Source organism: Streptomyces sp. DT190, assembly GCF_049846985.1.
GTDB lineage: Bacteria > Actinomycetota > Actinomycetes > Streptomycetales > Streptomycetaceae > Streptomyces.
Genome location: NZ_JBNCNM010000030.1, coordinates 1 through 53,021, shown reverse-complemented (window position 1 = coordinate 53,021; position 53,021 = coordinate 1). Strand labels below are relative to the sequence as shown.

The 53,021-nt window shown below is 68.9% G+C and carries 64 protein-coding genes, 1 tRNA gene and 1 pseudogene (1 of these 66 running past the window's edge); 20 read left to right on the top strand and 46 right to left on the bottom strand.

All coding sequences use genetic code 11. The features are described 5' to 3' along the window. The 4 genes from ACPXCS_RS35625 to ACPXCS_RS35610 all read right to left on the bottom strand — a co-directional run. A protein-coding gene (locus tag ACPXCS_RS35625; protein WP_351867383.1) for a hypothetical protein crosses the window boundary here: on the bottom strand, nt 1-359 show its 5' portion. The gene continues 190 nt to the left of window position 1, outside the view; 359 of the gene's 549 nt are visible here — the first part of the coding sequence; its start codon is at nt 357-359; its stop codon lies off the left edge, out of view. A 217-nt stretch (nt 360-576) separates the two neighbouring features. Continuing rightward, on the bottom strand, nt 577-1,239 hold the full coding sequence (locus ACPXCS_RS35620) for a hypothetical protein (RefSeq protein ID WP_413093081.1): 663 nt from the start codon (nt 1,237-1,239) through the stop codon (nt 577-579). 317 nt (nt 1,240-1,556) lie between these two features. Further along, nucleotides 1,557-1,958, bottom strand: coding sequence for a hypothetical protein (locus ACPXCS_RS35615; RefSeq protein WP_425823904.1), 402 nt, complete (start codon nt 1,956-1,958; stop codon nt 1,557-1,559). A gap of 227 nt (nt 1,959-2,185) precedes the next feature. Beyond that, nucleotides 2,186-3,133 carry a hypothetical protein gene (locus ACPXCS_RS35610; protein ID WP_425823906.1) on the bottom strand — a complete coding sequence of 316 codons (948 nt, stop codon included), beginning with the start codon at nt 3,131-3,133 and terminating at the stop codon, nt 2,186-2,188. 409 nt (nt 3,134-3,542) lie between these two features. Here ACPXCS_RS35610 and ACPXCS_RS35605 point away from each other — a divergent pair, with 409 nt between their 5' ends. Continuing rightward, a complete protein-coding gene (locus ACPXCS_RS35605; protein WP_413093078.1) occupies nt 3,543-3,719 on the top strand; it encodes a helix-turn-helix domain-containing protein in 177 nt (58 codons plus the stop codon). Between the two features lie 48 nt (nt 3,720-3,767). On the opposite strand, the gene ACPXCS_RS35600 is transcribed toward ACPXCS_RS35605, so the two are convergent. From ACPXCS_RS35600 to ACPXCS_RS35575, 6 genes are all read right to left on the bottom strand, one after another. Continuing rightward, a complete protein-coding gene (locus ACPXCS_RS35600; protein ID WP_425823908.1) occupies nt 3,768-4,238 on the bottom strand; it encodes a hypothetical protein in 471 nt (156 codons plus the stop codon). Nucleotides 4,239-4,302: 64 nt separating this feature from the next. Further along, complete coding sequence (locus tag ACPXCS_RS35595) at nt 4,303-4,899, bottom strand: DUF262 domain-containing protein (RefSeq protein WP_425823910.1); 597 nt, start codon at nt 4,897-4,899, stop codon at nt 4,303-4,305. A 95-nt stretch (nt 4,900-4,994) separates the two neighbouring features. Further along, on the bottom strand, nt 4,995-5,261 hold the full coding sequence (locus tag ACPXCS_RS35590) for a hypothetical protein (RefSeq protein ID WP_425823912.1): 267 nt from the start codon (nt 5,259-5,261) through the stop codon (nt 4,995-4,997). Nucleotides 5,262-5,498: 237 nt separating this feature from the next. Then, on the bottom strand, nt 5,499-6,029 hold the full coding sequence (locus ACPXCS_RS35585; RefSeq protein WP_425823914.1) for a hypothetical protein: 531 nt from the start codon (nt 6,027-6,029) through the stop codon (nt 5,499-5,501). After that, nucleotides 6,026-6,778 (bottom strand): DUF6283 family protein, encoded by a 753-nt coding sequence (locus ACPXCS_RS35580; protein WP_425823916.1) that lies wholly within the window; start codon nt 6,776-6,778, stop codon nt 6,026-6,028. The genes ACPXCS_RS35585 and ACPXCS_RS35580 overlap by 4 nt, the downstream gene beginning before the upstream one ends. A gap of 192 nt (nt 6,779-6,970) precedes the next feature. Continuing rightward, nucleotides 6,971-7,891, bottom strand: a complete 921-nt coding sequence (locus tag ACPXCS_RS35575; protein WP_425823918.1) for a hypothetical protein — start codon at nt 7,889-7,891, stop codon at nt 6,971-6,973. Nucleotides 7,892-8,278: 387 nt separating this feature from the next. On the opposite strand from ACPXCS_RS35575, the gene ACPXCS_RS35570 reads away from it, so the two are divergent. After that, complete coding sequence (locus ACPXCS_RS35570) at nt 8,279-9,442, top strand: MFS transporter (protein WP_425823920.1); 1,164 nt, start codon at nt 8,279-8,281, stop codon at nt 9,440-9,442. Nucleotides 9,443-9,621: 179 nt separating this feature from the next. Here ACPXCS_RS35570 and ACPXCS_RS35565 read toward each other — a convergent pair whose 3' ends face one another. Further along, nucleotides 9,622-10,887: a hypothetical protein gene (locus tag ACPXCS_RS35565; RefSeq protein WP_425823922.1), complete on the bottom strand. Its 1,266-nt coding sequence runs from the start codon at nt 10,885-10,887 to the stop codon at nt 9,622-9,624. Nucleotides 10,888-11,074: 187 nt separating this feature from the next. Beyond that, a complete protein-coding gene (locus ACPXCS_RS35560) occupies nt 11,075-11,806 on the bottom strand; it encodes an XF1762 family protein (RefSeq protein ID WP_425946734.1) in 732 nt (243 codons plus the stop codon). Nucleotides 11,807-12,072: 266 nt separating this feature from the next. Between ACPXCS_RS35560 and ACPXCS_RS35555 the strand changes: the two genes are divergently transcribed. After that, nucleotides 12,073-12,384, top strand: a complete 312-nt coding sequence (locus ACPXCS_RS35555; protein ID WP_413093333.1) for a hypothetical protein — start codon at nt 12,073-12,075, stop codon at nt 12,382-12,384. 110 nt (nt 12,385-12,494) lie between these two features. Here ACPXCS_RS35555 and ACPXCS_RS35550 read toward each other — a convergent pair whose 3' ends face one another. Genes ACPXCS_RS35550 through ACPXCS_RS35540 form a run of 3 tightly spaced genes read right to left on the bottom strand, consistent with a single transcriptional unit; the run spans nt 12,495 to nt 15,008 of the window. Then, nucleotides 12,495-13,277, bottom strand: coding sequence for a WbqC family protein (locus tag ACPXCS_RS35550; RefSeq protein WP_425823926.1), 783 nt, complete (start codon nt 13,275-13,277; stop codon nt 12,495-12,497). Continuing rightward, nucleotides 13,222-13,887, bottom strand: a complete 666-nt coding sequence (locus ACPXCS_RS35545) for a YdcF family protein (protein ID WP_425823928.1) — start codon at nt 13,885-13,887, stop codon at nt 13,222-13,224. The genes ACPXCS_RS35550 and ACPXCS_RS35545 overlap by 56 nt, the downstream gene beginning before the upstream one ends. A 17-nt stretch (nt 13,888-13,904) precedes the next feature. Then, nucleotides 13,905-15,008, bottom strand: a complete 1,104-nt coding sequence (locus ACPXCS_RS35540; protein ID WP_425823930.1) for a helix-turn-helix domain-containing protein — start codon at nt 15,006-15,008, stop codon at nt 13,905-13,907. Between the two features lie 159 nt (nt 15,009-15,167). Here ACPXCS_RS35540 and ACPXCS_RS35535 point away from each other — a divergent pair, with 159 nt between their 5' ends. From ACPXCS_RS35535 to ACPXCS_RS35525, 3 genes are read left to right on the top strand one after another with little or no spacing between them, the layout of a single operon-like run. Further along, complete coding sequence (locus ACPXCS_RS35535) at nt 15,168-15,614, top strand: hypothetical protein (RefSeq protein ID WP_007490484.1); 447 nt, start codon at nt 15,168-15,170, stop codon at nt 15,612-15,614. Further along, a complete protein-coding gene (locus tag ACPXCS_RS35530; protein ID WP_383348177.1) occupies nt 15,605-16,006 on the top strand; it encodes an ATP-binding protein in 402 nt (133 codons plus the stop codon). Before ACPXCS_RS35535 ends, ACPXCS_RS35530 begins: the two co-directional genes overlap by 10 nt. Next, complete coding sequence (locus ACPXCS_RS35525; RefSeq protein ID WP_007490480.1) at nt 16,003-16,473, top strand: hypothetical protein; 471 nt, start codon at nt 16,003-16,005, stop codon at nt 16,471-16,473. Before ACPXCS_RS35530 ends, ACPXCS_RS35525 begins: the two co-directional genes overlap by 4 nt. A 297-nt stretch (nt 16,474-16,770) precedes the next feature. On the opposite strand, the gene ACPXCS_RS35520 is transcribed toward ACPXCS_RS35525, so the two are convergent. After that, nucleotides 16,771-17,442, bottom strand: coding sequence for a hypothetical protein (locus tag ACPXCS_RS35520; protein ID WP_425823932.1), 672 nt, complete (start codon nt 17,440-17,442; stop codon nt 16,771-16,773). Nucleotides 17,443-17,810: 368 nt separating this feature from the next. Between ACPXCS_RS35520 and ACPXCS_RS35515 the strand changes: the two genes are divergently transcribed. Next, nucleotides 17,811-18,377 (top strand): RDD family protein, encoded by a 567-nt coding sequence (locus ACPXCS_RS35515; RefSeq protein WP_425823934.1) that lies wholly within the window; start codon nt 17,811-17,813, stop codon nt 18,375-18,377. A 138-nt stretch (nt 18,378-18,515) separates the two neighbouring features. Here the strand turns inward: ACPXCS_RS35515 and ACPXCS_RS35510 are convergent, their stop codons facing one another. From ACPXCS_RS35510 to ACPXCS_RS35475, 8 genes are all read right to left on the bottom strand, one after another. Then, complete coding sequence (locus tag ACPXCS_RS35510) at nt 18,516-19,034, bottom strand: hypothetical protein (protein WP_425946733.1); 519 nt, start codon at nt 19,032-19,034, stop codon at nt 18,516-18,518. A 398-nt stretch (nt 19,035-19,432) separates the two neighbouring features. Next, nucleotides 19,433-20,248: a hypothetical protein gene (locus ACPXCS_RS35505; RefSeq protein ID WP_425823938.1), complete on the bottom strand. Its 816-nt coding sequence runs from the start codon at nt 20,246-20,248 to the stop codon at nt 19,433-19,435. 5 nt (nt 20,249-20,253) lie between these two features. Continuing rightward, entirely contained in the window at nt 20,254-20,679 is a 426-nt protein-coding gene (locus ACPXCS_RS35500) for a hypothetical protein (protein WP_425823940.1), read from the bottom strand. A gap of 162 nt (nt 20,680-20,841) precedes the next feature. Beyond that, nucleotides 20,842-21,180: a hypothetical protein gene (locus ACPXCS_RS35495; RefSeq protein ID WP_425823941.1), complete on the bottom strand. Its 339-nt coding sequence runs from the start codon at nt 21,178-21,180 to the stop codon at nt 20,842-20,844. Nucleotides 21,181-21,237: 57 nt separating this feature from the next. Further along, nucleotides 21,238-23,544 (bottom strand): hypothetical protein, encoded by a 2,307-nt coding sequence (locus tag ACPXCS_RS35490; protein ID WP_425823943.1) that lies wholly within the window; start codon nt 23,542-23,544, stop codon nt 21,238-21,240. A gap of 24 nt (nt 23,545-23,568) precedes the next feature. Further along, complete coding sequence (locus ACPXCS_RS35485; RefSeq protein ID WP_413093320.1) at nt 23,569-23,865, bottom strand: ribonuclease E inhibitor RraB; 297 nt, start codon at nt 23,863-23,865, stop codon at nt 23,569-23,571. Further along, on the bottom strand, nt 23,862-24,260 hold the full coding sequence (locus tag ACPXCS_RS35480) for a hypothetical protein (protein ID WP_425823945.1): 399 nt from the start codon (nt 24,258-24,260) through the stop codon (nt 23,862-23,864). Before ACPXCS_RS35480 ends, ACPXCS_RS35485 begins: the two co-directional genes overlap by 4 nt. Nucleotides 24,261-24,311: 51 nt before the next feature. Then, entirely contained in the window at nt 24,312-24,434 is a 123-nt protein-coding gene (locus tag ACPXCS_RS35475) for a hypothetical protein (protein ID WP_425823947.1), read from the bottom strand. A gap of 461 nt (nt 24,435-24,895) precedes the next feature. On the opposite strand from ACPXCS_RS35475, the gene ACPXCS_RS35470 reads away from it, so the two are divergent. Both ACPXCS_RS35470 and ACPXCS_RS35465 read left to right on the top strand, forming a co-directional pair. Beyond that, complete coding sequence (locus tag ACPXCS_RS35470) at nt 24,896-25,324, top strand: hypothetical protein (protein ID WP_413093317.1); 429 nt, start codon at nt 24,896-24,898, stop codon at nt 25,322-25,324. Then, entirely contained in the window at nt 25,321-26,595 is a 1,275-nt protein-coding gene (locus tag ACPXCS_RS35465; protein WP_413093316.1) for an integrase, read from the top strand. Before ACPXCS_RS35470 ends, ACPXCS_RS35465 begins: the two co-directional genes overlap by 4 nt. A gap of 56 nt (nt 26,596-26,651) precedes the next feature. Here the strand turns inward: ACPXCS_RS35465 and ACPXCS_RS35460 are convergent, their stop codons facing one another. Beyond that, the gene (locus tag ACPXCS_RS35460; protein WP_413093315.1) at nt 26,652-27,341 is read right to left on the bottom strand and encodes a hypothetical protein; all 690 of its coding nucleotides are present in this window, start codon (nt 27,339-27,341) and stop codon (nt 26,652-26,654) included. 295 nt (nt 27,342-27,636) lie between these two features. Between ACPXCS_RS35460 and ACPXCS_RS35455 the strand changes: the two genes are divergently transcribed. Beyond that, a tRNA-Met gene (locus ACPXCS_RS35455) sits at nt 27,637-27,713 on the top strand. Between the two features lie 102 nt (nt 27,714-27,815). Here the strand turns inward: ACPXCS_RS35455 and ACPXCS_RS35450 are convergent. The 4 genes from ACPXCS_RS35450 to ACPXCS_RS35435 form a co-directional block, all read right to left on the bottom strand. Then, on the bottom strand, nt 27,816-28,346 hold the full coding sequence (locus ACPXCS_RS35450) for a hypothetical protein (RefSeq protein ID WP_413093314.1): 531 nt from the start codon (nt 28,344-28,346) through the stop codon (nt 27,816-27,818). 35 nt (nt 28,347-28,381) lie between these two features. Further along, a complete protein-coding gene (locus tag ACPXCS_RS35445) occupies nt 28,382-28,660 on the bottom strand; it encodes a hypothetical protein (RefSeq protein WP_413093313.1) in 279 nt (92 codons plus the stop codon). Between the two features lie 271 nt (nt 28,661-28,931). Beyond that, entirely contained in the window at nt 28,932-29,072 is a 141-nt protein-coding gene (locus tag ACPXCS_RS35440; protein ID WP_413093312.1) for a hypothetical protein, read from the bottom strand. Nucleotides 29,073-29,204: 132 nt separating this feature from the next. Continuing rightward, entirely contained in the window at nt 29,205-30,035 is an 831-nt protein-coding gene (locus ACPXCS_RS35435; RefSeq protein ID WP_425823949.1) for a hypothetical protein, read from the bottom strand. Nucleotides 30,036-30,509: 474 nt separating this feature from the next. Between ACPXCS_RS35435 and ACPXCS_RS35430 the strand changes: the two genes are divergently transcribed. Further along, complete coding sequence (locus ACPXCS_RS35430) at nt 30,510-31,703, top strand: hypothetical protein (protein ID WP_425823951.1); 1,194 nt, start codon at nt 30,510-30,512, stop codon at nt 31,701-31,703. Between the two features lie 217 nt (nt 31,704-31,920). On the opposite strand, the gene ACPXCS_RS35425 is transcribed toward ACPXCS_RS35430, so the two are convergent. The 7 genes and pseudogenes from ACPXCS_RS35425 to ACPXCS_RS35395 form a co-directional block, all read right to left on the bottom strand. Then, on the bottom strand, nt 31,921-32,541 hold the full coding sequence (locus tag ACPXCS_RS35425) for a hypothetical protein (protein ID WP_413093309.1): 621 nt from the start codon (nt 32,539-32,541) through the stop codon (nt 31,921-31,923). A 996-nt stretch (nt 32,542-33,537) separates the two neighbouring features. Continuing rightward, nucleotides 33,538-34,044, bottom strand: coding sequence for a DUF6624 domain-containing protein (locus ACPXCS_RS35420; protein ID WP_413093308.1), 507 nt, complete (start codon nt 34,042-34,044; stop codon nt 33,538-33,540). An 83-nt stretch (nt 34,045-34,127) separates the two neighbouring features. Beyond that, a pseudogene (locus ACPXCS_RS35415) lies at nt 34,128-34,463 on the bottom strand (DUF6420 family protein); the annotation flags it as partial. Nucleotides 34,464-34,490: 27 nt separating this feature from the next. Next, nucleotides 34,491-34,655, bottom strand: a complete 165-nt coding sequence (locus ACPXCS_RS35410) for a hypothetical protein (protein WP_413093307.1) — start codon at nt 34,653-34,655, stop codon at nt 34,491-34,493. A gap of 158 nt (nt 34,656-34,813) precedes the next feature. Further along, nucleotides 34,814-36,058, bottom strand: coding sequence for a PH domain-containing protein (locus ACPXCS_RS35405; RefSeq protein ID WP_413093306.1), 1,245 nt, complete (start codon nt 36,056-36,058; stop codon nt 34,814-34,816). Beyond that, nucleotides 36,055-36,639, bottom strand: coding sequence for a PH domain-containing protein (locus tag ACPXCS_RS35400; RefSeq protein WP_413093305.1), 585 nt, complete (start codon nt 36,637-36,639; stop codon nt 36,055-36,057). The genes ACPXCS_RS35405 and ACPXCS_RS35400 overlap by 4 nt, the downstream gene beginning before the upstream one ends. A 294-nt stretch (nt 36,640-36,933) precedes the next feature. Beyond that, complete coding sequence (locus ACPXCS_RS35395; protein ID WP_413093304.1) at nt 36,934-37,494, bottom strand: hypothetical protein; 561 nt, start codon at nt 37,492-37,494, stop codon at nt 36,934-36,936. 236 nt (nt 37,495-37,730) lie between these two features. Here ACPXCS_RS35395 and ACPXCS_RS35390 point away from each other — a divergent pair, with 236 nt between their 5' ends. Then, on the top strand, nt 37,731-38,087 hold the full coding sequence (locus ACPXCS_RS35390) for a WhiB family transcriptional regulator (protein WP_413093303.1): 357 nt from the start codon (nt 37,731-37,733) through the stop codon (nt 38,085-38,087). Nucleotides 38,088-38,899: 812 nt separating this feature from the next. On the opposite strand, the gene lexA is transcribed toward ACPXCS_RS35390, so the two are convergent. Next, on the bottom strand, nt 38,900-39,634 hold the full coding sequence (lexA, locus tag ACPXCS_RS35385) for a transcriptional repressor LexA (RefSeq protein ID WP_411098996.1): 735 nt from the start codon (nt 39,632-39,634) through the stop codon (nt 38,900-38,902). Between the two features lie 285 nt (nt 39,635-39,919). On the opposite strand from lexA, the gene ACPXCS_RS35380 reads away from it, so the two are divergent. The 3 genes from ACPXCS_RS35380 (at nt 39,920) to ACPXCS_RS35370 (ending at nt 41,918) form a co-directional block, all read left to right on the top strand. Then, complete coding sequence (locus tag ACPXCS_RS35380) at nt 39,920-40,750, top strand: SDR family oxidoreductase (protein ID WP_413093302.1); 831 nt, start codon at nt 39,920-39,922, stop codon at nt 40,748-40,750. Between the two features lie 138 nt (nt 40,751-40,888). Further along, entirely contained in the window at nt 40,889-41,380 is a 492-nt protein-coding gene (locus ACPXCS_RS35375; protein ID WP_413093301.1) for a hypothetical protein, read from the top strand. 256 nt (nt 41,381-41,636) lie between these two features. Then, nucleotides 41,637-41,918 (top strand): HU family DNA-binding protein, encoded by a 282-nt coding sequence (locus ACPXCS_RS35370; protein WP_413093300.1) that lies wholly within the window; start codon nt 41,637-41,639, stop codon nt 41,916-41,918. Between the two features lie 84 nt (nt 41,919-42,002). Here the strand turns inward: ACPXCS_RS35370 and ACPXCS_RS35365 are convergent, their stop codons facing one another. Further along, the gene (locus ACPXCS_RS35365; protein WP_413093299.1) at nt 42,003-42,203 is read right to left on the bottom strand and encodes a helix-turn-helix domain-containing protein; all 201 of its coding nucleotides are present in this window, start codon (nt 42,201-42,203) and stop codon (nt 42,003-42,005) included. A 123-nt stretch (nt 42,204-42,326) separates the two neighbouring features. Beyond that, on the bottom strand, nt 42,327-42,764 hold the full coding sequence (locus tag ACPXCS_RS35360; RefSeq protein ID WP_413093298.1) for a hypothetical protein: 438 nt from the start codon (nt 42,762-42,764) through the stop codon (nt 42,327-42,329). A 347-nt stretch (nt 42,765-43,111) separates the two neighbouring features. Between ACPXCS_RS35360 and ACPXCS_RS35355 the strand changes: the two genes are divergently transcribed. Continuing rightward, nucleotides 43,112-43,816, top strand: coding sequence for a RapZ C-terminal domain-containing protein (locus tag ACPXCS_RS35355; protein WP_413093297.1), 705 nt, complete (start codon nt 43,112-43,114; stop codon nt 43,814-43,816). Nucleotides 43,817-44,144: 328 nt separating this feature from the next. Here the strand turns inward: ACPXCS_RS35355 and ACPXCS_RS35350 are convergent, their stop codons facing one another. The 3 genes from ACPXCS_RS35350 to ACPXCS_RS35340 form a co-directional block, all read right to left on the bottom strand. Next, a complete protein-coding gene (locus tag ACPXCS_RS35350) occupies nt 44,145-44,789 on the bottom strand; it encodes a hypothetical protein (RefSeq protein ID WP_413093296.1) in 645 nt (214 codons plus the stop codon). A 285-nt stretch (nt 44,790-45,074) separates the two neighbouring features. Beyond that, on the bottom strand, nt 45,075-45,866 hold the full coding sequence (locus ACPXCS_RS35345) for a hypothetical protein (protein WP_413093295.1): 792 nt from the start codon (nt 45,864-45,866) through the stop codon (nt 45,075-45,077). A 129-nt stretch (nt 45,867-45,995) separates the two neighbouring features. Beyond that, on the bottom strand, nt 45,996-46,517 hold the full coding sequence (locus ACPXCS_RS35340) for a hypothetical protein (protein ID WP_425823955.1): 522 nt from the start codon (nt 46,515-46,517) through the stop codon (nt 45,996-45,998). Between the two features lie 272 nt (nt 46,518-46,789). Between ACPXCS_RS35340 and ACPXCS_RS35335 the strand changes: the two genes are divergently transcribed. Continuing rightward, nucleotides 46,790-47,392: a hypothetical protein gene (locus tag ACPXCS_RS35335; RefSeq protein ID WP_413093293.1), complete on the top strand. Its 603-nt coding sequence runs from the start codon at nt 46,790-46,792 to the stop codon at nt 47,390-47,392. A 121-nt stretch (nt 47,393-47,513) separates the two neighbouring features. Here the strand turns inward: ACPXCS_RS35335 and ACPXCS_RS35330 are convergent, their stop codons facing one another. The 3 genes from ACPXCS_RS35330 to ACPXCS_RS35320 form a co-directional block, all read right to left on the bottom strand. Beyond that, a complete protein-coding gene (locus ACPXCS_RS35330; protein ID WP_413093292.1) occupies nt 47,514-48,227 on the bottom strand; it encodes a hypothetical protein in 714 nt (237 codons plus the stop codon). A gap of 214 nt (nt 48,228-48,441) precedes the next feature. Beyond that, nucleotides 48,442-48,900 (bottom strand): hypothetical protein, encoded by a 459-nt coding sequence (locus ACPXCS_RS35325; RefSeq protein WP_413093291.1) that lies wholly within the window; start codon nt 48,898-48,900, stop codon nt 48,442-48,444. A gap of 166 nt (nt 48,901-49,066) precedes the next feature. Further along, nucleotides 49,067-49,531, bottom strand: coding sequence for a DUF3592 domain-containing protein (locus ACPXCS_RS35320; RefSeq protein ID WP_413093290.1), 465 nt, complete (start codon nt 49,529-49,531; stop codon nt 49,067-49,069). Nucleotides 49,532-49,637: 106 nt separating this feature from the next. On the opposite strand from ACPXCS_RS35320, the gene ACPXCS_RS35315 reads away from it, so the two are divergent. Beyond that, nucleotides 49,638-50,018, top strand: coding sequence for a hypothetical protein (locus ACPXCS_RS35315; protein WP_351867215.1), 381 nt, complete (start codon nt 49,638-49,640; stop codon nt 50,016-50,018). Between the two features lie 91 nt (nt 50,019-50,109). Here the strand turns inward: ACPXCS_RS35315 and ACPXCS_RS35310 are convergent, their stop codons facing one another. Beyond that, nucleotides 50,110-50,517 (bottom strand): hypothetical protein, encoded by a 408-nt coding sequence (locus ACPXCS_RS35310; protein ID WP_413093289.1) that lies wholly within the window; start codon nt 50,515-50,517, stop codon nt 50,110-50,112. Between the two features lie 389 nt (nt 50,518-50,906). Here ACPXCS_RS35310 and ACPXCS_RS35305 point away from each other — a divergent pair, with 389 nt between their 5' ends. Together ACPXCS_RS35305 and ACPXCS_RS35300 are read left to right on the top strand one after the other, a co-directional pair. Beyond that, nucleotides 50,907-51,581 carry a hypothetical protein gene (locus tag ACPXCS_RS35305; protein WP_413093288.1) on the top strand — a complete coding sequence of 225 codons (675 nt, stop codon included), beginning with the start codon at nt 50,907-50,909 and terminating at the stop codon, nt 51,579-51,581. Nucleotides 51,582-52,169: 588 nt separating this feature from the next. Further along, entirely contained in the window at nt 52,170-52,520 is a 351-nt protein-coding gene (locus ACPXCS_RS35300) for an SH3 domain-containing protein (protein ID WP_413093287.1), read from the top strand. Nucleotides 52,521-53,021 lie beyond the last annotated feature (501 nt).

The window sequence follows — 53,021 nt, the reverse complement described above, 5'->3', positions numbered from 1 at the left end:
TAGTTGCCGCTGCGGACAACCGGATCGGTGCCGGCGACGGACTTGGCTATCCAGATCCGCAGGTATGCGCCGTTGAAGATCGACGTGTCGTCGACCTCTCCGACGGGGCCGTCCCAGGAGGCCTTCGCGTAGCTGTACACCGTCGAGCCGGAGCGGGCGGAGCAGAGACTGATCTTGATGTCCCAGTTGTCCGCCCACGGGCCGGAGTAGGCCGGGTTGTCGATGGACTTCGTGCTGGTGGTGCACTTGTAGGAGAGCGCCGACGCCGGAGAAGCGGCGAGAAGCGAGGTGCCGGCGAGTGCGGCGAACGTGAGCGCGGCGGCGGTCCCACGGCGGGCGTTCGAGGAGAGGTTGCGCAACTGAAGTCAGCTCCAGAGTGATGTAAGCCGCATACCGGGCGGCGGTGGGTGTGACGAGTCATGCCGACCTGCGCACGGCAGTCAGCGGGGTGGGGGAGAAGGGGTGTCTGGCCTGCTGGTCGGAGTCCTGGCATCGGCAGGCACGCTGGTCTGGCGACGGATGGGCGCCGCCGCTACAGCGCTGTGGCTGACGTGTCAGCCGTTCCGGACAGAGCTGTCAGACGGCACTGGTGGGCTGGGGCCACCGGTACAGGTGCATGAGCTGCTCCAGGACCGGGGACGAACCGATCCCCAGAAGGACGCAGGCTTCCAGTCCATCCGTGAAGGATGCTCCCGGATGGTTCGTTGCCTTTTCCAGGCGCTGCTGCGTGGTAACTCCGATCAGGCCGCCGCCGACGATGTACTGCCAGAGCTCGGCGTACTGGTCCGCGAGCAGCACCAGGTCCGCCGATCCCCTGGCCGGGTGGGGCCCGGGGAACCCGAGCTTCAGCTTGACCAGCGGACTGGTGCCGCTCATCCCCGACCAGGAGGTGGCCACCGGCATACGCTCGTGCAGAGCGACCGACCCCATCTCGTCCAGTAGCTCGAAAGCGGTCCGAAGCTGCGGTGCCGGCCCGAACGTGCGCTCGTCGTCATGGACGTAGACAACGAACACCGGGCTCAGACCGGGCCCATCGCCCTCGGGGAACATCACCCCGGCGCCGTCCGCGAACACGCCGCCGGCCAGGAAATCCTGGCGCTGCCGCTCCTCGTCGGCGGGCGAGAACACGGCCGCCCGGGCGATCCGACCCGCTGGAGCCTGAAAGGACGGCCCCGGTTCCTGACCCCTGCGGTTCCTGCGCGCCGCACGCTCGGCACGGCGTCGCTCCTCACGGTTCACTGACTTCTCCGTTCGTCGTCTGTCAGCACGCAAGGTCTCAGCCGATGCGGACACGGCATCAGACGTCGTTCACGCAGCGGTCAGGACAGCTCGGTCGCGGGCGCGCCACGTTTGATGGCTGGCGCCCGGTGCCCGGGAGGCACCGATGGCGGACGGCAAGCCGATCCGTCTGCTCGGGAGGGTTACCGGCACGGGCCCGTCGCGTCGGTCCTGCGGCGGCCAGTCCGCGGCGACCTGAATCGACAGCGGCTGCTGCCCGGCGCTTTCGTCATGAGACGGCAGGAGCCGGCGTGCCACGGACTCGTGGTGCTTGGGGTTCAGCAGAAGACGGCGGGGACGTCCTCTTCGGCGCAGAGCGTGAGGAGGTCGACGAACTCTCGCCCGACGCGCCCGTTGTAGCCGTCCGGCCCCCACAGGAGGCCATCGGGGTCACTGCGGCCGAGTTCGGCGAGTGCTTCGCCCAGTGCCGGGGCAAGCTCGCGCGCCTGCTCGGGCGTCAGCTCACCGCGGTCGTCGTCGTGGTCCAGGAGGTGACGCAGGGGACTGGTCACGCTGCTCCATCGACGGCCGCCGCCGTAGCCGTGCATCTGAGAGAGGTTGATGCCGATGTGGCTGGCGATCCCGCGGCGGAAGAGACTGAAGCCCGTGTACGACCACTGCGGCAACGGATCACTGGGCAGCGGGCCGTTCGGTCGACCTGCTCGGATGGAAAGCCCCACGTCGTTCTCCTAGTCGTCCGGTGTGAGAGGAAGCAGGGGCGATGGTGCGGGTGTGGGGGGGACGGCACGGCAGCGACAGCGAATCTGAAGGCGTGGCCCTCTCGTGGTCCCGTGTCGTCGACCATGACGCGCAGGACAGCCGCCCCGCAGATCAGGGACGGACGCCGCGTGCGGAGAGGCCGGTACTCCCGGGCGCCCGACGTCGGGCGCCCGGGAGTAACACCGGGTCAGGGAAGGCACAGCCCCGTGTGGTCGACAGGCTGCGCGCACCCGTCCGCGCACTGGTGCCCAGCGGCTGCCTGAGCGGTTCTCATCGCCTCGTGACAGTCGGGGCACAGGGCCGGGGCCCCAGGCCAGTCGGTGGCCGGGGCGAGGAACGCCACCGCGCGGCAACGCTGGCAGACGTCGCCACTGGCGCGTAGCCACGAGGTGTGCAGATACGTGTAGACGGTGTCCGGCGGCGGAGTGCCGAGGGTACGAATGTGTGCGCTCTGGTTGAGGACGCTCAGTTTGTCGGCGGGGACGATGGCGTGGCGCAGGCGGCGGTCACCGAGGACGCCCACCCAGGTCAGGTCTGAGGCGCCGAGCGCGGCGAGCGCGTCCTCGGTGCCGTGCATACTGCCGGGGTAGATGACGGCGGCCTCGGTCAGCCGGGGCGCGTACAGCGCCCCGTTGAGGGTCCGCCAGATTCCGCGTTCGTCACGCCAGAAGGTCGGCTCCTGTCCGCTGGTCAGGCAGTCGTCTACCCAGCCGGCCACAATGAACTGCATAACGCTGGCTGGTAGCCCACGGCTGCCGCTGCGCCTGGTGCCGTCGGTGATCAGGTCGTGGGTGACTCCCCACACGCGGCGGCGTGCTTGATGCTCGGCTGTGATGCTGAAGTCACCGTCCTCGAGGCCGTAGGCGGCGGCATACGCAGCCTCCCAGTTGATCGCCGCAGCACCGTCGGAGAGCTGATCGAGCGCCGCCAGCAACTGCTCCGGTAGCAGACCTGCATCGAGTAGGGCGGCCGCGTCCTCTTCGCTGATGCCTAGGGCTTCGCGGGCGGCATCGAGGGGGCGGCCCGTGTGGCCGGTGTTGGGCAGGTAGGCAGTGATCCAGGCTTGAGGATCTTGCGGGGCGGGGTGGGCGGTGAGCTGGTCGCGGAGGCGACGAGCGAGGTCGTTGTCTGGCATGACCGTAAGAAACCGCGCTCCACGGCGGTGCTTCGAGCCGTCGCGAATCCTGGAACGGTGGTCACCCAAGCCGGGCAGACCAGCCACCGGGGCGGGCGCGGATAGCCGCGCACCGCGACCGAACAGGAGCGTGGCAGGCAACCCGTGTACACGCGTTCTGCCGTGCTTCCCGGCACGGGGCCCGGCCCGCGCCGTCCTGAGTGCGGCGTATGAAGGTGTCGCTGCAGTCCGTCTGGCCGCTGCTCCGCAAGCCTCACCGCCCCGACGAAGTCGGCGCTCGTGTCCGAGGCCGGAATGGTGCTGCCCACCGGGAGAGTGAGCACGCTCCTGGGCGCAGCTGGCGCCCGGGAGGTTGTTCGCGCAGAGAGAGGAAGAGGACGTGTTGGGCAGCCGTGGGTGGATTACTGGAATGGCGCGGAAGAGGCTGGGTGCCGACTTGAGGCGGGCGTACGACAAGGGAGCTTCGATCCGGACCCTGGCCGAGGGCTGCGGGCGCTCCTACGGCTTCGTTCACCTTCTGCTTACTGAGGCCGGGACGACCCTGCGCTCACGGGGCGGAGACACCCGAGGCCGTCCCGTCGCCTGATGGGGAGGCCGGTGCGGTGGAGTGCGCAGGTGGAGCAGCCCGTCCGTGTTACGCGCCGTTCTCGGGAATCAAGCCTGGAGGAGCGTCTGTGGTCCTGGCGAGCGCGGTGCAGCCCGATGCGCCTCGGAGCCATGCGTCCGCATCAGGTGCGGGCAAGCACACCACGTCGGTAAGCCCGGACAGTTCGACATCGCGAAGATGGGTCTCCCACACCTGACGGCATGCGATGGCGACTGCGACAGCGTCGGCCGGCAGGTCTGGGCTGGGGCGGAACCACAGGCGCGCGAAGTACATCACCAGATCGGCGGCTGCACCGGCCATGCCTTGGCGCTCTCCCAACTCGGCGGCCCATGAGGCGATGTCCTTCGGAACGGTGCTTCTCCCGACGACGGCGGCTGCGGGGCCGGGCAGGTGGACCACGGTGTCGGCGAGGCGCTGGCCGAGACTGCCCACGTCGGTTCCCGGCACTGTGCTGGCGGTGACGAGCAGCAGGGCCTCGGCCGGGGCGGTCGCTTCCATGGCCGCAAGCCTAGGGCCCTGCTGCGGGCCACATGGTCTCAATGTGCTGTTCTGGCCGGAGGACCTACGGCTTCTTCTCGGCGATTTTTCGGGCCTGCTGCATCTCCTGGTCGGTGTGAGGCGTGCCGCCGCCGTTGACGAGCAGGTACATGGCGGCCTCGTCATGGATCGTTCCGGCCGTCCGGAACTCGGCGACCTGGAACTGAGCGCGGCGGTCGAACTTGAGCCGTCCGGGCTGGCTCAGCCCGCCATAGCGGACGTAGGGGCCATCCTGGGTGAGCTCGGTCTGTTCCACGACGGCCGGGTCGAACCAGGAGGCGGGAACAGCGAACTGATCGGTGAACCACAACTTCGCTGTCAGGATCCGCTGCTTCCCGTCGATGGCCGCCCATATCGCCGCCCCGGCCTTGTACACGTCTTCCGTGGCTGCGGCCCAGTTCGGGTTGTCGCGATCGCTGATGATGATCACGCCAGCGGGCAGGCCGATCATCCAGGAGCGGACGAGTGCCACCCGCTGGTCCTCCGTCCAGACACTGCCCCGCTGGTAGGGAGGATCCACGTCGAGCTGCTTTTGCTCGACCTGGCGAACGAGATCGTGAGCCCCGCGGGCCCTCGGGTTCAAGGTGGTGTGCTCAAGGTGGGTGGGTGTCTGCCGAGTCATGGGATGGGATGCCTTCGCTCCGAGGGACGGGGTGCTCGGAGGAGTGAAGCCATTCTTTCCGGCCGGGCAGGAGCAGCGGCGAATCCAGCCTCCCGCTATCCCTTGATCCGGTAGTCACCGTCCTCGATCAGGCCCTCGTGGGCGAGTCCGTTCAGCAGCACTTGAGGGTGAGGAGCGGAGCCCCCTCGGGCCATCCACAGGCGGGTGGTCTTGGCGTCGTGCAGGTTGCCGTGGACCTGGAACTCGCTGCCGGCGGCCGTGTGGGCTTCGTACTCGCGGCCGGACAGTGCCGCAACAGTCCGGTCCAGGTCATCCGGGAGGAGGACCCGCAGGGTGATCGTCTCGTAGGGAAGCTGGGGCATGGCCGCTCTCCGATCGGTCCGCTCGGGACAGAAAGGTGCAGGCTCGGGGGAGCCGGGCACGTACGAAGCGCTGCTGCGGCTGGTCCGCGGCGGACGCTGTCCTGGTGGTCAAGACGAGCGCAGCCTGCCCCCTGAAGCGGACAGCCTCCGGAAGCGTGAACGCCGCTCTGCGGAACTCCGCGGGTTGACGGTCGAGGGCCAGAAGCGGGAAGCCACGCATCGCAGGAGCGACGACGGTCAGGCGGCGCGCTCGGTGAGGCTTACGGCATACGAGGGCAGTCCCTGGCGCAGGATGGTCGCGTTCGCCCCTTCCCAGAACTTGACCGGATCGAAGGTCAGAACCGCATCCGTCCCGCGCAGCGCCCGCTGCTCCCGGCAGAAGCGGTCAGAGAGCGGAACTCCGAAGTAGGCCGTGGCCCACCCGTCTGGCAGCGCCGGATCAGCCACCTTGCCTTCGGCCGTCAGACACCAGGCGTGCTCGAAGCCGCTGAACGGGATCTCCGACGGAACGAGCACGAAGCCCTCCACGTACGTCCACCCGACCTCTTCGGCCCACCGGCGGGCGACGTGAAGGCAGCGCCCGGGATGCTGGGCATCGGGCATGGGCCAGGCAGCCGGCTCGTACGCCTGCCCGTGGCGGGCGACGAGCTCCGCGAAGCTGGTGTAGACCCATGAATCGTCCCCGAGCGGCACCTGCCGGTAGCGGGCGATCCACTCCTGAAGCACGTCAGAAGCCGCGGTGCCCGACTGGTTGGCATCGGCGGTCACCCGGCACCGCCCGAACGCCGGTCCTGCTTGCCCTCGGCAGCCACGTCTCCTGCTGGCAGCGTCTCGTTGTCTGCGCACATCTCTTGCGACCGGCCCCGAAGAATCGGGGCGAGCGTCGGGTCGTCCTCCGCGACACCGTTGGCCACAGCCATCTCCACGTAGTCGGCGTACAACTCGACCCCGGCAGGCAACGTCGGTACCTGAATGAGCCCGGCCTCCAGCAGTTTCAGCACCTGCTGGTTCCCCGAGGCGCCGCGCAGTAGCCACCCAGCACAAACCCGCGGCGCTTCAGCAGACGAGGAGTGGCAGCCGAATCGGCGGTCACTATCCGGGTAGGACGTCGGAGCGGAGAGACGGAAGGCCTCCGCGGGAAAAGCGCCCGGAACCGCGTCCTGCCGCCAGGGGCACCGCTCCGTACCCGCGCAGGGGCTGCGCTGAGCGACCGGCGGCCCTTGGTAGTCCACTGACGTCACGCCCCAGACCGGGCCCGCCGGCCGCTGCTGGGTGACCGTGCCCCCCTTTCGGCTGCTCGGAAGCCCGGGGGAAGCCTCGCCGTCGTGCTCAGGATCTGTGATCAGCGGTCGTCCGGACGCCAGGGTCGCATTCAACGCCCCCAGGACCTCGTCGACCGACAGGCCGCGAGCGTTGGCCAGCCTGGCCAGGTGCGCGCGGACTCGTTGATCGTGCTCGGCCTCGTCGTCGAGCGGCTGCTCGGGACCGAGGAGGGGGTGGTTTGCCTCAAGGGCCATGGCTAACGACTCCTGGAGTGGTCGAAGAGGTGAGGATCGCACAGGAGTGTGGATCGTGGGCTCAGTCTGATCTCGAGCGCTCTCGACGGCCGAGGCCCAGCGAAATCCTCTCGGCCGTCGAGTCGACGGGGTTGTCGGTACATCGCAGATCGGTGCGCGGGGCAGTCCGCACACCACTCCGGAAGCGGCTGGTCATCCGTCGTAGGTGAGATGGAACCGCCAGGCCAATCCCGAGCCCTCCAAGCCGGGCGCTGGCGCGAGCACAGGCTGGCCTCGGACGAGTAGATGCCGGGCGACCACACTGAGTTCGAAGGACACGATGCTCTGATGCACAGCGTGCAGGGTTCTCGACCGGTCATCCTTGGCTCCGAGGGAGGAGGCTGTGGTCGCATCGGTCCAGGAGAACCGAGTAGCTGGGACGTCACCTGGGCCTTCCACCGTGATGCCGGAATCGTCGGCGTTCAGCCTCTGGCCGGGCAGGGTCCCGATGCCGGTCAGGTACGGCTCCCGGCCGTCGGCCGGTGCTGCTGCAACGACTCCTGACGTACGAGCAGTGCCGTTCTGGTGGTCGTACGCGAGCCACAGCACCACTGCTCCGTTGCCGTCCGGGCCGTTCTCTTCGTCAGCGGGAAAGCCAGGATCGGAACGGTGCGGCGGAAAGACCTGCTTCCCGCGGTAGGTGAACCATTCGCCCACCTCGTGGACGGCGAGCGTGGCGATGGCGTAGTGAGCCTGAGCGACCGCGAGCGCCAGGACCTCGTCGTCGCTGGCCCCGGCGGCGCAGGCGGCCACCAGCATGTCGTCCGCCCAGTAGTGGAACCAGCGCAACTGGATCTTGCCCCGGTCGGGGTCTGTGACGTCGGGAGCCATGAACAGAACCCGCGGGTTGAACGATTCCGGGCTCTCCCCGGCAGCCGACCACGTCAGGTGAATGTCGCGGTAGTCGTACGAGATGTCCGCCAGCAGCCGGGTGAGGCGCTCGCCATGCTCCTCCACTGCTGTGCTCCGGCAGGACTGGCACAGGACCTCTTCGAAGACCCAGCGCGACACACCGCACACACAGGTCGCCGCGTCACGAGCGATCGGCGGCACGTACGGCACCAGCGACAGCATGAAGAATCTCCCGAACAAGTCTCGGTCCATGCCACATCCGATGGCCGGAGCAGCGCAGCCAGTCTGAACGGTTCTCCCACTGGTGTCCCAACCACCGCGAGACCGGCCAGCACCCACGGGTAGAGGCCCGGCGGTGAAGACTGCGTGGCCAGCGAAGGAAGTGCTCGACGAGAGTGTCCGGTTCACGGCCCACCATCCCGTCATGCGACAGCCACTCCATCCCGCACCAAGCTATCCAGCCCCCAACCCGCGTGCCGACGGTTCCGCTCGCGGACACTGCCGACACGCCCAGCAGCCGGCTCGAGCAGCCGCATCCGCACTACACCAGGAGCCGCCGCGCGCCGTCACCGGAACGCGGCCGCACGGCCGCGCGCATGGAGGCCGCAGGTGACGACCATCGCGACCTCCACGGCCCGCGTGGCCCCTTCGATGAAGCGTTCTCGGCTGCTCCTGACCGGATACTTCGCCACTCTGGGCGTGGTCATGGCCGTATGGGGCGCCCGAATGCCCGCCGTTCGCGCCGCTGCTGATCTCCAGTCCGGCGGCCTAGCCGTAGTTCTTCTCTCGGCCGCTGCCGGGATGGTGGGAGGCCTCCTGGTCGGCGGCCGCATCGCTGACCGGCTCGGATCATCCCGCCTGCTGATCCTTCCCGCCGTGGGCTTCGGCTTCTCCCTGGTCCTCTTGGGACAGGGGCGCTCGCTCCTCACGCTGTCGCTCGCCGCCGCGGTGTTCGGGGCCTTCCACGGACTGCTCGATGTCGGAGCCAACTCCTCCGCAGTCACGTGCGAACGGGCTTACGAGCGTCCGATCATGTCCGGGTTCCACTGTGCCTACAGCGCCGGCGCGCTCCTCGGAGCCGCGCTGACAGCGGTGACCGCATGGCTGCCGCACGACCTGCTGTTCGCTGCTGTCGGCGTCCTGGTCTCCCTGGCGGCCGTCATCTCCGGCCGCACGGTCCGGGCTGCAGGCCACCTCGACGCCCCCGCCAGCGCGTCCCTCGACGATGAAAACGAAGCCGCGCTTCCCCGGCGCAGCCTCTGGCTTCTGGGTGCCCTCGCGGCGGCCTGCCTGCTCTGTGAAGGCGCCGCCGTCGACTGGTCCGCCGTACACATCAAGGACCTGGGCGGATCGGAAACCCTCGCCGCCGCCGCATTCGCGGTCTACAGCGCTGCGATGGCGGTTGGGCGGCTGTGCGGGGACAGAATGCTGGCCCGCTACGGGCACGTCACCGTGGTCAGAATCGGTGCCGGACTCGGAGCCGTAGGCCTGGCGATCGGGGTGGCCTCCAACTCAATTCCGATCGCCATGGCCGGATGGGCCGCAGTGGGGCTGGGGCTGTCTACCGCCGTCCCCTCCTTGATTTCCGCCGCCGGCCGCGGAGGGCCACGTGCTGTCGGCACGGTCGCGGCCACCGGGTATCTCGGTCTCCTCGCGGGGCCGGCCTTGATCGGCGCGCTCGCCTCCTGGACCTCTCTGCCGACTGCCCTCTACCTCCCCGTGCTCATGGCCGTCGTCATGGCGGCCACAACCCGCCGTGCACTGAGACCCTGAAGGCGAGCACCGTTCCCTTCGTGCCGGACAGGCCGGAGTCGGCGCCCAAGACGCACTCCACGACGAAGCGGCCGCCTCCGTGTCGGGGCGGCCGCGTCTCGCGGGGTGATCGGCTTATCCGTTGCAGCGGTTCTGGCCGATCTGTTCTGTCGCGCTCGGCGTGAGGCGCCGGATGGGCGTTACTGGGAAACCTCGTAGGTGTAGGTTGTCCCGCCCTCGGTCCGAAGAGGCTTGCCCTCCGGTCCTTTCGTCACCTCCGGAAACAGGTCCTCTCGGTGTTCGTGGTACTTGAGCTCGGTGTCCTGCATGTCATGGTGCAGACGCGGATTCATGCACGTCATGCGCCGGTGCGGCGGCACCTTCCAGCGGAACTTCCACTCCACCTTCCGTCGACCGTCGGAGGCCGCCGCGTCCCGGTCAGCTTCGGCTTTCGCCGGCCGACGGGCGCGGGTGAGGTCGACGACGTGTACGACGCCGTCACCGACGGCCGGTCCCAGACCTGAATGCCGCGCCTTCGCCTTCGCCTTCTTCCGCGCCGAGGGCGGCAGCACGTTGTGACGCTTGATGTCGACGAGCTGGGTCACCCCTGTGCGCTGCTGCATCATCTGCCATGCGGTGTAGAGCACACTGGCCCAGTCGTGAGCGCCTGGCTGGGGCTGTTCCTCGAAGCGCTCCCCGATCGGCAGCAGAGCCTCGTCATGCCATCGCAGAGGCCCCCACAGGTCGGTGTAATGGCGGGAGAACACTGCGTCGCGGGCGCGGGCCATCGCGGCCGTCACCGGCACCCCGTTCATCAGGGCGACCGGAGCCTCGTCGGGAAGGTCCGGGATGTCGCCCGGCCGCGCGGAGTAGAAGGTGACCCATATCGCCCGCATCGTCTGAGGAAGGCGGGCGGGTTCCCCGGTTTCTTCCCGGCAAAGCCACGCGATGGGATGCTCGGGGCCGAGGTGTTCCATCTGCTCGCGACCCCACAGGGACCAGGAAGCGGCGACGATCGGGGTGTGCAGCTCCACCACGTGGCCGTCAGCCGCCATCACGGGCTCGGAGTGGTGGCCGATCGGATCAGCGAACACGATCAAGCCTGAAGGGCTGGGGAGCCGAGTCGCGGTGATCTTCTCCTTCGGAGGTGACCCGGCCGCCGCTGCTACGGCCATGCCGGTGGCGTTCGACCCGAAGGAGTAGGTGCGAGCCTGCTCCAGCCGCAGGGACTCCTGACTGGCCAGCACCTTCGCCGCCCAATCGGCGGTATCGCAGGCGCCCAGGTTCGGCACATCCGGGACGGGAAGGACGGACCAGCCACCCTGGCGGATGGCCATGGCCAATTCCTCAAGGCAGATGTTCGAGCGGGTGAAGCGTTCCTGGCGCTGCTGCCAAATGGGAAGCAGGGCAGGCTGAGGCGGCGTCCAGCGTGCTCCGTAAGCCTGCCTGACCGTGCCCGTGTTCATGTCGCTCCCCGTGGTTCCCGGCCGCGCTCTCCACCGGCGCGGTCTCGTTGGAGCGCACTGAACAGGTAAGGAGCGGACCGGGGCATACTTCGGCGAATCGGCGTCGCGGGTGGGGGCGGCTGTCCTCTGTGACGCCGCGGCTGGACTGGACAGGGGCGCGAGCCGGTACGAGTGACGAGCCGACCGGTCAGGCCGCAGCCTTGGCGGCGCGGTGCGCACGGACCCGACACGTCGTCGAGCAGAAGCGGGCAGGGCGTCCAGGACCAAGGCGCAGCGGGAACGGTTGCCCGCACCCGGGGCCCTCACAGAGGATTTCGTTCCGGATTTCGTTACGCAGCTCTGCCAGCGCTGGCAAAGCCGCAGCCCCTGATCGCGACTGCTCCCACAAGATCCGTGCGACCTGGTCTGTGCCTCGATCCCTACGCGGACGTGAGGGGGTGTCCCATCCTGCACGGGGCCGAAGCGCCGCAACCTGCTTCCAGCCGACGCCACGCAGACTGGCGCCCGACTCGCCGTCCTGGGTGTAGGTGATGAGTCGTAGGTAGCCGGCAGCCGACGCGGTACGCCATGCGGCCCCGTACAGGGTGCTGCAGGCGTTGGGAGTGCCATCGGTAGCCACTCGGGTCACTTCAAGCTGCCACCCGTCATCGAAACAACGGGCCACGGGCCGGCCCACGATCGCAGCGCCACGAAGCGTTCCAGCGTCGTCGAGTACACCGAGGCTGAACTTGTGGCCGGTCGGCCGTTTGTGATGCCGGTGAAGCCTGTCAACGGCCTCGGCTGCATCACGGAAGGCGAGCGGGATGACCGTGAGCTTCGACTGACGGCCGGATGCCGGCGGTTCGGCACGTCCGGGGCTGACCGTGCGTGACACGCCCTGGAGCGTTTGCAGGGGACTGTTGAGTTCGACCAGTGACATGGCCTGCACGGAACAACGACAAGGCCGTCGGAGCCCCGCCGCGGCGAATCTCGTGTGAACCGAGTGGCCCAGAGCCAGAGGGCGCCTCCTCCTTGGCCGGACAGGGGGACGCCGCTCGGGCACGGCCCCTCCCCTGGACTGGCTTGGCGTACCGGTGGCCACCCGCTGGCCCTGCCTGCCCCTTTGAGCCCCCGTCGACGTCGGCAGGGGCTTCATCTGCATCTGCGCACATCTCAGGCGATACCCGACGACGAAATGAGGACAGCATGATCACGATCCACGGAGCCATGCTCGCCACCGAGACCGATTTCCATGGACCAGCGGCCTACCTGGCACTATGCGCGGTGGCCGGACTGCAGCCGACCGCCGAGGGATACGGCTTCCTCCTGGCGCTCGACGCCGACGGCAAGCCGTACACGGCGGTCCTGTGGGACGTGGAGTACGTCCGGCTGCTTCGGACGGCCTGGGAGGCCGGAGAGGCGCGGGATGTGGTAGTGCCGGCGGAGAAGGTGGTCGGGCACATCCGGGAGTGGCCCTGGATGTGGGTAGGGGTCGCTACCTGGCCTGCCGAGATCTGATCCCTGGCTGGGGTCGGTGGCAGGACGCGACATCGCCTCGTCGGCGAAGGCGGGGCCGGTGACGCTTCGGCACCTCGATGCGCGCGCCTCGGATCAGGGGAGCAGCCGGGTCAGGCCTCCAGCATGGCCTCGGGCGCCGCGGCGAGTGCGCGGCAGCGGGCGGCCACGGCCTGCGGACCGAGCGCCGCCAGCGCCCACAGGGCGCTGACCCCGGTGGACCAGATACCGGTCGTCGGCGGCCGGAACGGGAGGACGGCGATGTCCTGTGCCTTGAACGGCGCGGGGTCGAGGTAGGTCATGCCGCCCGTCCCGCACAGGTACGTGCGGGCACCGGTCGCGGCGGCCAGGTCGGCGAGCCGCTGGGAGCGGCCCGGCCGGGCGGGCAGATCGCTGCTGGTCAGGATCTGCCCGCGCCAGCCGAGCAGGTCCAGCAGGAGACGGGTGGACATCTCGGCGACGGCCGCGGTCCGTTCGGTGGCGAAGGTGTCCAGCACCGGAGCCAGGGCCTGGGCGAGGGCCGGCCAGTGGGGGCTGTTCCCGTAGTGCTGGCGCAGTAGGCCTTCGGTCCTGCGGCGCGCGAGAACGGGATCGTCGATCAGCGCGTCCCGGATGAGGGTGGAGCGGCCGCTGGGCAGGCGGGTGGGGATGGTCAGCCAGCGCTGGCGGGCCGGGTCGTCGAGGTCGGCGAGACGGGCCCGGTGTTGGTAGTCGCGGCGGGTGAACTGGACGTCGTCCAGGACGATCCAGGTATCCGCCGCGAACAGCTTGGCCAGCGTGCTCAGCCGGGGAAAGATGTTCGGCTGATGGATCGCGCACAGCCCGCCCAGCGCGGGCAGCTCACGCGATGAGGCGGCTGGTGAAGCCGTCGCGGATGAGGGACTCGTACGCGGCATGCACGTCCTCCGGGACCTCCTGGGCGATGGCGAAACCGAGCTTCGGATACTCGATGACCCGCTGGAGGTCGCCGACGAGCATGTCCAGCACGAGCTTCTCGTCGCCGATGGACTTCAGGTAGTCGTCGAACTCCAGCGGCTCCGACGCGCACCGGATGTCGACGTCGGGCCACAGCTTGCGGGCGGTCGCGAACGACCGTCGTTCCATGTAGGGCTTGGAGACCAGCAGCACCGTTGCGGGGCGGATGCCGGCGGCGGCGAGGACCTCGCGGGAGAGGGTGATGTTCTGCCCGGTGTTCGCCGCGTTCGGCTCGAGCAGGATCGCCTCGGCGGGGATACCGAGCTCGATGGCGTGCTCGCGGAAGTGGACCGCTTCACCCCGGGGGAAGACCTTGGCGGTGGTGGGGCTGTTGCCGCCGGTGAACACCAGGGTGGGGAAGAGACCGGCGCGGTACAGCTCGGCGGAGTGCGTGGCGACGCCGAGGTCGTGGCTGCCCAGTCCGATCGCCGCGTCGGCGGGCCGCAGCTCGTGGTGCATCTGGTGGTAGTCCCAGATCAGCTTGGCCCGGCGCCACTGGTCCTCGGTGATGGCCTGCTGGTCGTTGCTCACGCGTGTGTTCTCCCTGGTCACCGTTGCCGGGGGCCGGTCGGCCCCTCGCTCATGGCCCTGATGCCCTCGATGCTGCGCAGCTGGTGCACGAGTCCGTACTGCGCGGCCTGCCTGGCGGCCTGGTCGAGGACGAGGTGTCCATCATCCCGGGTCGCCGGATCGGAGAGCAGGATGTGGCCCTGGGCGGTGTCCAGTCGCACGCGTTGCATCGGTGACTCGGTGGTGCCGCTGCTGCGGGCGATGTCGATGAAGTGCAGGGCCTGGGTGAGGTCGCCGGCGCCGCGTCGGGCCAGGGCGAGTTTCTGGTGGGCCACCGACCAGTCGTCCGGTTCGGTCAGGTCTTCGAAGTCGCGGGTGGCGGCCTGCATGACGCGGGTCGCGTAGTCGTGCTGGCCGTCCTTGCTCAGTGAGGTGCCCACCCACAGCCTCGCGCGGGCGCGGTCGCGGCGGGAGAGCCGGTCGTCGACGGCGAGGGTTTCGTAGTGGCGGGCGGCGAGCTCCAGCTTGCCGGACATCTCGGTGACGACCGCGAGGGACAGGTCGAGCTGGGCGACGCGGCGGGGGATGTCGAGCTGGGTGAAGATGGCGCGGGCGTCGGCGTAGGAGCGGCGGGCGGAGAGCGGCCCGAGGACGGCGCCCTGGTCGCGTTTGAGGTCGCCGAGCAGAGCGGTGGACCGGGCGAAGAGATACAGCCCCTTCTCGTCCAGCTCCGAGGACTTGAACCGGGTGAGCCACCGGTTCAGGAGGCTGTCGGCGAAGGTGAAGTTCTGCCGGGACAGGGCGACCACGACGCGGTCGAGGTCGTCGGCCCAGCTCTCGTACTCCCAGGCTCTGGGACCAGAAGCGGTGACGCGAGGCCGGCCGGCGCTCGGCCCGGTGCTGGTCATCTCGGACAGGATCGTCTCGAAGCGCAGGTGGACGGCGGCGTCCGCGCGGCTGAGGGCGGTGTCCAGGATGGCCTGGGTGTCGGGGCGGGGCGCAGTGTCGGCGAGCTTGCTCTCCCACTTGGACACGGTCGCGACGGCCAGGCCGAGCTGCATGGCGAAGGCCCGCACGCTCAGGCGCAGAGCGCCCCGCAGGGCCTTGGCCTCCAGGCCGGTCCAGTGGTGCACCGTCGCCACGCGTCGTCACTCCCTTCCACCCGTCATCGAAGCACGGTCCGTGCAGCCGGCGGGACGGAAGTGGAACGGAAGTAGAACGACGGGTGGTTGGCGACGAGCTGGGCAGCGGCCACGCTCAGAGCGTCACTTCTCTGTCGAGCCTTCTGGATGGTCCCCAGCATGGAACCCCTCACCGAGCAGCGCCAGGTCAACGGCCCGGTCGTGTACGGCCTTCTGCGGCTGGTGCGGGTCTCCCCGGCACGGCAGGAGGCGCTGGTCGGCTCGCTCGCCGAGTACTGCCGCAGCCACGAACTGCAGCTGTCGGGCGTCTTCACCGACCGGGACACGGCGGCGGGCGCCGCGTCGGCGGCGTTCACCGGGCTGCTGGACGTGCTCGCGCTGCCGGACGTCTACGGCGTGATCGCCCCGGCCATGTCGCACCTGGGACCGAAGGCCATAGCCGCCGAACGCAGGCGCCGGATCGAGGCGGCCGGCTCACGGCTGCTGCTGGTCCGCAAGCCCCGGACCACCCACCACGCCGCCGCCCGCACCGGTCCCGTCCGCCACCGCCAACCCGGCACCACCCGCGTCCTGGACGCCGAGTCACGAGGACCACGATGGCCCTGACGACCCAACAATTCTTCGAAGCTCGCCCCGAGTCGATCAGCCTGGCAAGATCCTTCACCTCCGAGGCCCTGACCGACTGGGGCCTGCCGGACCGTGTCGAAGACATCCGGCTCTGCGTCTCCGAGCTCGCCACCAACGCCATGGTCCACGGCACCGTTCCCGGACACGGCTTCCTGGTCAAGCTCGACGCCCAGGAGGAAACCGTGCGCATGGAAGTACACGACAGCCGCCGCCGGCACCCCAAGGCCCGGCAGGCCGCCGACACCGACACCTCCGGACGCGGCCTGATCCTCGTGGCCGCGCTCGCCGACGGCTGGGGAGTTCAGGACCGCACCCCGACCGGAAAGATCGTCTGGTGCTGCTTCAAGGCCGCGGGAGGCACGACAGCATGACAGTCCTGCTCACGCCGCCCGCCCCTGATCTGCGGCTGCTGGTGTCCCTTGCCACCTGGACCTGGGCCGACACCCGCCCGGACGGGCATGAGACCGCGCACATCCTGATCACCCGCGCTCCCGCCCTGACCGGCTCGGGCACCGCCGAGACGGCCGAGGCCGGGATGCGGCGGCTGTCCGCCAGCCTGGGAGGCCTGACCGGCGCCCGGGAGGTCGTTCCGGAACTGGAGCGCTGCCTGCAGATCGTCGGCGACCAGGTGCTGCTGCACGTGCCCGGGGTCTCCCGCCGGCTCCGGCTGTCCACCCGCCGGCCCTGGACCGAACTGGTCGCACGCAACGCAGAGGCGGTCCTGCTTCTGGGACTGGATCCGCTGCCGCAGACCGCCGACGCCGCGCGGATCGACGCCTACCTGGACGCCACCCTCGCCACCGACCGGCTGCTCTTCGGCCGAGCCCGAACCCGCTGAACCCGCCAGCTCGACAGCCCGGACGCAAGCACCCCGGCCGAGGCGACGCAGCGGACGAATGCTCCAGGTCAGGCCAGACGTCTCACGCGGATCAGCGCCGGCAACCCCGCGGCACCGACAGCGGCGCCGCCCCGGCAGTCCTCGTCGCCTCACGACCGGAACCCGTCCGGCGGGCTCACCCGCTCACGGGCCAGCCGGCGCACCTGCGCACGAGCGCCCGCGGGAGGAGTGCGGCCCTCCCAGTACGGATGCGCGCCCACGCGCGCGGACAGCGTGACCAGCCGGCGCCGCAGCGCGTCATGCCTTCTGGCGCACGGAATGGGCAGCGATGACACCGTGGATCGCCTTCACCGACGGGGTGTCGTACAGCCCCCTGCGATCCGGCGACCGGCTCAGCCCGAACCGAGTCCGCCGCGCGACTCCGGGTGCGCAGAACCACGACAGGTCGAACTGCCACCCCAGCCCGTCGTCCACCGCACGGCTCACGCGGACGCTCAGGGTGAACCCGTCCTCGTACGGGGCCCAGGCCTGTGCGGCAATCCAGCCGTGATCCTCGGCATGGGAGAGCAGGTTGGCCGCAGCCTTCGGCAGGGCGTATCCGCGGGGAGGGGCGAATACGACCCCGGCTTCGAGGAGCCGCTGAGTCCTGTCACGCACCCCGCGCTCGGCCGGGGTCAGTACGTTGTCACGCGCCAGGGCGGAGGCCAGGGTGACGGCCCGCCCGCTGTAACGGCAGGTGGAGCCGATGCCGTACGCATCCCGGATGACAGCACGACGCTTACCGTCCAAGGTCCACTCGGCCTTCGGCTCGTGTGCGCCCAGGACGCCATCACGGACGTCCACTCTGGCTGCGCTGCCGCACGGGCACAGCGCAAGGACGCAATGCTGGAGATCGGACCACACGTTGGGCAGGAGGATGGCCGTCTCGTGCTTCGGCTCAGTGGCCAGGCGCTCCAGTGTGGTCGTCATGCTGCTCTCCTAGAACTGCGGATTCCGGCTGGGAGGCAGACTGAACAGGATCCGGGGGCCAGAGGCTCGTACGGGCGAGAACCGGCGGCCGTGATGCCCGAGACCGGCAGGTGCCCAGTCGGACAGCAATAGGCGGCATACGCCAAGCGTCATGCCCGAGCGGATCAGACTGGGCGGCGCGCCACCGGTGAGGTATCCGCCGACAGAACACACGGCCCCTCGAGGGCGTACGACTCAGGCCCATCCCTCCGAGCCGTACGCGCGACGACGCCGGCCACCCTGCGTCGGGTAGAGGGCGGGCCGAGGAGATGTCCGGATCGGGGCCTAGCTTTCCGGCGTCCCAACCACCGACGGTCCAGGAAGCCTTCATGACGACACAGCCCTACGGCCCTTCCGGCCCCACCCCCGCCGCTGACAGCGCGTACGGCTCACCCAGCCACGCCCCGGCCGCGTACGCGTCCTACGCGCCGGGCCACCCACATGTCGGGCCGGTGCATAGCGGGCCGCCAGCAGGCCCGTTGCTCGCCAACATCGGCGCCCGGCTCGGCGCCCGGCTTCTGGACCTCGTGATCTGGTACGTCGCCTACTTCGTGACGGCGATCCCGCTGATGATCTGGATCGATTCCGGCGCCGGTGCCGCCGGACAGACAGTGCTGGTGGCCTGGCTGCTCACCACCTACGTCCTGTACTTCCCCTTCAGCGTCTGGCGGTTCGGTTCCACCATCGGGAAGAGGATCTGCAAGATCCGCATCGTGCGGAGCCAGTCAGCCCTGCCGACCGGGTTCTGGCGGGCGATGGGACGGGAGACCTTCTTCTTCATCGCCGCGGTGATTCCGGTCCTCGGCCTTCTCAACCCGCTCTGGTGCTGCTGGGATAAGCCGTACCAGCAGTGCCTGCACGACAAGGTCGCCGACACGATGGTGATCACCCGGTAGGGCGCCTCCAGGCGTAAGCGCTGGCCTGCCGACGCAAGACGGCGTTCTCACCAACTCGACAGCGACGCCCCCACCGTAGATCTTCACGGTGGGGGCGTCGCTGCTATGGATGGGCTTCCAGGACTTCGCCGGCCGCCGCTACTCCGCTCTCACGGGATCGACGGCGGCTTCCGGAGGAAGGTGCGCCCACCAGATCTTGGCCGAGAGCCTGATGGTCGCATGCGTCGTGTCCGAGGCGGGGTCCCACAGAGCGTAGATGCCGTCATCGGTGTACGTGACGGTGACCGGCGTGGCCTGGGTCGGCCCGGTCGAGCGGGCGCCGCCCTTGCCACCGAACAGGATGCGAGTTGTGTGGCTGCTGGCCTTCACGCCCGGAACGAAGCGGAGCTCGGTCATGGACCACTTGCCGGCCTCCGGCTCCGGGGTGTGCTCGATGACGCCTGCGTCGGAGAAGAGCGTGGTCCAGGTGGTGCGGTCGCTCGCGTCGGTGTCCTTCGCTCCGATGAACAGGCGAAGGCCCTTGGCCGGGCAGCCGTTGCGCCGGGCGTCAACGAGCTGCGGCTCGGTGAGGAGGTAGCCCGTGCGAGTGACCTGATGACCGCGAGTGTCAGCACCCGTGGCCGTCACGTGGTCGCCGACCGAGAAACCGTCGAGCATCCTTTTGAGTTCTTCTGTCATACGCGCGTTCCTTCGTCTGGGAGTCCAGGTGAGTTTCAACGGGGCGAGGCCGCCGATGTCGCGCCGCTCGGTGGTAGGGCGGCGAAGTGGAGCCGATGCTTGTCGAGTCCGCGCCCAGCTCGCAGTCGTGGCGAATCTCCCTCCGCTGCACCCGAGGGCAGACCGCGACCGGCCCGAGGTCTTCCGCAAGGAGCCGGCTCTGTACGTCAGTGACCACGGCCGCAGCACCCGACGAGACGGGCAGGAGAGCCGCGGGGCGGTGCTGGCGGACAGCACGTGAGCGGACCGGTGCGCTCGCAGAGGGTGCGAGCCGCCTCCCCGGCCGGGCGAGCGCGGTGGAGGCGTGGGCGGCCCCGGAACTCGCCCCGCCTCTGGCTTCAGACGTGGATGACGGTGGGCGCGGCGGGCAGCTCGGGGCGCTGGGGAGAGATCATTCGGGGCATCACGCGGCCTTCGAGGACCGGTTGCGCGTTGATCAGGGCGAGGATTTCCAGGAGCAGGTCTGCTGGCACGTTCGTCAGCTTCAGGACCTCTGCCGACGAGGCGTCATCAGCCAGCCGTACGGAGCCGGAGCAGTGCGCTCGGGGCGCCGAGGCCCCATCTGGCCGATGCTGCGCCGCTGACCAATGCGACTGCTTGCGGGCGTCGACAGCATGAGGCTGCTCGTACGGGGCGGCTCGCAGCGCTGGCAGTACATCCTGCATGCGTCGGTTGAGCCTCTGCCGGCTCCGTGTTTCCTCCTGGACCCTTTGCTGCATCGCACGGGCAGCCCCGAAGGTGCTCAGGTAGTCGGGCAGCAGGCGCCTGATGATCTGACGGGCCTTGCTTTCGCTGGAGGTGTCGATCCCCACGGTCACGGGCTCGGCTCGCCATCCGCAGTACTCGGATGGGTAGCCGCCGCGCACCGTGAGCCGCCTACCCGCCGCGCCCTTGCGGTAGCTGCCCTCATGCGTGAGCGACAAGCTCATCCCGCTGGGGTGCGTCAGGAGGACGCTCACGAAGTTCACGGGGGCGACCTGGTGACGCCAGCCTCCGCCCTCGACCTGTCGGTCGTTGAACTCGGCAGCGAGCGTCCGGCCGATCCGATGGGCCAACTCCTGCCGTTCTCGGCGTTCGGCGTCGAGCCGTTCGGAGCGAGCCTGCGGCGTCCAGGAACGGGCCATCTCCGGGGGCATTCCCTGCTGTTCACCCATAGCGGTCACAGGGAGCCTCTCTCCACGTCGGCAAGGCCCCGAGTGGCCGAGTCGTAGATCGCCCCGTGGAACGGCTTCTGCGCGAGGCGGTCAAATCGGGCCGGGTCGAACGAGGCGAACTGAAGGTCCACCCCGTGAGACGTCAGAAGCCGGGCGAACTCCAGGTCGGTGCTCTCCGGGTAGACCCGCTTGTCAGGTACCAGGTCGGCGGCCTGCCAGTGGAAATGCCTCTCGTAGCGCACCACGACGCGGGTGACGTGGTTGTACACCAGGACGTGCAGGTAGGCACCACGCACGTACACATGCCAAGTGTCCCGGTCACAGGTGTAGCCGAGCAGGAGGGTGCGCTCCGGACCGGGGATGTCCTGGGTATCCACCGCGCGCAGCTGCTCGGCTTCTCCACGCAGACGGTCGAGTTCGGCAAGGTTCATGACAGCTCCAATAGCGTTGGGGGAGCGCCACTGAACCGCCCGTGCCCCGACGCTGTCGTCTGCCCGCGAATCCGTCAGTCCGATCTGATGTTCCGTCCCACCTTCCGTGAGAGGCAGCCCCCGCCCATCAGTGCCTGGTCATGGACACCTGAGGAACCTCATTCAGGGCACGACCGCAGGGGTCTTCGAGACGAGAAGCCTGGGCCGATTGGTCGTACGGTCAATTACCGTCCAGCCGTTTTCGCGCAGGAGGTCGGCATAGGCGGCGACGAGGACGTACTCCTCAGCTGCGACGCCTTCGAAAGAGAGCCCATTGGCGGAACTCGGGAACGGGGTGCGGTGGCTGACGCGTGCCTGAGCGGAACCTGGCGCACCCGGTGAGCACAGGAATCCGGCCGTGACGACGGCGCCGGTCGCGTCAAACTTCGCCCTGGGGTGGTGTGCCAGGAGAAGCGTGGTCACGGCTGTGGTTACAGGGTCGGCCGGTTGCAGGGTGTCCATCTGGTGCCTTCCATCGTCTTCGGTCGGGGCGACAGCTTCTTTCCGAGATATGGCCTCTCATGGCCTCGAGGACGTGCTCGTCACGAAGACGCTGCGGATGCCTTGAATCGCCTCGTACAACCGGTCTGCAGCCGCGCTGCCGGGAGCGCCGAGGTCCTCACGGGCGGCGTCGAGCAGGACAGCCAGGTGCTGGCCGCGGATCCGGCCGCTGGCACTGCGCCTGGACTGGCCGAGCGCGGTGTGGAGCTGCTGGCGGTAGGCGCCCGGCTGGATCTGGGCGAGCCGGCCGCGCCGCATGTCGACCCGTCCGGCCGCGCCGTAGAGGTCGCTGCGGAGCCCCGCCGGGATGCGCAGGTAGGCCTCGTCGTCCAGCTCGGGCAGCGGAACCCAAGCGTCCTCCGCCGTGATCACAGCCTGGGCGGCCGCATCCCGTCCGGCATGGGCCGGGCCGCGTCCGAGAGCGCGCCGCCGGTGCTCGGCCGTCCACCGGACGGTGTCGGTCTTGCGGCGGCGGACGGGGGCGACGGCGCCGACCTCGGTGTCGTCGGCCAGAACCCGGTAGCCGCCCTGATAGGTGGGGTCGGGCTCCAGCCGCCAGGCGCGGCCACCGATCGTGCCCAGGTCCACTGGTCCGGTCTCCTGCTGCGCCGCAGAGGGGGCCAGGTCCTGAAGTGCGCGGAGCAGTTGCCGGGCTTCCTTGCTGCGGCCGAGTTCTGTGGCGTCGAGGGCAGTGAGCTGCCGGAGGTCGTCTTCGCCGGGCACCCGCAGCGCGGTGCGCAGGGCGGCCTCCCGGACAGCCTGCGGGAGCCGGCCCAGCTTGCCGCCGCGCTCCGGCGTGGCGATGGCCAGTGGGATCACGGCGGCGACCAGAGCGTTCTGGTCCGGCTCGGTCAGTACGGCGAAGGTGGCAGTCACCGCGGCCGCCGAACCGGGGGCCGGGGCCCGGCGCAGCCCGTCTCGGACGACCGCGCCCGCGGCCTGCTCGCGGTTGGCGAAGTGCTTCTGGCCGTGGGGCGGCCGCAGCGGCATCGCGTGGCTGGTCCGAGCGGACCAGCCCAGGAGCGAGGTCCCGTGCAGGGAATGTTCGGGCTGGATGCTGCCCGCGATCTCACCGTCGAGCAGCACCCGCCAGCGACTGTGATCGTCTTCGTAGCGCACCAGAGTCCATGCGGCCCCGCCGTGCACGCCCAGGTCCTCGATGGCGACGGGAGCCCTGGGTTCGTCCTGTGCGGCGTCGGTGTCCTCGTCACTGTCGGCCGGGTCCGGACCGGGTGTGTGGTTGTCGTCGTGCCCGGCGGTCGCGTCCGGGGCGGGGGCCTTCCGGGCGGTATTGAGCTCCGCTTGCAGGGCGGCCAGCTCCCGGCGGTGCCGCTCGCGCTCCTCCTCCAGCAGGCCGTTCAGCCAGCCGTTCTCGGTCTTGAGCTCTTCGCGGTGCGCCTGGAGTTCCTCAAGACGGGCGGCCAGGCCGGTGTTCTCACTCTGGGCGGCGGCGAGGTCGGCGGCCGTACACCGCTGCGTCTCCTCAAGACGGGTGTACTGGCCGGACAACTCCTCCAAGCGACGGCGCTGCGTCTCGGCTTCACCCTGGAGCCGGCCATGGGCGGCCAGGAGCTGGCGGTGCTCGCCGGTGAGGGCGGTGTGGGCCTGCTCCAGTTCCTCATGCCGCGTCTTCAGCAGGCCGTGCGCGCCGCTGAGCTGCTGGTGGGTGTCGCGCAGCTCGCGATGCGCGTCGGACAGCTCGTCGAGCGCGGCGCGGTCCGCGGTGGCGCGCCTGTCGGCGTCGGCGGCTTCGCCCAGCGCGCAGGCCGCCTCCAGCAGGGCTGCCTGCCGCTCGGCGCGGGCGTGCTCGGCGGCCTGCTCGCTGCGGGAGGCCTCCGCGCGGGCCGCCTCGGCATCGCCCACGGCCTCCTCGCGCCGCTCTTCGGCCTGGCGGACCTTCTCGGCGGCGTCGCTGGTGACCTGTTCGATGTGAGCGGCGACTGCCGCGGTGTCGGCGCCGGCCTGCTGTCCCTGGTGTACAGCTTCCAGCGCGGTCAGTACCCGGGGCAGCAGGGAGGCGAGGACCTGCTCCTCGCGGGCGCCCCGGGCTACGGCCTGCTGCACCGGTACGGGCTCCGGTGCGGCGGCGCGCTCCTTCTCCAGGGCCTTGCGTACCCGATAGGCCCGCTGACGGTCGCGCGGGTTGTTGTGCTGCACGCAGAACTTGGTCGGCGTGCCTGCCTTGCCCGGAGGGCGCGGGGCCCGGGCGTTCGTGCAGTCGGGGAAGTCGCAGTCGGCGCCGCCGAACCCGGCCTCGATGAGCTTCCTGGCCAGCCATTCGTCCGTGGCGGCCGCCCTGCCGGGCCGGGTGGTCTTCGTGGTCATCGCTGCTCTCGTCTCCCGGCTGTTTCAGTTCTCGTCGCGGTCGACGATCATCGGGTCCGCCACGGGGTGCCCGGACTCGTACGTCGCCTCTCCGCCGTCGTACTCGCCTCCGTGCCGGGTGACGATCGCCTCCACCTCCCGGTGTCGCTCGTCGAGGCCACCGACCTCGACATCGCGCGCGGCCAAGAGCCGCCACTTCGGCGTGACCGGGGGGTCCGGCTCGTGGAGACGGGTGACGTAGTCCGCCAGGTCCTTCGCGCACGCCTCGGCGCTGGTCCGGTCCGGGAAGTACGCCCAGTGCGTGTAGGAGATCGTGCTCAACGTTCCTCGCCGGCTTGCTCGTTCAGCAGGGCGTCCAGTGCCTGAGCCGCTGAAGGGGAAAGCTGCGGGCGGTACAGCGCGAACCATGCCCGGATGCCGTCGAGCGTCTGTGTGGCGTCGTCCTGCCACGCCGCGACGACCTCCCGGGCCCGCTCGCCCGCCAGATCGGCGTAGGCGGCGGGGACCTCGTTGGCGATGACGTCGCTGATGCGCTCGGCGAGGGTCCCGGTGGTACCGGGGACCGTCTCCGCCTCCAGACGGTCGGCCTCGGCGCGCAGCGCGGTGGCCTTCTCCGCGAACATCCGCTCGTTGTCCGTGCGGGGACCGGCGTCGGCCGGAGGGATGCGATCCTCCAACTCGGCCGCCCTCTGGCGCAGTTCAGCAGGACTCTGCATGGCTTTCCCCGTTCGGGTTGAAGGTGGCGGGCGGCTGGCGGGTGGGCGGCGTCAGGCGAGGTACCGGCCGAGGAGGACCGCGGCCAGGAGCACGGGCGCGAAGATGCCCGCCAGGTTGACCAGGTCCATGAGCGGGCCGTCCCCACTGCCGCCGCGCCATCGCCGTCGTCTCAACGGGTTCTCCTCGCTTTCCCGGCGTCCGGGGTCCGCGTTTTCGTGCCCGGCTGGTCACCGGGTCGTTCCGCACCGTAGAGCATGGATCTTGAACTTACAACTCAACTCAAACGCGATGACTACTGAGTCGTAACCGCATGATGCGTAATGGCACCTGACATGCAATGAAGCTCTGTGTGCCGTTCTAAGACGTGATGTGTATTCACGGCCCGGTCATACCGCCAGCGTCATCGTGCGTTCATATCGCCTCCTGCGCCTTCGGTGCTGATCGGAAGGGTTCCCGGCGCCGCATTTAGTTGAATCCCGTACGGGGGGGTGTCGGCCCTGCGCCCCGCTCTGATTCCGGATACTCTCTGCTTAGCCGGAATCAGAAGACGACCGGGACACGACAAACGGCGTCCGCAGGTATCCGGCTTGCGCAACGACTTCTGTGAGAAGGCCGGAGAGGAGCGGGGGAGCAGATGACGGTGGACATGTGGCAGCCCCTGGTACACCCGGCCGGGCCCGGCCGCCCCGCGCTCGTCCTCCGCGACGAGATGGCCGAGGTGCTGGCCAGGGTGGAGGCGGAGACCAGGCTCGTCCGCGTCCACGGCGGCCGCCTCGACCACAGCGCCCGCCAGGAGCGCCCCGGCCGGTGGCGCATGGCCTGCGGCACCCTCCCCGTGAGCCCGCACGACTTCGAGCGCTCCCTGTGCGGCACCCCCTGCCTGGCCTGCGACCGCGCACTGCGCCTCGCCGCCGACCCGGACGCCGCCGCCCTGCGGGCCCACACCACGACCGTGCAGCGCCGCCAGGCCGCCGGCCAGCCGCCGCTCCCCGGCAGCGAACCCCGCCCGAACAACACCCCCGAAGTTCCCGCTGGCGCGCACGAGGAGCAGCCCGCGTCATGACGTCGACCGAACTCGTCCCCGCCATCGGCGCCGCCCCGGCCGTCCGACGCCGACGCCGCGCCGAGCCGGACATCGTCTCCGCCGCCGGCGAGCGGATCTCCGCCTCGGCCGCCCGCAAGCTCACCAATGCCGTCCCCCGCAACTCCCGCAACGCCCGCGCCAGCAGGTGGCGCTCGTACGCCCTGTGGTGCGCCACATACGAGTGGACCGAGGACGAGCCCAACGCCGTCCTGTCCTACCTCTCCGACCTCGGTGACCGCGGCCACCCCGCGAACTCCATCGAGGCCCACTTCAGCACCCTGCGCGCGATGCGCGCCATTCAGGGCGTTCCGCTGTCGGATCCCGAGATCAAGGCCTGCAGGCTCGTCATCCGCCACCGTGCTGGCGAGGAGGCAGACGATCCCCTGGTGGAGCCCGGCCCGCTCCAGGCCGACCCCGTCGACCTGGACGAACTGCGGCTCATGGTGCGCACCCTCGACCGCACCACGGTGCGGGGGAAACGGGACGCCGCTGTCCTGCTCATCGCCTGGTGGATGGCCGCCCGCGCCTCCGAGCCTGCCCGACTCAACCTTCACGACGCCAAGATCACCACTGTGAAGATCGAGGACGAGGACGGACGTAAAACGACCTGCCAGGCCCTGATCATCAAGATCCGCCGGTCCAAGGCGGACCAGTCCGCCCGCGGACAGGAAGTACGCATCCTCGCCCCCGCCGACCAGGAACTGTGCCCTATCCACGCGCTGCGGGAATGGCTCGACGTCCTCGCCGACGACGACCAGCTCACCCCCGGTCCGCTGCTGCGCCGTATCGACCGGCACGGCAACATCGGCGCCAAGGCCGCGGGCCGCCCGCCCAAGGATGATCGCCGCCGCGGCGGCATCACCGCCGACACGGTCAACGACATCGTCAAGGCCGCCGCGCGCGCCGCCGAGCTCACCCCGACACCCACCCCCCACGAGCTCGCGGCCGCGGCCCAGGCCAAGGAAGAGGCGCACGAGGCCGCCGAGGCGGCACCCACCGCCGAGGACGCCGACGCCATCCTCAAGGCATGGCGCACCGCCCGGCGCGCAGCCCGCTCCGCCGTCCGGCGCATCACCGCGCACAGCTTCCGGCGCGGCTGGATCCAGCAGGCCCTGGCAGCCGGCAACCCCCCCGAGACGGTCGCCCTGCACTCGAGGCACTCCCTGCGCAGCACCGCCTTCGACGCCTACCGCCGCAAGAAGGTCCCCTGGAAGGAGAACCCGACCCGCTTCCTCGGCCTGGCAGCCTGACCATCCCAACGAGGCTGCCCTTCCTCCCGGCCTCGCAGAGCCGCTCCGCGCCGGGGCTACGCCGGGCCGGTCAACCACGGCGGCAGGAACCCCGATCCGGGGGAGACCAGGGCGACACCGTCGGGCAGCCGGTTGTTGACGTGCTCAACAAACGCGCCCGGCAGGCAGGGCGACTCGTGGATCTGGAACAGGGCCTTCACCGCCAGCCGGGGCGTGGACAGCAGGCCCTGGACCCACGCCTGGGTGGTGCTGCGGTCGGCGGGCTGCGCCGTCTTGGTGACCACGACGCGGACCAGACCGTCCTGGGCACAGGCCAGCGCGGCGTGGTTGGTCGGCGTGAGCTGCATGGCCTCGGCGTACAGGAGACAGTCGTCCCACGCGATGTGGCTCAGGACGCCGTCCGGGGTGGCGAACACGACGCCCCACTGGGCCACGCCGATGGAGGGATCCGCGCCGTCGGACCAGCCGTGCTCGATCATGTGCCGGTACGGGTCGATACGCGGCTTGCCGGGCTCGGCGGAGCTCGGCCACTGGTGCACCACTCCCGGCGCGACGCCAGCCAAGGACCGGTTCCCCGGAGCCGTCCAGTTCGCGACGACCAGGGTGAGGCAGCCGGGGCCGCCGTTCCCGTACTGCCGCAGCACGACGAGTTCGGACTCGCGCCGGAGGCCGGCGGACGTGTAGGGCTGACCAGTCATGGCGGCACGGGCACGGGCCGCGGACTTGCGAGCGTGGTTCTTCGTCATCGGTACGTCCTTCACAGCCCGCGGCCCATGACCCGCCGGCCGGACAGTACGGACAGGACGAGACACGCGCTGATGCGGAGCACCTTCGGCCGTGTACGTCGCGGTCATGGGGACGGGACGGGAACCTTCGGCCGCACGAGGGCCGCGCCCGACCATAGCCCCGAGCCCTTCAGGCGGCCAAGGACGTGCCACCCGCCCGGGTGAACGCCCATCGAAATGAGCGGTCGGTGAAGTGGCACCGCCAGAGGAATTCGGTCCGGGGCCGACGGTCAGTAGCGTAGGGTGGTCTTACCGACGCGGGGTGGAGCAGCTCGGTAGCTCGCTGGGCTCATAACCCAGAGGTCGCAGGTTCAAATCCTGTCCCCGCTACCAACGCACCGGCCCCCTTCGACTCTATGCCGAAGGGGGCCGGAAGCATGTAGGCGCCCGCCCGCCGCAGGGATCAGGCACCGAAGCCGCAGCCGGGTGCTGCCTCTACTCCGCGCCGCGCTGCGCCTCGAAGGCTGACATCATCACCCTGTACGTCTGCTGCCTGCGGGCCGCGTGTTCAGGGCTTGCCAGGTAGCGCAGGTGCTCCTCGTGGTTCCGCACTCTCTCCTCATGCCGGCGGCGTCGCTGCTCGGCGACCTGCGGTGACGGCGCGGTGCGTATCGCCTCCGCAGCCACCTCCGGGTCCGGGGCGTCCACGGACATATGAACCCGGGCGAGGACGTCCTGGCCGACGGCGCTGGAGTCCAGCCACAGCACCATGCCGGGGTCCTCGTCGAACGCGAGGCGCAGCCGCTCCCGGCCCGGTGCCGTTTCCGCCAACGGGAGCAGTACGGCCGGGTCGTTGCCGGCGTGCACCAGGGCCGAGGCTTCCGGGTCCACCTTGATGAGCCCGGCGATTCGCTCCAGGAACGCGGCCGTGCGCACCAGTGCCGCGGAGTTCGGGTCGTACGGACGCGGCCCCGGGTCCCCGTGCTCCCACGACCGCGAAGCCTCGATCTGCTCGTTGATGTCCACCCGGCCCCTACCTCTCGTGCTCTCCGACCCCGACCCTACGAGGTTGCACAGCGGGCCGGTACAGCGGGCCTGCGCGCGATGTGCATCCGGGCGCCGTCCCACAGCACCGTCTCTGCGGGCAGGATGAGTAGTCCGGCCTCCCCGTCCTGCCAGGCCGCGCCCGTACGTCGCACTTGGACGGCCGCGCCGCCTGCACCGGCCATGTAGACCGTGGGGTCGACTTCCCATCCGTGCTGGGCAAGCCACGCCTCCAGCTGGATCATGTCCGACGGTGTCGCCCCACGCGGCCACTCGTACGTGCTCTCACTGCTCATGTCCGTCCCCCCGACCCCGGATTACGGCCGGACGCCCGGCCACTGGCGATCCTCCCACCCGGCACTGACAGAGGGCTGCGCAATTTCCGGGACACGTCTGGGAACCCCATCGCCGGACCGGGCAGCAGCCTGGGATCCGGAGACGTGAGCTCTGCCGCAGTGCCTTCGAATCCTCGGATACCGACCGACGCAGCGCCCAATCGCTGCCCGCTGCGTCGGCTGAGGAGTATCTCGGTGATCGCGCCGGGCAGCGCGGTCGATCGCCGAGATGTCACCTCGAGGGCCCGGCGGGCCGGACGATCTGCTCGGGGATCTCGACGGCGCGCACGTCGTCGACGGCGGTCACGGCTGTGCAGGCCAGGAAGTCCAGCAGCGAGTCGGATGCGTGCGCGGCGGCCTCCACGATGGGCACGACGCCGCCCTCGGAACCGCGCCCGCCTGAAGACGCCACACCGTCGCTTGGCCCGTGGTAGTTGGCCACTTCCCATCGGTGCTGCACAGCTTTCTGGCCATCACGGATGACCCCAGGCCCCGGAGCGGGCTGTCAGGTCCACCCCGCCGCGCGCATCATGCTGAACGACGCTCGCTCGGCCGCCTCCTCTTCATCCTGGTTCACCTTGACGCTCTCCCAGCCCAGGCTCTCGGCGTACCGCAGCACACCGGACAGCGTCTCGTAGTCGTCGGATCCGTGAGGGCCGTCGAAAGGCGAGACCAGGACCGGCGACAGTGCGTGCCGCACCCAGTCGGCGACGACGGCCTCGCCCCCCCTGGGCATCCACGAGTAGTAGGGCACTCGTCCAAGCTCACCCAGCGCCTCTCTCAGGACCTGGAACTCCGAGCCGGGACGAGGACGGGCTGCGCGGTCAAGGGCATCGGCGAACGTGGTGAGCAGGGCGAGATCCGCCTCGGCTACCTCGATCGACGCCAGGTGCATCACGTTCCCGCCGTCGGGCCCCACCAGCAGCAGAATGTTGGGCGGGTACTCCTCCGTCCCGTCCACCAGCTCCTCCGTCCCCTCGGGCAGAGCATTGCGTACCTGCCAGTACGCCTCGGTGACGTCCTCAATCGGCGCGCCGGGGATCGGCACACCTCCACTGTCCCGATAGCCCACGAGCTCCCCCTCATGATTCAGAACCATGTCCATGCGGAGCCTCAGGAGCAGGCCATCCAGTTCATACAGGCCGGTCAGGGCGTCCGGTACGAGCGGCAACAGCATGGTGCGGGTGGGGGAGGGGCGCAGCGGCAGTGGTTGGTCGCCAGCTCGGGCGCGATCGTTCGCCCGCATCGCCTCGGTGAACCGCAGGCCACCGGCTCGGCTCAGCTCTCGCAGTTCTCGCGTGCGCTTCCGCGACTTTCGGGGCGGATTGGTAGGCATGTCTGACTCCATGCAGCGGCGTGCCCCACGCACACGCCGCTCTGAAGACAGGCATGGTCAGGTGCACGATGCGTCGAAGGACGGCTTGGCCTACCAACGAGGTCTCCGGCGTGGGCGGAAGGCCCCTTCAGCGGTCGGCGGTCGTGGCCGCCTGCCGGGCAGCATACCGGCTCGGCAGGCGGCAGGATGAACGGGCAGACATCTCTACCTGCGCCGCCGCCCGCCGTCCGTCACGGCCTCACCGGCTTCCGCCCACGGCGCGCGATCGTGGGTACCTCACCGAGCCGATTGCCCACGTAGGGGCCGCCGCGCTACCGTCAACGCGGCGTTAGTGATCGCCCGACTCCGATGCTGCGCGTCCCCACGTGACCAGCAGCGCCGGCGGACAAGGTTCTGTCGAATCTCACTCACCGATCACCTGTGCTTGAAATGCCGAAGTGCGGGACGTGGGACCGCACGGGATGACGAGCACGCGTGACGCGCAACCGCAAGAAGAAGTTGGCCATCCGAGCCGAGGCCGATGGCGGCAGCCACGCCCGGGCCGCCCGACTTCACACCCCCGCCCCCAAGGAAATCCTGACGGCCGACCTCCAGGACCGCCTGATCAACGCGTTCCAAGTCGAGGGCTGGCCTGTAGAGACCGATGGGTTCCCCGAAGGCGGCATCTGGACCGGCTGGCTTGGGCCGGTCTGGTCCATGCTCTCCCGGCCGGGCGGAACGGACACCGAGGCAGATCCCGACGACCCGCAGCATTACGACCTCACCACCGTCCCCGAGCTGACCCTCATCGCGCCCAAGATCCCCATCAACTCCGGGGAAGCGATGGTGCTTACCCTGCCCGGCACCACACCACTCACGGACATCGTGCACACGGTAGGAGAGGAGCTCGGACGCGCCCGCGCATCCAAGGTCGACGAACTGGTCAATAACGCGCAATGCTCCCTGTGCAGCGACAGGTACCCAGCCGCGCACCTGCTGCCGGCCACCGAGCACGACCGGCTCCTCTGCCCCTTCTGCGTCTTCGACGGTGACACCCTTGGCGGTCACCCGATGCGCCTGGCCTACCTCATCGACGCGCTGACCGACGAGGATGCCGCCGCGCCAGCAGGCTGGTCAGCCGTGACCGCCCTCTTGGCCTGCGCCGCAGGCCCGGACTTCCGCGAACGGCTTGCAGGCGACGACGGCGTTCTGCGGCTACCGCTGCCGCACTGGTTCGACCCGGGCCAGGTCTGGGTGTGGCTTCCGCCCGGCGACTTGCCGCCAGCCCTGCAGGGACTGGGACCAGGCACAAGCCTGAACACCCTCGTCAGCGCGGTCGAGGCCGCCCACCCCGACCTGCGCGACCGCTTCCACGCCGAAATGGCCGGCATCCTGGAAGAGGACGAGGAGGACAGCCCTCCAGCAGCGCAGGACTACCTGGTCGAACAGCTGTGGCCGGCTGTCATCTGCTACGCCGTCACCACGGCTACCCAGTTCCGGGAACGACCGCACGGCCAATCACCATGGGACCTCCTCACCGACGGCTTCGAAGAGGGCACTCTGGCCGACAACTTCCACCAGATCGGCAGCACCCTGATCCCCCAGTCCTTCCGGTCGATGCTCACCCTGACGATCGGTGTGCCGCTCATCTCCAACGTCCTCGGCCTGAAGCCGGACCACGAGCACTGAAAGCTCGCGCCCACCGACACCGGTACGGCTCTGGCCCCCTCCCCGCGGGGAGGGGGCCAGAGCCAGCTTGCAAGCACACCGCGTGACCGAAGCGGCGCGCGCCTTCCGGCAGGTTGCTCTCCCAGTGGCTCCGGGGAGCTGAAGTCTGAACTTGAGGGCCACCTGCGCACTTCCCGCCCGACGCAGCGCAGCTCAGTCGCGGGATCGGGACAGGGATTCAGAGACGGGGCCAGTCGACCTCGACGTCCCCATTGGTGCCCGAGCCGGACCCGAACCGCCATCCGGTGACAACCTGCTCCCGCGCCTCGCGCACCACGTCCCGTCGGGGGAGTGTCACCCGAAGACGGGGCGCCTTGTCGCCAGTAATCGTCTTGACCGTCGCCCCGGTGAAGTAGTTCAGCAGGACCATGGTGCCGTCTCCGTTGTGTCGCAACACCGGCCGTCCGGCGAACTTCGAGACGAGGACGCCGTCCTGCCCCGGGACCGGCACGGCGGGGGCCGGCTTCCAGGACACAGTCACCTTCTCGTCGCTGTCCAGGACGGCATACGTGGTGCGCTCCCCCTCCAGGTCCTCCGGCCACACGATCATTTCCGCGTTCTTGCCGAAGTGTGGGTCGTACGCGGCGTGCGGGGTGGTGATCTGCTGGGGCAGGGGGATCGGGGCCCCCTCCGGCCACCACAGGGCCAGTCGCTTGCCGAAGATGGCCACCCTCCCCGGCAGCCAGTCTGCATGGGTTCGAGGGGCGGGGACATCGAAGCGTACGAAGACCCGCTGTTCCGGGTGTGCTCGCTGTTCGTCGTCGGCCGGGTAGTAGAGCCGCTGGGTGTCGATCGTCATGTCTGTGGTCCTCTCGGAGTGATGTCGCCAAGTCCTTGGGGCCACACGGGAGCTCAGCCCCTGTGGTCGAGGCGGCCGACGGCCGTGGGTCGGGCGGGGTGAGTCCAGCCCACCCGCTATCCCGCTATCCCCGCTCTAGGGCAGGACACCCAGGTCCGGTCCGCGGCCAGGTGGCTGACGAACTCACGGTGGTGAAGGGAAGGTGCGGGGCACGCCTACGGAATCAAGGCGTGCAGGCAGCGCCCGCGTCGGGGCGGGCTGCATCCCCGCTACGGCGGGAACCACTGGGAGGCCGACTGTTCTCCGGGACCGAGTCTGCCGCCCAACAGCGCCTCAGCTCAAGCCCAACTTCAGTCGTGCCTCAACCAACCGCACGGTGCCTGCTGGCATCGTTGACAGCGGAGCCCGCCCGGAGGCCCTTCGCACGTCGTCCCGGGCGGGCCACCGACGGCCATCCGCGGGTAAGGATGTGCAGCTCACCGCCCCACGGGTCACGCCGGGGGCGTCTCCGCGACCGGCGTTAGGTCCGATACCCGGCGCCCCAGGAGTCGGACCGCACACGGGCCGCACATGTCGCCGGCTCCGGTGACGTACAGCTGGGCGTCGGCTGTGTAGCACTTCGGGCAGTACGGACGTCCGGTGGCTTGGGCGCGCTCCTCTGCGGGGCACAGGCTCGGACCTCCGATCAGACCGGTGATGATGACACGGCCGCAGTGCGCGCACTCCAGGCCGTACAGCGCATCGCGTTCACAGCGGGGGCACCGGGCGCCAGCCGGAGCTGCCGTCACCGGGGCCGGTGAGGACGCCGAGACCGGCGCTGTCAGGCCCGAGGCCTCGGAGCATCCCGGGCTGGGAACGGCGAGCGCGGCGGTGTGAGAGGCGGTCATAGTCGAGAGGCTCCTTCGGAGAGGCCGGGGCGTCGGCCTCATTGAGCCCGAACCGTTCGGGACCGGCACAGCGCTGGCGAATCCCCCCCCGCGTCCATGAGCTCCAGCATCAGACGGCTTCAGGATCGCGGCCGCGCATACGCCTGTCGTACTCCGCAGCGGATTCCAAGCCCATGGCGGCACGTCGAGCGTCGAGCAGTTCGGGTTCGGCCACGGTGTACGGCTGCAGCTTCCCGTCCGGGGCTTTGATGTACTGAGTCCCGTATACCTGCGGTTCGTCGGTCGCGACCCGAACCCGGTCGGTGAGGTAGGCAAGATGGCGAGGCAGGGCCTCACCATCCGCAACAGCGTCCTGAAGGAGACCGAGCACCTGACGTTGAAGATCGAGATCGCGGTCGGCGTGCTGGACCAGGAGCCACGCTTCGTCGGCTCCCTGCTCGCCGACCAGGCTGATTCCTAACCAGCCATGTGCCGCGATGGCCTGTTTGAGCCAAGCGGTGTTGTCGGCGTCGACCCGGACAAGGTCGCGGCCGTCGCCGGTCTCGAGCATCCGCTGGCGGGCCGCCTGGTCCTGCTCAGCGCGGCGGTGAAGGTCGGCAGCAAGATCGTGGTTCATCAGTTCCTCCGCGTGAGGTCTGCCGAGTCCCTGGCGCCCACGAGCGCTTCCTGGACCGGCTGGTCAGATGGGGCTGGCGAACCTTAGTCGGCGGGGCTGCCGTGCTCCTTCGGGCCCGTGCGGCGCACGGGGCCAGCCAGCGCCTCGGTGTCCTTCAGGAGCCGGTCTACGGGGCGCTCGTCGCCTAGTTCGATGGCGAGCGCGGCTCGAACGAAGGTGGTGAGCTCGATGCTGCCGGTCCGTAGTGCGAAGGAGCGCAGCACCGCCCCCGCGGCAGCGACGTGGTGACGGCACCCGGCGTGCAGGCAGTGGCCCTCAGCAGCGAGACCGAGCCGCTCGAAGAGGGCGGTCTTCTCTGCGGTGAGCTGGGCCGGGTAACCAAGGTGGTCCAGTGTGGTTGTCGTACTCGATGTACGGGCCGGCGGCGCCGCGGTCTTCGCTGGTCATCAGGTGCTTGTCTCCTGCGTGGGGTCGATGGTGAGTTTGCGCTCCTGGTCCTCGTCGTCCTGGTGGTCATCGGCGGGCCAGATGCCGAATGGGCCGGACAGGCCAGGGCCAGCAGCGCCGAGCTGGGCGGCCCCGCCCTTGAGTCGATGGTGAGCACGGATCACGGGCGCGGTTCTCCTGAGGCAGACGAGCGTTACATCCTTATGGTGGCCTCTACCGGAAGGCGCGTGCGCGCCTTCCGGCCTTCCTCGCGACAGTCCTCTACCGGCTCGAAAACGGGCTGGCCCAGGGTACGGAACCACGCGATCGGCGTGGGCCGAGGTCAATGAAGCGCGGACGCCTGGTGCAGGCGCTGCGCAAGATCGGTTGACTCGGCAGATGTGCGGTGGACTGCTGACACGCGGTTTCCTCCTGCCATATGCGCGTGCACGTTGGCGAGGCCGAGCCTGCGCTGCCATGGCCCCTGTCGAACGCTGACCGTCTGAATTCGAGCAGCGGGGCAGATCGTGATGCTGTTACGGAAGAAGTAGCCGCGCCAGGTGGCGAAGTACCCATTGCCGAGGCGGTAGCCGAGCGCCCTGTGGAAGAGCGTCGCCCTGCGGGCCTCCCCAGGCGCCGGAATGGGAGCGTGGAGATGGGCCACGGCGTCCGCCCCAAGGAGGTGAAGCACCAACTTCTCGGCGACGGTGCGCGGGCACACAGGCAGCAGCACGCCGGGTTTTCCCGCTCCGGCCACGGCCACCCGCACCTCGACCCAGTTGAACCGTCGCCACAGAACGGGCTGATGAAGTTCGATGGATGCGACGCGGGAGGCCCGGTAGGTGTACTGCTGGGTGTCGAACAGGCCATGGTCGGTGCGATAGCTGCCCTCGGCGATACGGGTGACTGACCACCGGCTGTAGGTGAAGAGCCGCCGCCCCGTCAGCTTCCACACCTTGGGTACACAGGCGACCAGCGTCGAGAGGGTGAACAGCTCGCCGGAGAGAACGTACGGGCCTACGCCGATTCCGACGAGGAGGAGCGACTTGAGGTTCGTTCCGAGATCAAGGAGGAGAGCCACGACCAGGTCCGCAGTCCTGACCTGGTGCAGCCGCTCATCGGCGGTGTCTTCGGCGAGGATACGGGCCTTGAGCGCTCTTGCCTGATTGAGGGTGAGGTAGGAGAGGGTCATCGTCGTGCCCGACATCACGACTCGGAGGGTGCAGACCCCAAGAAGCCTGCCGAAGAAGGGCTGGCCGATGTCGACGCTCTGGACGTGGTGAAGCTCGCAGTGACGCCGGACCTTGAAGAGCAGGCCACTGCGGTACTCGAGTTCGTCACCATCCAGGCTGTAGTGGCTCAGTCTCCACGACGCAATGAACAGGCTCAGGACGACCGCGGCAACCACCGTTACGGCTGTACAGGCGACCCAAAGGGGCACGTCGATCTTGTTCCTCGCGTCTGAAGTGCCCACGCTGAAGAGGTTGTGCTGCTGGTACGCCAGACCTGTAAGCGCGGCGAGCACTGCCCAACTGCGCCGCAGCGGGGTGGCCGGATGAAGGCGGCCCTGCAGGGGAGACAGCGTCATACCGGCAGCCTTTGCTTCCGGGCGAGGTCGGTCAGCCGGTCGCGCAGCTCGTACGCGGTCTGCGGGTCGACATCGGCGATGACGTTACGCCCGGCCGTATCAGCGATGCCGTTACACCCGGCCGCGCTGCTGATGATGACGGTTGCCAGGTCGTAGCGGCGCTGGATGGGGCCGGAGACGACGTTGACCTCCTGTATCCGGGCGTAGGCCAGGACCGTGAACCGCCGGTAGAGAAGGCCGGTGCGTATGTACAGCTCCTCATCGCCCAGGTGGTAGCCGCGGAAGAGCCAACCGGCCTTGATGCGGTCCCAGCGCCAGACGTACAGAGCGACGGGGACCAGGACGAGGAACGCCAGCGCCGGATGCCACCAGCTGACCATCTCGTGCCAGGTCCGTGCCTTGCTCATGAGCGTGTGGATGAGGGTGGTGCCGGTCGCGGCCGTCATTCCGATCAGGGCGCTCATGCCCAGGATCTGCAACGCGGCCGCGATCCGGCGGACGCGGACGGTGCGTGCTGGGTGCTGGGTCATCTCCACGCGGTCGAGCGTGAAGGGGGGTTCGGGTTTGATGTAGCGGGCCATGCCGGAGGTCCTGCTTCCCTTGAGCGAGACGGTGTGCACAGCGGAGCGTCGTCGTGCACGGCTCACTCAGCGAAGTGCCGCGAATTTCGATGGAGGGTTACATCGCGGCTGCCTGCAGCTGCCGGCGCCGTGGCTTCGTGGTGAGAGGCCGTAACGAAGCAGTCGTACAGCCGCGCAGCATCGCTCGTTCAGGACAGGACAGGAAGGGCCGGGCCGCAGCTTGGGACGCGCTCGTCTTCCGGGTTACGAACGGCGGCCGGAACCTTCTTGGGGTGCCCGCGCGTCCCAAGCTCCTCAACCGGTGGGGCGTGTCCAGCCGTGCTCGGCTGACCGCACACCCGTGATCCCTGGCCGATCGCGGTACGGGTACAGAGGAGTGGCAGCTGCCACCTCGGGGAACGACTCGGCAGGGCTGATTGCGCACCGCGGCCCGCGCCACTCTGTCTGCGCCCAGTGGATCGCCGCCCGGCGGCTCCACTCGCGGCGCAGGGTCACGCCGGTCTCGGGCAGCCAGACGATCCAGTCGCCGCGGCCGTGCCGGTGGCGACTCCACAGAACAAGGAGGACGAGGCCGATGATGGCCTCGGCAGCGGCCAGAGGCAGGAGCAGAAGGCGGGCCGCCTCGTCGGCGGCTGTGGCGAGGAGAGCAGCCACGGTCGCGCCGGTCAGCCACGCAGGCCAGTACCAGTACGGGCGAGGCTCAAGCGTCCGGCGATGCGCCATAAGCGCTCCGACCAGCAGACCACTGGCTGTGACAGCCAGGAAGAGTGTGCCGGTGACGAGCGTCAGGAAGGCACACACCGCCGCCCCGCAGGCAAGACTGCCGGCGGTCCTGCGATCTTGTGCCTGCGGCATCGTGCTCTTCCCTTCGGTCTTTCGGAGATCTCTACGTCAGTTGGCGCGGCCCGTGCTCAGGGACTCCTGAGCTGCGGAGTTCCAGCCGTAGACGGTAGGTATCTGGCCAGCTGTTCACTCGATCGGGTCACTCTACGCGGCCGCTATTTCGTCGCAGAAACGGTTGGCGTAGCGTCGCGGCACTTGCCTGCTGAGTTTGGCGGGGGAGGGGATGACGAGGTGAGAGGGCGGGGTCGGTGAACAAGGGGGGCCAGGAAGCCTGGCGTGCACGAGGATCATGTCGGACGGGAGACCCGGAAGAGCTTTTCGTTCAGGGCTCGGCTCAGAGCAGAGCAAAGGCTATTTGCACGGGCTGCACGGTGCGGACCGAATGCCTCGCATACGCCCTCGATCACAGGGAAGAGCATGGCGTTTGGGGTGGAATGACCGAGCGTGAGCGCCGCGCTCTCTTGCGTAGGCGCCCGACCGTCACGTCGTGGCAGGGCCTGCTCACCGCAGCCCGTACGGAGCACGACCGACGCTCCGTCGCCGAGAGCGCTTGGAGCGTTCAGCAGGAGCCCTCGACGAAGAGCGTCGGCTCCTCCGTTGCTTGATCAGCGGAGGAGATCCTCTGGCGACGCTTGCTACTCCGGTCGCCGGCCGCAGTTCGGACATGGGGATTCAAGCTCGGGGCTGTAGACGGCGTCGCAGTCCCGGCAAACCGCCAGATGGACGTAGTTGCAGCTGCAGCCGGCGTCGGTGCATGAGTCAGCGCCAGGGCACACGTACGGGTCCCGCCTGGGTGCCGGGCGCGGCAGACGCTCCGTCGGGGGGAGGGTCTCCAGGTAGGCGCGGTAATCCGGGTTCTCCCGCGTCGGGCAGCCCTCCGGGCACGGACTGGACAGCCATGGGTCATGCCCTGCGATCGGGTCAGTTACTTCGCAGCGGGGAGCGATCCACGGATCCCAAGACGCCCGGTTGTACGCACTGCGCTCGCGTCGTACGGCCCTGGCCGCTTCGGTATACGACTCGCCGGTGTCCTCTCCGCGGCGGCGTACACGGCTTTTACGGGCGTGATCAGCAGGCATGGCAGCTCCGTGGGCATTCAGAAGGTCTGAATGCGCTGGTGCAGAGCACCTTTCCGTAGCGCGTCAGCCGGGCCGACAACGCGGGCCTGCGCTCGGCCCGCCCCACGAGAAACTGGGGCGGGCCGAGCGTAGCAGCCCCTGGGAGCCGGATCAGGCGGCGCCACCCGCATGGGGGCAACGCAAGGTCCGGGGCCCTGGTGCCTCTGCAGGATGGCGAACTGCCGGAGGGGTGTTGCGCCCCCGTCTGATCACCTTGGACGACATGCTGCGCAGGCTGCGCGCCAGGTCGCTGAGGAGGAGCGGTAGCTCCGGCAACTCGTGTCCCAGTCAGGAGGGGGTCACAGGGATCGCATAACGGCAACGACCTTGCCCAGGATCACCCCGTCGTCTCCCAGCCTGATGGGCTGGTAGGCCAGGTTGCACGGCATCAACCACGCGCCGTCGTCCGCGATACGGAGCTTCTTCACGGTCGCCTCACCATCGCTCAGGAGAGCGGCCACGATATCGCCGGGCTCGGCGCTGCTCTGCCGGCGCACAGTCACCACATCGCCATCACGGATGCCGGCATCGATCATGCTCTGGCCGGCCACCAGGAGCGCGAACAGGTCACCGTGACCGACTACCGCACGAGGCATTGGCAGCACGTCTTGGACATCCTGTTCGGCCAGGATCGGCGGTCCGGCGGCGATGCGTCCTACGAGCGGGACATGCGCCACGGCGGCCGCTCGCGCCGCCTGGGCGGCCCGCACAGCCACGTCCTCCTCCTCAAGCGGCGTAGGCAGCCGGTGGGCGTCGACCAGGGCCTGGGCGCGGGGGGCGAGGGCATACGCCCGGGGACGCTGAGGGTCACGGCGCAGAAAGCTCTTGCGCTCGAGTACCTGGAGCTGGTGAGCGACCGAGCTGGTGCTCGAGAGCTTCACGGCTTGCCCGATCTCACGCATCGAGGGCGGGTAACCGCGCTCTCGGACGGAGCTCAGGATGCAGGTCAAGACGGCGCGCTGGCGCGACGTCAGGCCGTCAGCGTCCTCTCGGATACCCGGCGGCCGGCCAGGAAGAGCAGTATCGGCGTGCATGGAACCCCCCTTGCGATCTTGCGTGGAACCGAACGTAACCGCATGTATCCAGAAAGGGAACATTATTTCGATGCGAGCTCTGGCTGTCGCCCCTCCCCGAACCGCGTGGCGCCCCTTGGCGAACACCCCTCCGAGAGGTGTCACGGTTGAGGCAGTCCGGCAACGAGCTGCAGCGGGCTCCTCACCCCGGCCGAAAGCCTGCACCCTCCGGGAGTAGAGGCGGACCCTTATGGCTCCAGGCGAGATTCCGGGTCGGGACGGCGATGGATCCTCTACGGTCGCGCCATGACTGTTCTGATCGTCGGCGGCAGTGGACTCCTCGGGGCTGAGCTGGTCCGCCAATCGACAGCAGCGGGGCACACGACTGCCGCGACCTTCGCGTCCAGGCCCGGCAGCGTCCCGGCCGCAACGTGGCACGAGCTGGACCTTCGGAACCCTGACCGCCTCGAAGCCGTGATGACGGAGGTGAGGCCCAGCGTCGTGATCAACGCCACCAGCAGTGACGCTGACTGGACAGTCACAGCTGAGGGCCCTATCCGCTTGGCCATGGCTGCGGCCCAGCACGACAGCCGCCTCGTCCACGTTTCCAGCGACGCGGTGTTCTCCGGCCTGGGCCGCGTTCACTACAACGAAGCCTGTGATCCTGACCCGCTGACCCCGTACGGCGCCGCAAAGGCCGCGGCGGAGACAGGCGTACGCCTCCTGTACCCGGCTTCCGTCATCGCCCGCACCTCCCTCATCATCGGCGGCACCGGATCCGCACATGTGCGCATCGTCCACGACCTCGCGGCCGGCCGCCGCGACGGAGCGCTGTTCACCGACGACATCCGCTGCCCCGTGCACGTCAGCGACCTCGCCGCCGGCCTACTGGAACTCGCCGCCACCGACGCGCGCGGCGTACATCACCTTGCGGGCGCCCACGCCGTTACCCGATACGAGCTCGGCGTTCTCATCGCCCGCCGCGACCGACTCGACCCCTCCCGACTGCCACAGGGTCTGCGGGCGGACACGACGCTTCCCGGGGCGCTCGATGTCCGCCTCGACAGCCGCCGTACCCAACGAAAGCTCCGTACCACCCTCCGCGGCGCCCGCGACTTCCTTGCCCCCAGCGTCTGAACGTCGACCGTGCGTCTCCGTGGCGTGAAACAGCGCTCGGCGGCCGATGCGACTCCACCCCCAGAACCACCAGCCGCTCGACCTGCATAGGGTGCTCCCTACTTCCCCGAAACGCCGATCCGACCTGACGGAGCCCGTGTGTCTTCCCCTCCCGAGCACGAGCGTGCAGAGATCCTGCTGCCAGCCATGGCCCGCGCTCTGGGCCGCATCCGGTACCTCGCCAAAGACCTCGCGGACATCGCCGACGTGTTCGACGACATGGACCAGGCCATCGCCGCCGGCATCTCCATACCCGTTGAGGAGGTTCCGGAGATGACCGGCACGGCCGAGTCCCTCAGTGAGAGCGAGCGCGCCCTGGACGCGCTCTTGTCCCGAGCGCTGCTGAAACTGCCGGAGGGCCTGACGGCCGGGCTACCCGAGGACCACTTCGACATAGCAGCGGAGCAACAGTTTCAGACCTCTTGGCAGAAGGCTGCCGAGGCCATCGCCGCCGGTGAGCTGAACCAAGCCACCCAGGTACTCCAGCACACCCCTTACTCGGCGCTCGCGCGTATCGAGGAAGGACTCGCACACTGGGCGCACTGCCTGCATGCAGCGGAGTTCCGACGGAACCCGCCTGAGCGCACCTGATGTCCTCCTCGACGGACAGCTATCCGCTAGCCATGACGTGAGGGCAGGTCCGCCGCCACCGAGAAACCTCCCTTGTGTTGACCACGGTCATCCTGCCTTTCGGCGGCGTGGTCTTCGTCTCGCGGTTCTCAGCTGGGCGGCCGGTCCGGCTCGGCACGTCGACTACGTTCCGTTGTCAGTGCCGGATGCGAGGATGGCGACACCCCGGCCGAAGCACCTGCTGGCTGGGGACGCTCAGAGACTCTGGAGTAACCGCATGAACCGCAGTGAGCTGGTGGCAGCGCTCGCAGGCCGGGCCGAGGTGACCCGTAAGGACGCTGACGCTGTTCTGGCAGCCTTCGCCGATGTCGTCGGTGACATCGTCTCCAAGGGCGACGAGAAGGTCACCATCCCCGGGTTCCTGACCTTCGAGCGCACTCACCGTGCCGCTCGCACTGCCCGTAACCCGCAGACCGGCGACCCGATCGACATCCCGGCCGGCTACAGCGTGAAGGTCGCGGCCGGTTCCAAGCTGAAGGAAGCCGCCAAGGGCAAGTAGCGGTCATCCGCAGCGGGGCCCCCACCAGGTGGTGGGGGCCCCGCTGCCTGCGGACTGGCTTCAGTCGACTTCCTTTCCAGCCCGCTAGGCGGTCTTCTTCCGGAGAGCTCCACCTCGGCTGCGCATGGTCGTCTGGGCTTCGCCGAGCAGAGTATGGACGAATCCGTACGACTTTCCCTGCTCGTCCGAGATGGCTCGGACCGAGGCGCCGGCCTCGTACTTCTTCTTGAAGTCGGCGGCGAGCTTGCGTCGCGTATCGCCAGTGATCTGCTTCTTCTTCTGCATGATCGGAGACTCTCTTCGCTCACGGTGTTACGGCGTCTGCCCGACGAGCATCGCCCTGGAGCCCAGGGGAAGCGACGGTCTGCGAATTCTGCGTGGAGAAGGGGACACGGGCGCGTGTTCACCTCAGTCTGAGCGGCCGGTGCGCTCCATTTCCGCGAGGTAGTCTGCGAGCGCCTGGGCGGCGGTGGTGCGCATGACCCGAACGTGGGGAGCAGCCTGCTCGGCCAGGCGCAGCGCAGTCTCAAGATCGAACTGGTGGCTGGCAACCCAGGCGTCACGTCCTGCGTGGTAGTCGTCCCGTTCGGCGTCGGTAACCGGCTCTCGGTCGCCTCCAGGCCACTGGTACCCCCAGGACCACTTCCCGTCGACGCCGAGGGAGCACAGTTCGTTGCGGATGACTCGATAGCGTCCGGATCCGTTGTACTCGACGGTGATGGTGAAGGCGTCCCGGTCGGGCGCTTCTTCGGGCAGCAGGTTCACGGAGAACCGCGTCGGCCGGACGACGGGCCGGCGCTTTTGCGGGGCTGCTGCGGGTGTCTGTTGATCGGGGGCTGTGGACATGCAGTCGATCGTCACGCTCGAGGTGGCCAGACACCCAGCGACCGCGAATCCAAGGTGCGGCCGAGGCACGGCGCCGAGGAAGATGCGAGCAACTTGGCGCGTCCACCCGTATTCGGCGCAGCCTCACGATATCGACAGCATGAGAGGCCGAGCACCAGCGCGGGGGGGTTGCGCAGATGGTCTCGGCCTCTGCTCGCAGACTACGTCTAACCGGCCAATAAGCGACAGTCCTTTTCGGGTGCCAGTCCCGTCCGGGGCCGCGACCGGGCGGAGCGGTAGACGAGAGTGGCAACAGGCAACAAGGACAACTCCCTCCCCGGCCCGTGAAGCGTCGGAACACTGAGCTCATGACTCTGCACGCCTTACGCGGCCACGCCCGTCCCTCCGGGTTCATTCAGTCGGTGATCACCTCGTACGGAGAAGGTCATCATGACGCTCCGAGTGGCAACGCCCTTCGCGTAGACGCCCGTCCGCTCCGTAACCCGCCTGACGACCCTGCCGTCCGTGAGCGCATGCTCCGCTCCACCGGCCTGGACCCTGAGGTACGTCACTACGTTATGTCCACGCGCGGAGCAGACCAGCTCGTCGACCGCAGCGTGCAACGCACACTGGCTCTCCTCCGGCTCCCAGCTCCGCCCCGCGGACAGCTGCACCGCGTCGATGTCCATGTCCTCTGTGAGGGCGGCCGGCACCGATCCGTTGCACTGGCCGAGGAGATATCCACCCAGCTGCAGGCCGTGGGCGTCGGGTGTGAGGTCGAACACCGCCACATCGATCGGCCCGTCCTGAAGCGGTGGGGTCCCCAACTGACGGAGCACGAGGCAGCAGTCCTTCACCTGCTGGCCCGGGGATACTCGTACACCGAGATCGCTACCGCGCTCCGGGTGCGCTCCCAGACGGTCGGCCTCCTCGTCGCCAGGCTCCGAGGAGCACTTCGAGCCCGGAGCGCGGCGCACGCCGTCGCCGTCGGTTACGAGACCGAACTTCTGCCGGCTCGACCTCGCGCGGGGGCCTTGCGGCGGTCATCGAGCGACGGAAGCGATTGTGAATAGGGGCTCCAGTACGGAACACTGGCCGTGTCGGGCGCCGACGACGTGGGTGTTGGATCTCATCGAGGGTCGGCCCGCCAGGCGCCCGACACCACCCTGACACGCGTGCCGTACGTCCCCATCGTCGATGTACGGCACGCCGTTGAGTTCAAGGTCAGTCGGGACGCCGGACCAGTCTCCTCATGGTGCTTCTCGACGGCGGCCAGCATGCCTTCGAACAGGCGCTCGTCGTGAGGCTCGCCGAACACCGGGACAGCACGGGGGGCGATTCTGCTCCCCGGAAGAGGCGTCGAGGGCTGAAGCGGCTCCTGAGAGCCTCGCTGCCGGGCGTTTACTGGGCGTGCGCCTGGCCGGTGGTCGAAACCCCGCCATGTCCCCAGTGGATGGTCACGTCGATGGTGAGGCCTGCGGTGTGCGGATCCAGAACGGGTTGTCCCGGGAAGGACTGGTGCATCTCCAGCGCCTCGTGGACAGCGGATTCGACCACCGCGGTGCCGGCGCACAGCAGCATTGCCGTTTCTGGGCAGTATCCGGCTGCGTGAAACTCGAGGGCTCGGAAGGTTCGCAGGGGGAAGGCGATCACCCCCTGATCGTGGGAGATGGGGCTGAGACTCGCGTTGTATCGCCTGGGCTTTGAGGGGTTCTCCCGGTCGTGGCAGCCGATGTAGAGGTAGGCCCGCTGCTCGGCGAAGGCGAGCTGGTCGATGCAGTAGGAGGTCTCGGGGTGCAGCCACGTGCCCGTCAGATGCCATGTATCGACCAGCTCGTACCACAGCGGGTGCCACATGTTGTAGAAGGCTTCGTCGAGGGGCGGCGCGTCTTCCAGGGGCGGGTCGGCGGGCAAGGCGCGGCAGGGGGCCTTGCTGCGCCACAGGGGTGTGGCTGGCCCGTCCAGAAAGGCCACGTCGACCCCCGTGACGAAGTGGCCCAGGGGTATGTCCTTCCAGAAGAAGTCGTTGAGCCACTGTTCGACCATGGCTGCTCCGTGGACAGCCCACGGCGTGCCGGTGGGATCGAGCCCTGGCCCGTGAGCAGAGACGACAGCGTTGCTCACAGCACTTCGTCCTGGGGCGGGCGGCGGGGGACGAGCAGATTGAAGGGAGTGGGAGGCAAGTCCAGGCGCGGGCCAGCGTCGTCTCCGGCGTACCGGCCTCCGCAGGAGCAGAAGCTCCCCTCGTAGACGAAGCAGTGTCGGAAGTGCCTTCCGTGAGGGTGCCCCGGAATGGTGTTCATTCGGTTCATCCTTTCGAACAGCAATCGGTCAGATGGGCTGGGGGAGCGGAGGGCCGGGCACGTACGTCGGCCGCGGCTGGGGCGCGTGGTGGCCGTTCGGCTCCAGAAGGAGCTGCGCATGTTCGCTGGGTGCAAGTCGTTGATCCGCCAGTTCCCAGACCTGCACCCGCTGCGCATCCCCGACTTCCAAGGTCAAGACTCCCTTGGCGCCTGCGATGAGGGAGGCCCCCAACGCCGCGGTGAAACGCTCCCGGTCCCGATCCTGGACCCCCGGCTTCGGCCCAGCCTCTACCGCGAGCGAGTATGCGCCGAGTTCGAGACCAGCGGCCTTGGCCACCAGGGTGACCAGGCCGTACGCAGCGGTCGACGGTGCACCCCCGTGCACCTCATCGATGAGGGCGTGTAGGACGCGGGCAGAGCAGTCCCTGGCCCAAGCCTCCGCTTGAGGGCCAAAACGGGACTGTGCCGCACCGAACACCTTCCGGCAGCGGATCATCATGGCCCACGCCGACTGCTCCCTGCGCATCTGCCGCAGCATCGCCTCTGGCGACTCCCCAGCGAACGGCCACAGCGCGTCCACCGGGTGCAAGCGGTCCGCGTACGCGTCGAAGCCAGCCTTCGAGCGAGGGTCCAGCCCTACGTCGTTACAGGCGCGGACGTAGGCGAAGTCGACCAAGGGTGCCAGCAGAGGCTGTTCGCCTCTTGTCAGAGCCTTCTCCGCCCGAGCATGCACACTGCGCCAGTACAGGGAGAACGGCTCACCGCTGCCGCGGGCTTCCGGTACGAAGGCGAGATCACGCTCGTCGACGGCAACCAGCATGCTGGCGCGAGACTCTCCCCGCTCTTGAGTCCTCATGACTCGGGCACCCCCTCCTCACGGGCAGAGTCCCTCCCCGCCCGCGAGACCACTCTGCTCTATCCGGCCGGATGCAGGGAACGACGGCGAGAACTAGGCCGAACGCCAGTCGCTGTCGAGGAGGAGCTCGGCCTCGGCCCAGGGGCCGTCGTATGTCGGCGGACCGAAGAGGAGCGGGGAACCGGAGTCCGCGCTGCCCCGCAGCAGCTTCGTCCAGTCGTCCCATGTCTCAAGGTCCGCGCCAGCGGCGCCGAAGCGGCCCCCCACGACCGCGCGTACGAACTTGCTACTGCTCCTGTCGAGCACGGCCAGGGCCGCCCTCGTCTCCAGAGCACTGACAACCCACCCGGTTGACGCGAGCTTGTGAGCGCTGATACCCAGAGGCGCTACGGGATGCCATGAGAGGAAGCGGCGGTGCTCGTCGACGTAGGCACGCAGGGCGTCGTCGAGTGCGAACACGGGCAACCCCAGCTCCGCGGCAACGCACTCATGCTCGCGGCCCTTGATGAACGCCGGCTGCTGGGGGACACCGTTGACGATGTGCATCATGTGCAGATCGATCATGCTCAACGCCAACGCGTTGACCTCGGACTCAGCCAAGGGGAGATGGTTCACGGGTACTCCTTATGGAAGCTGGTGCGGCTGGGTGGCAAGGAAGTTGCACGCGCGGTCGGCGTACTCAGGCGCATCCGCCCGACACTCTTGCCGCCCACCACGAGACCCGAGAAGTCGCGAGGATGTCGTGCCGTCGCGAATTACACCTGCGGGCCTGACCCGGCTGCCTCTGGACCTTCGACCCGGTGGACCGGGGGCCGGCGGGGCGCGGGCCGCCCGCTGGCCATGCTCGGGGGTCCAAGGCACAGGCGTGCCGGACCTAGGGTGATCGCATGCAAGATGACCTGGACATCTGCGAGGGCCAAAGCTCGCTGTTCGACCTGCCAGCTGCTGATGAGATGCCGGACGGCGGATGGTCGTACGAGGCGTACGTCCACTTCCTCGGCGCCCCGGACATCGCAGCGCTCCCCGGCAACCTCGAGCGATCTGGCACGGCCACTTGGGAGTGGCTGACCGGCGCTGCTCGCTGGCCCGGCGCACCGGGCGGCGCCGTACTCGTCTCCATGCAGACCGAGGAAGACATCGCTCAGGCACTGTGGGAAACGGTCGAAGCCCTGGAGGAGACCGGGCTTCGCATCACCGAAGTGCGCGACGTCTTGCGGGTGGCCTCCCCGGCCGCCGAGGCCCAGCCGGAGAACGAAGCCGCCGCCCTGGTGAACAACAAGCTAGGGCGGCGGCCTGGGCGCGAACTCCTTGTCGAGCTGGAAGACGCGCGGAGTGCCTGGCTCGAACGGGCCGGCATCACCCTCGAACGTGGTCTGGAGCAGACAGCGCAGATCCGGATTTGGTGGGAGCAGCACCCTCTTGGTGATGACGGCTCCTCCCAGCTGCGGACGCTCACCGACGTCTATGGCCGGTTCCTGGAAGGCATCTGACACCCTCCCTCGCCTTGTCGCAGGGACGTGGGCGTCAGCTGTCTGAGTCCCACGGACTCAGACAGCTGACGAGGGCCGGCGGCTCAGCGTGGTCGCATCTCGACACGACCTACGACTGCTCTTAGCCCAGATGCAGGTCCACGACGAGACGATGGCCTTCCGTTGGACGGAGAAGTGCACTGAGTGCACCCAGAGCCCGGGCCAGTTCCCCGTCGTCCAGGTCGACCGCCTCGTTCGGATCGTCCTGCCCCTCGGCGTAGAGCTCCACGTCCTGGCCGACGAAGCCGGCGTGGCTCATTCCCAGCTTCGTCTCCACAGCCTCGAAAACGGCGATCGTGTAGCGGTCTCTGCCCGGCGCGAGGGTGCGTACCCGACGGGCGGCTACCCGGCGCCACGCGCTCTCTTCCGCTGCTGCAGCGCTCTCGCGGATCGCGGTGAGCGTCTGCGGGTCGAGAAGGGGGAGCAGGGCACGGATTGCCCTGGTGTGCTCCCCGCGCCGTGCCGCTTGCAGGGCGACTTCAGCACAGCACTCCGACCGCCAGCACATGCATCGCTGGCAGTCCGAGCAGTCCTGAGCCCGGGGGCAGCCGCATCGGCAATCGAAAGCCCGGCAGCCAGGCTTGTGGGTGCTCTGTTCCGGCCGTGTGGGCACAGGGTGATCGAGTTCGGTCAGGTCACGATGTGCCTCTACGATGCCGGCCGAAAGGGGCAGGCCGTCGCGGGCCAGCATCTCAGCCACATCGGTGCACGCCTGCCGCCATAGGGCGCGCGCGTACGCCTCTATCTGTTCGCCGGCGAGCAGAAGGAGACGGTCGACGGGGTGGCTCTCGCGCATGGTTCTCCAGTCGGTGCAGTGTGAATCTGCCCGTCCTGAGGTGGCCGGGCAGCCGCCGACCGGTCGGTCCCGTAGAAGAGCTACCGGTTCCTGATCGACGTCTGCGCATCCCACGGCGTCAAGGGGGTGCGGTGCGAGGAACTGCGAATCCTGACGGCGTCAGCCTGGAGCGCCACCGGCCAACCACGCCCGCACCGACATGGTGAAGAAAGGTTCAGCGTGCCGGGCAGCGACCGCAGGAGCAGGGGTTTGTGGCAGCGGCGACGTGAGCCTGACGAACGGCGGAAACCGCAGCGGCGTACGACGATCGGACATATGTGCTCAGGTCCGTGGGCCCGTACGGCGCCTGGTCCGAGCCGTGGCGGCGGGCCAGGTTCGCTGCGTAGAGGGTGTTGACGGCTGCGTGCTCCAGAATCGTGGCGGTGCGCAACGCCGCTGAATCGCTGGTCGTACGCAGGTGTCTCACTGCCTCGAACAGGCTCATGGCGATGTGCCCGCCGTGCTCCCGGTCAGGGTTGAACGCTTGATCAGTGAACGGCTCGACGGTCTCGGCGATCCATCCGGCCAGGGCATCGCGAAGCTCGGCGAGGGCGCGGGCAGGTGACAACTCGTGCGGTTGGGCGCCGAGGTCAGCTTCATCAGCGGGGAACAAGTGGGCCCTGTAATCGAACATGCGGTTGTGGAGGTCCTTCAGATGTGGCTGCCCGGCGGAACGTGCCAGCCAGAGTCGGAGGCGTCAGGCGAGTGCCCAGTGCGATCGTGACAGTCAATCCGGCCAGTGGGTCAAAGGGGAGATGCTGCGAATTCCCGGAGGGTCGCCCTCTCTCCAGCCCTCCGGTTCAGAGCCTGTTTGACCAGGCCCCGAGCAAGAACCCCAAGCCGATCACGACGAATAGCACACCCTGGGCGACGAAGAGCCACCAGAAGCCGTTGCCCTCAGCAGGGAGCATCCAGCGTGACGGATCCTTCGGGTCGTAGCGGAGATCGACGCGAGCACCGACGGGGAGGGCCTTCTTCTTGGGGCGAGCTATGTCCGCCCTGGTCTCCATCGCTTCGCCATCGCCCGTGCTCCATGCGATGACTGGGTAGTACACGGCGGTCCCGGAGCTACGGCTGGTACTCATGGAGTCCGCGCCTGGTGCGATACGAGCCTGCTCATGGCGGGTCACCACACCCCGCGCCGCCGAGCCTTCCTGAAGCAGGCGCCGAGTGCGTCGAATCTTGAGGGACGCAACGACGCCGACAGCAGCTCCCGCGGTCGTGAAAAGCAGTGCGGCAAGGCATAGGCCCTGGGAAGGAGACATAGGCTTCATGATCGCGCACCGAGCGGACAGGACAGCGGGCGATGGTGTCCGCTTTCACCGGCACAGTCTTGGCGACAGTTCGTCCCGCTATGAACAGGAGCAAGCCGTGCCAGTGCCCCACTTCATCAAGCGCTCCCTCCCTGTCGCTCTGGGAAGCGCGCTCGCGGTTGCCGCGATCTCCGCCACGCCCGCGTCCGCAAGCTCCGGCTGGTGGTACTCCAGCGGCAACGGCGCCTCGGGCTACTACAACCACGTCAACGGCAGGGTGACGGCCTGCGACATCAAGACCGACGGCTACAAGGCGGCCGTCCAGATCCTGAGGATGGACGGCTCGGTGATCACCACCGTCACCGACTCCTACAACAACGGCAGCTGCTCCTGGCGGACCCCCACCCTGTTCGAGGGCCGCCACAAGATCCGTGTCTGCGTTCAGAAGAGCGGCGCGCGCCCTGTGAACTGCAGTCCCGCGCACGAGTTCAGCGTCTGAGCGTCAGCCTGCTGGGCCTTGGGCCTACCGAGGCGGAGAGCTGACCCACACAGCGGCCGGGCACGGGCCCTGGCCGTGCCCGGCCGCTGCTTCAAGCCCGTGCCCTCGTGACGACTATGTGGAGCTCGTCGTCTTCATGGGCGGGCGGCGTGAGTTCAGTGAGTGCATCCAGCGATTGCACCACCTCCGGGTCGTTCCTGGAGTCGTAGGACGCGAGGGGGACGTCCTCTGCGCCGGAACTGCTGCCCAGGAAGGTCACCTTCTGATCGGACCACTGGGGGCCGTTCTTGCTGTCCTCCGCCTGGAACACCACCGTGCACGCGGCCGGAACCTTCTCCGCCGCCCACTGGGCGAGGTAGTCCAGGTGAGCACGCTCGGCGGCGATACCCGCAGCGTGCCAGTCCTCCAGGAGCGTGTGCCGCGCGGCGGCAGAGGGCAGGGTGGCTTCGGCTGCCGTCCCTCCGGAAGGGGGAATCGATCCGGGATTCAGGCTGGTCATCGGGGCTCCTGTGGGCTGGGGAAGGCTGGGCAAGCCTCAGTAGAACGGGCGAATGCCGTACATCCCAACACCGTGCGAGATTTTCTGCCCAGGGCCTGTCCTTACCGCCGATGAGAGCGTTGCTCCGGCATCTACTCGGCTCCCAGGCCTCCGTCGGCCCCGCGGGCCGGCGTGTACGACACCACCCACAGAGCAGCTGCTCAGGGCGTAGAAGCCGGTGTCCGGTCTCGTTGGCACTCTCGGGACACGACCTTCAACCAGTCGCGTCACCGTGCGAATCGAGTTGGTGCCCCATGCCTGTTCTTGCAGCTCAACAGCCTGTGACCGCAGCGGCGGCCACCACACAACCCAATCGGTCCGCCAGAGCGTTCGGCCGCGTCCTGCGTGCCTTGGCGCAGCTGGGCGCCGACATCGAGCACCAGGTCGCCGACATCGCACACTCTGCCGGGCTGCGCCCCGGCCATGCCTCCCGCCTGCTGCTGACTGCTGTCGAAGAAGGCTTTGCCGAACCCGGCGAGCGCTACGGCACCTACCGGTTGACCTGCGACGCCGCAGTCCTGCTCGGCCCTGCCCCAGTGCGGACCAGCACTCCAGAGATCACCGAGACGCTACGCGCCCTGCACAGGGACACGAACCTGGCGACGGCGTGGCACGTCCCAGGCTGGCGTCCTGGGGCGGGCCTGCACCTCGACCTGGTCGACGTGGTCAGCCCCCGGCTGGCGCTGCGCCTCGACGCCGCCCAGCAGGATGGAGACCTTTCCCGGACAGCCGCCGGCCGGATCGCCCTGGCCTTCCTGCCGCCGCAGATGACCAGCACCGCCGACGGCCGGCCCCTGCGCTTGTGCGAGGACCTCGCGCGAACCGTGACGAGCAGCAGAATCGCTGCCAGTCGCACGAGCTCCACCCACAGCCTGGCAACCGCGGTCCTTCGCGGCGACGCTCTGGTCGCTACCCTCACCGTCACCGGCACCCCCGACCAGTTCACCGACGACCTCATCGTCCAGGAACACGCGGTTCTCCTACGCCGCGCCGCGGCGCGCAGTAGCCAGTCACGTGCCGCCTGACCAACCGGGACACGTCCGATTCCCCGTACCGGAGACAACACCCGGAGGGGTAAATCTCCAGGGCGGGAATTGCAGCCGCACGCCCGCCTTCCGCTTCCTACTGTGGCGCCACCCTCATCCAGAGGGTCCGCCAACAGGAGGTGTCATGCGCTCCATCCGTAAGACCTCGGTCCGTCGTCCCTGCCGGTTCTCCCGACCGGTCTGACCCATCGGCACACGCCGCGATGCAGGCGGCCGGACCTCTTCAGGTCCGGCCGCCTTCGCGTGTCCCTCCCGTGCAGTTTCGTCCACCTCGCTCCTGACCGAGCCCCAGTGCCCACCGTGAGCCCGAACGCACCGTCCAGCCTGCGTAGGCCGACTTTCACAGTGTCGAAGGAGGAATCGTGACGTCGAAGTTCCTGAACCTGCCTTGGCCCGACTCGAACCGTCGCCGAGGTCTGCAGCCTGACCATCCCGACCGGGAAGGTCCGCCCCCAACTCCAGACGGAGGGAACACCGGCCGGCCTGCCGAAACCTCCGACAGGACAGCCCGGCCCGGTACAGGAATCCCTGCTCAGCCCTAGGCAATTCGGCGACGAGAGGACATCCGTGAAACTGACGCAGAAGCTCAGCCGTACGACCAAACTGGCCGCCGGGGCCACTGCCGCCCTGCTCATGGTGCCAGCGCTCGCCGGGACAGCCCAGGCGAGCACCGCCGCCGTCGGCACGTCCGCCTGCGGAAAGACGTATCCCAAGGGCTACTGGTGGACATACCCGACGGAGAACGTCAACCTGCGGAGCGGTCCGGGGACGAAGTACACCTCATACGGCCTGATCCTCAAGTACGAGGGCGTCGAGGTGAAGTGCAAGGCGAAGGTGGCCGGCTGGATGCGGGTCTACGTCCTGAACGGCCAGATGAAGGGCCGAACAGGGTGGGTTGCCAGCAAGTACATCGACTGATCACCAAGCGCAGCTCACGACGAAATACGCCCGCAGCCATGTGGCTGCGGGCGTTTCCTGTTCAGGCTGGCGGGCTGCTCGCCCTCCATGCGGTGGTACTGCGTTCGAGGTGCTCCGATCACGACGGATCGGCGAAGATCATGACGTCTGCGTGGACGTCCGCCATGCTCAGGTAGTCGGCTCGCTGATGAACAGGGCAGACCAGCACCGAGACGATGTCGGTTCCCTGGCGGCGCACGACCCGCTGCGCTCCGCGCAGCGCACTGCTCTTACGTGTGTAGGAGCCTCCGACGAACGCGGTCCGGGTTGTGTGGTTGACGACTATCTGTGTATGCGGCTGGCCTTGCATCTTGCTGCCTCTCGGAGTCCTTGGGACGGGCGGTACCGGTTCGTGGGGGGGGGGCCCCCGCCGGGGGGGGCCCCCCCGCCGGCCGTCGTCACGGCCCGGACGGCGGGCACGGCGCCAGCACCAGCATCGTGACGTCGTCGCGTACGTCCGGG

Bases quoted from the DNA above. Each gene is read 5' to 3' on its own strand.
- ACPXCS_RS35495 (WP_425823941.1), bottom strand. From the start codon at position 21,180: ATGGACACCCTGCAACCGGCCGACCCTGTAACCACAGCCGTGACCACG.
- ACPXCS_RS35425 (WP_413093309.1), bottom strand. From the start codon at position 32,541: ATGACGATCGACACCCAGCGGCTCTACTACCCGGCCGACGACGAACAG.
- ACPXCS_RS35590 (WP_425823912.1), bottom strand. From the start codon at position 5,261: ATGCCCCAGCTTCCCTACGAGACGATCACCCTGCGGGTCCTCCTCCCG.
- ACPXCS_RS35355 (WP_413093297.1), top strand. From the start codon at position 43,112: ATGACTCTGCACGCCTTACGCGGCCACGCCCGTCCCTCCGGGTTCATT.
- ACPXCS_RS35520 (WP_425823932.1), bottom strand. From the start codon at position 17,442: ATGACGACCACACTGGAGCGCCTGGCCACTGAGCCGAAGCACGAGACG.
- ACPXCS_RS35595 (WP_425823910.1), bottom strand. From the start codon at position 4,899: ATGACTCGGCAGACACCCACCCACCTTGAGCACACCACCTTGAACCCG.
- ACPXCS_RS35320 (WP_413093290.1), bottom strand. From the start codon at position 49,531: ATGTCTCCTTCCCAGGGCCTATGCCTTGCCGCACTGCTTTTCACGACC.
- ACPXCS_RS35610 (WP_425823906.1), bottom strand. From the start codon at position 3,133: ATGCCAGACAACGACCTCGCTCGTCGCCTCCGCGACCAGCTCACCGCC.
- ACPXCS_RS35480 (WP_425823945.1), bottom strand. From the start codon at position 24,260: ATGCAGAGTCCTGCTGAACTGCGCCAGAGGGCGGCCGAGTTGGAGGAT.
- ACPXCS_RS35420 (WP_413093308.1), bottom strand. From the start codon at position 34,044: ATGAACCACGATCTTGCTGCCGACCTTCACCGCCGCGCTGAGCAGGAC.
- ACPXCS_RS35400 (WP_413093305.1), bottom strand. From the start codon at position 36,639: ATGGCCCGCTACATCAAACCCGAACCCCCCTTCACGCTCGACCGCGTG.
- ACPXCS_RS35465 (WP_413093316.1), top strand. From the start codon at position 25,321: ATGACGTCGACCGAACTCGTCCCCGCCATCGGCGCCGCCCCGGCCGTC.
- ACPXCS_RS35555 (WP_413093333.1), top strand. From the start codon at position 12,073: ATGATCACGATCCACGGAGCCATGCTCGCCACCGAGACCGATTTCCAT.
- ACPXCS_RS35330 (WP_413093292.1), bottom strand. From the start codon at position 48,227: ATGCGCGAGAGCCACCCCGTCGACCGTCTCCTTCTGCTCGCCGGCGAA.
- ACPXCS_RS35395 (WP_413093304.1), bottom strand. From the start codon at position 37,494: ATGCCGCAGGCACAAGATCGCAGGACCGCCGGCAGTCTTGCCTGCGGG.
- ACPXCS_RS35490 (WP_425823943.1), bottom strand. From the start codon at position 23,544: ATGACCACGAAGACCACCCGGCCCGGCAGGGCGGCCGCCACGGACGAA.
- ACPXCS_RS35605 (WP_413093078.1), top strand. From the start codon at position 3,543: ATGGCGCGGAAGAGGCTGGGTGCCGACTTGAGGCGGGCGTACGACAAG.
- ACPXCS_RS35530 (WP_383348177.1), top strand. From the start codon at position 15,605: ATGGCCCTGACGACCCAACAATTCTTCGAAGCTCGCCCCGAGTCGATC.
- ACPXCS_RS35445 (WP_413093313.1), bottom strand. From the start codon at position 28,660: ATGAGCAGTGAGAGCACGTACGAGTGGCCGCGTGGGGCGACACCGTCG.
- ACPXCS_RS35550 (WP_425823926.1), bottom strand. From the start codon at position 13,277: ATGCCGCGTACGAGTCCCTCATCCGCGACGGCTTCACCAGCCGCCTCA.
- ACPXCS_RS35510 (WP_425946733.1), bottom strand. From the start codon at position 19,034: ATGCTCGACGGTTTCTCGGTCGGCGACCACGTGACGGCCACGGGTGCT.
- ACPXCS_RS35405 (WP_413093306.1), bottom strand. From the start codon at position 36,058: ATGACGCTGTCTCCCCTGCAGGGCCGCCTTCATCCGGCCACCCCGCTG.
- ACPXCS_RS35560 (WP_425946734.1), bottom strand. From the start codon at position 11,806: ATGTCACTGGTCGAACTCAACAGTCCCCTGCAAACGCTCCAGGGCGTG.
- ACPXCS_RS35360 (WP_413093298.1), bottom strand. From the start codon at position 42,764: ATGTCCACAGCCCCCGATCAACAGACACCCGCAGCAGCCCCGCAAAAG.
- ACPXCS_RS35600 (WP_425823908.1), bottom strand. From the start codon at position 4,238: ATGGAAGCGACCGCCCCGGCCGAGGCCCTGCTGCTCGTCACCGCCAGC.
- lexA (WP_411098996.1), bottom strand. From the start codon at position 39,634: ATGCACGCCGATACTGCTCTTCCTGGCCGGCCGCCGGGTATCCGAGAG.
- ACPXCS_RS35435 (WP_425823949.1), bottom strand. From the start codon at position 30,035: ATGCCTACCAATCCGCCCCGAAAGTCGCGGAAGCGCACGCGAGAACTG.
- ACPXCS_RS35500 (WP_425823940.1), bottom strand. From the start codon at position 20,679: ATGAACCTTGCCGAACTCGACCGTCTGCGTGGAGAAGCCGAGCAGCTG.
- ACPXCS_RS35310 (WP_413093289.1), bottom strand. From the start codon at position 50,517: ATGACCAGCCTGAATCCCGGATCGATTCCCCCTTCCGGAGGGACGGCA.
- ACPXCS_RS35365 (WP_413093299.1), bottom strand. From the start codon at position 42,203: ATGCAGAAGAAGAAGCAGATCACTGGCGATACGCGACGCAAGCTCGCC.
- ACPXCS_RS35350 (WP_413093296.1), bottom strand. From the start codon at position 44,789: ATGGTCGAACAGTGGCTCAACGACTTCTTCTGGAAGGACATACCCCTG.
- ACPXCS_RS35345 (WP_413093295.1), bottom strand. From the start codon at position 45,866: ATGCTGGTTGCCGTCGACGAGCGTGATCTCGCCTTCGTACCGGAAGCC.
- ACPXCS_RS35515 (WP_425823934.1), top strand. From the start codon at position 17,811: ATGACGACACAGCCCTACGGCCCTTCCGGCCCCACCCCCGCCGCTGAC.
- ACPXCS_RS35505 (WP_425823938.1), bottom strand. From the start codon at position 20,248: ATGGGTGAACAGCAGGGAATGCCCCCGGAGATGGCCCGTTCCTGGACG.
- ACPXCS_RS35565 (WP_425823922.1), bottom strand. From the start codon at position 10,887: ATGAACACGGGCACGGTCAGGCAGGCTTACGGAGCACGCTGGACGCCG.
- ACPXCS_RS35580 (WP_425823916.1), bottom strand. From the start codon at position 6,778: ATGGCCCTTGAGGCAAACCACCCCCTCCTCGGTCCCGAGCAGCCGCTC.
- ACPXCS_RS35335 (WP_413093293.1), top strand. From the start codon at position 46,790: ATGCAAGATGACCTGGACATCTGCGAGGGCCAAAGCTCGCTGTTCGAC.
- ACPXCS_RS35460 (WP_413093315.1), bottom strand. From the start codon at position 27,341: ATGACGAAGAACCACGCTCGCAAGTCCGCGGCCCGTGCCCGTGCCGCC.
- ACPXCS_RS35535 (WP_007490484.1), top strand. From the start codon at position 15,168: ATGGAACCCCTCACCGAGCAGCGCCAGGTCAACGGCCCGGTCGTGTAC.
- ACPXCS_RS35575 (WP_425823918.1), bottom strand. From the start codon at position 7,891: ATGCTGTCGCTGGTGCCGTACGTGCCGCCGATCGCTCGTGACGCGGCG.
- ACPXCS_RS35380 (WP_413093302.1), top strand. From the start codon at position 39,920: ATGACTGTTCTGATCGTCGGCGGCAGTGGACTCCTCGGGGCTGAGCTG.
- ACPXCS_RS35525 (WP_007490480.1), top strand. From the start codon at position 16,003: ATGACAGTCCTGCTCACGCCGCCCGCCCCTGATCTGCGGCTGCTGGTG.
- ACPXCS_RS35470 (WP_413093317.1), top strand. From the start codon at position 24,896: ATGACGGTGGACATGTGGCAGCCCCTGGTACACCCGGCCGGGCCCGGC.
- ACPXCS_RS35325 (WP_413093291.1), bottom strand. From the start codon at position 48,900: ATGTTCGATTACAGGGCCCACTTGTTCCCCGCTGATGAAGCTGACCTC.
- ACPXCS_RS35370 (WP_413093300.1), top strand. From the start codon at position 41,637: ATGAACCGCAGTGAGCTGGTGGCAGCGCTCGCAGGCCGGGCCGAGGTG.